A 54,933-nucleotide genomic window follows, 5' to 3' on the forward strand; every position below is an offset into this window, starting at 1 on the left:
GCCGGGACGTCCGCGACCACGCGCAGCGTCACCGGGGCCCCCGCGGTGGCCCCCTCCACGTCGGCGCTCCGGACCGCGTAGCCGTCCATCGCCGACGCGTCCCACGCGGGGGAGTCGAGGAGCGAGACGACGTCGGCGGCGAGCACCCGGCCGAGCGCGCCGTCGAGGTCACGCTCCACGACCGGCAGGGGCTCGACCAGATCGAGCGCGGCGTCCACGTGCTGCGCGACGGTCCGCCGGTCCTCGGGAGGGGTCATGGGCGCACGCTACCGAAGTGCGGGTGCCGTCCGGCGACCTCTGGGCTACGTTGGACGAGGAGTCAAGAAGCGGCCCGAAACCCCCCTGGATCCAGGAGGACCACATGGCCCCGAACTCCGTGACCGTCGACAGCCCCGCGCACACCACCCCCGTGCGCCCGGCGACCCTCGCCGAGGTCCTCGCCCTCGGTACGCATCTCCTCGTCGGGCAGTACCGGGTCGAGATCGGCACCGGTACGTGGTGGTGGTCGGACGAGGTCTACACGATGCACGGCTGGGAGCCCGGCGACGTCGAGCCGAGCCTGGACGTGCTCCGCTCGCGCAAGCACCCGGACGACCGCGCCCGCGTCGTCCGCGCCGGGACCGAGGCGCTGCGCACCGGGCGTCCCTTCTCGTGCGCCCACCGGATCGTCGACGGCCACGGCCGCGCACGGTCGGTCGTCATCACCGGGCAGGGACGACGTGACGCCAGGGGGCGCGTCGTCGAGATCGCCGGGTACGTCGTCGACGTGACGCCGGTGCAGCGCGAGGCGCTCGACCGCGAGGCGAACCGCGCGGTGACCCGGGCGTTCGTCACCGCCGCGGCCGTCGAGCAGGCGAAGGGCGTGCTCATGGCCGTCCACGGCGTCGACGACACGGAGGCCGCCCGGCTCCTCGCGGAGGCCGCGAGCGAGGCCGGGACGCCCGTCCACGACGCGGCGGCACAGGTGATGGCCGCGCTCGCGAAGGCCGGGGGCGTCGGCCCGACGGCCGAGGCGACCGTCGCCGGCGCACTGGCAGCGGTCAAGCCGCCGGCCCGGCCGCGTGCCCACGACGCCCAGCTCGCGCGCCGCCGCGAGCCCGCCCGCGGCTGACGAGGAGGACGACATGACGGACGACACCACTGCTTTCCCCGCACAGCAGCAGCAACCCCCCGGTCTGACCGGGCCCATGGAGCCGACGCCCGACCACGGCGAGCAGTCGTACCGCGGCAGCGGGCGGCTCGACGGCCGACGGGCGCTGATCACCGGTGGCGACTCGGGCATCGGGCGCGCGGTCGCCATCGCGTTCGCCCGCGAGGGCGCCGACGTCGCGATCTCCTACCTCGCCGAGGAGCAGGAGGACGCCGAGGAGACGGCCCGCTGGGTCCGCGAGGCCGGTCGCACGGCGGCGCTCCTGCCGGGCGACCTGACGGACGAGGGCACGGCGCGCGCCCTGCCGGGCCGGGCGGCCGCCGAGCTCGGCGGGCTCGACGTCCTCGTCAACAACGCGGGCTTCCAGTTCGCACGCCGCGAGTCGTTCGCGGACGTCGCGACGGACGAGATCGACCGCGTGCTGAAGACGAACCTGTACGCCCTGCTGTGGGTGACGCAGGCGGCGCTCGAGCACCTCGGCGAGGGGGCGAGCGTCATCAACGTCTCGTCGATCCAGGCCTACCAGCCGTCGACGTCGCTCGTGGACTACGCGTCGACGAAGGCCGCGATCAACAACCTGACGGTGAACCTCGCGGCCGAGCTGGGCGCGCAGGGCATCCGGGTCAACGCGGTCGCTCCGGGGCCGATCTGGACGCCGCTCCAGCCGGCCACGCAGCCGCCGGAGAAGATCGAGCAGTTCGGCCAGGACACGCCGCTCGGCCGCGCGGGGCAGCCCGCCGAGGTCGCGCCGGCGTTCGTCTTCCTCGCGTCCTCGTCCGACGCGAGCTACGTGTCGGGGACGGTGCTCGGTGTCACGGGAGGCAAGCCCGTGTTCTGAGCCACGATGCCTCCCCGGGGTCGCGGCTGCTCGGCCGATCGCCGCAGCCCGTCGGGAGGACGGAGGACGAGCCCGTAGTGCTCGTCCGGGAGCGGGTCCTTCGCGAGAGCGACGGCGCCCGTGGTCGGGACAAGCCGCCACGCCTTGTGCGGGCGAGACGGCCACCGCTCCCGCCTCGCCCGGGCCCCGTGCCCGGGCGGGGTTCCGGCGACGACCCCCGGTCGTGCCCGCGTAGGCTTGTACCGGACATGACCGAGAAGGAGCACCTCATGACGAGCATCGAGCAGCGCATGGCCGGGCTCAGCACGACGGCCCAGGACGCACCCGGCACCGCCGGGACCGCGCCGGGTACCGCGTTCGTCGTCGACGGTCTCACCGTGACGGGCCGGGTCGCCGACGCGGCGCGCGCCCTCGCGGACGAGCCGACGCTCCAGCAGACCCTCGACCGGGTCGTCGAGCTCGCGGTGACGATGATCGACGGCTGCGAGTCCGCGGGCATCTCGCTCGTGACGCGGGGCAGGATCGAGAGCCCCGCGGTGTCCGACCCGCTCGTCGCGCGCGGGGACGAGCTGCAGTACGAGCTCGGCGAGGGCCCGTGCCTCGACGCGATCCACGACTCCTCGCTCGTCGAGGCCCGCGACGTCGCGGCCGACTCGCGGTGGCCCCGGTGGGCCCCGAAGGTCGCGGACGAGCTCGGCGTCCGCTCGATGCTCTGCGTGCAGCTCTACACGTCCGAGACCGCGCACGGCGCGCTCAACATGTACGCGACCACGCCGGACGCGTTCGGCACCGAGGACCACCACCTCGCCTCGACGTTCGCCGCCGTCGCCGCCGCCGCGATCTCGGCCGCCCGGACCGAGGAGCAGCTCCAGTCCGCCGTGCAGACCCGGACCCTCATCGGCCAGGCGCAGGGCATCCTCATGGAGCGCTTCACGCTGTCGGCGAGCCGCGCGTTCGCCGTGCTCAGCCGGGTCTCCCAGGACTCGAACGTCAAGCTGGTCGACGTCGCGCGGCAGATCGTCGACACGCGGCGCGTCCCGGGGATCGACGCCCACGACGCCCAGGACGCGGAGACGTCACGACCCTGAGCCCTCCAGGGCCGCGTCGCCGGCCGCAGCCGGGGCCGGGTCGCGCTCGGCGTCGGTGAGCAGGGCGTCGACGCGCTCGCGGGCCGCCTCGACGACGTCGCCGGACGTGCCCAGGCCGCCCACGAGCCGTCGCGCCAGCTCGCGCACCGCGACGTTCGCGTCGTTGGACCGCTTGCGCAGCAGCTCGAACGCCTCGTCGGAGTCCACGCCGAAGGCGACCATGAGGACGCCCTTCGCCTGCTCGATCACGGAGCGCGAGGCGTCCGCGGCGCGGATCGCGGCGGTGGCCTCGCGGCGCGCCGACTCCTGGTGGTGCTCGGTGACGTCGACGAAGTAGCCGGCGATCTCCACGACCTGCCCGCTCGTGCGGCTGCGCCGCCCCTGCGCCGCGACGGCGAGGATGCGGGTGGCGCCGGAGGCGTCCACGATGCGGTGCATGGACCCGAAGGCGTGTCCGCTGCGTGCCGCGAGCGCGAGGGCGCGCACGCCCCGGTCGCGGTCCTCGGGATGGGTGTGCGACACGAGCAGCGAGGTCGTCGGCACGACCTCGCCCGGCGCGAACCCGTGCATGGCGAACACCTCGTCGGACCACCACCACCGGTCGGTGGCGAGGTCCACGCGGAAACGGCCGACGGGCTGCGGCTCGCCCGCGACGAGGGCGGCGAGCACGGTGACGAGATGACGCTGGGCGGTCATCGTGAGTTCTGGGTCGTCGAAGGGCTGAACGGCGTCCATCGTTGGGTGTCCCCGGGGGTCGAAGCAGGACGGAGCCGATTCCTGACCCCAGCAGTGGAAGATTAGCCCAGCGCGCGGCCGAAGGTGGTTCCGTGCTGGACGAGGTGGTCGAGCAGGTGGGACCCTGCTCCGACGGACGGAGGGCGACATGGGCGCGGGCGCCGACGAGGCACGGGTCCGGGAGGACGACCGGGGGAGGGACGAGACCCCCGAGGAGCGGTCCGACCGCAACTGGGTGGAGCTGCTGCAGGAGCTGCGCGTCATGCAGACCGGCGTGCAGATCCTCACCGGTTTCCTGCTGACGCTGCCGTTCCAGGCACGGTTCGCCGACCTCGACGACTTCCAGGTCGGCGTGTACCTGGCGCTGGTCGCGCTGTCTGTGCTGACGACCGGCCTGTTCGTCACGCCGGTGAGCATCCACCGGGCGCTGTTCCGCAAGCACCTCAAGCGGGAGCTGGTGACGCTCAGCGACCGCGTCACCCGCGCCGGGATCGTCGTCCTCGCCCTGGTCTTCACCGGGACGGTCCTGCTCGTCGTGAGCGTCGTCGTGGGGCGCACGGCCGCGTACTGGGCGAGCGGGACGGTGCTGCTCCTGCTCACGACGCTGTGGCTCGTCCTGCCGCGTGTCGCGGTGCGCGACGCGACGCGCGACGCCTGAGCCTGAGCGCGGCCCGGCGCGGGGTCCCGGTCAGGCGGACGCCGCCGCCTCACGGGCCCGCACGCCCCGGCGGACGGGGCCGAGCGTGAAGAGGAGCGTCGCGAGCGCGGTGAGGGCGAGCAGCCCGAAGCCGAGCCCGTACGTGCCCTCGAGCTGGTAGACGGCACCCATGAGCAGCGGCGGGATGAACCCGCCGAGGCCGCCCGCGGCACCGACGAGACCGGTCACGGCGCCGACCTTGTCGGGCGGCGCGACCTTCGCGACGAGCGCGAACGTGGCGCCCGAGGACGCGCCGAGCGCCGCCGCCAGGCCGAGGAACGCGACGGTGCCGACCGGGACGAGGTCCGGCTGGAACGCGACGACGGCGGCGAGCGCCGTCACGGCCGTGAAGCACACGACGGACACCGGGACGCCCCCGAACCGGTCCGACAGCGTGCCGCCGACGGGGCGCATGAGGACGGCCAGCACGACGAACCCCGCGGTGCGCGCCGCGGCGTCGGACACGGTGAGGTCGTAGGCGTTGACCAGGAACGTCGGCAGGTAGACCGAGAACGCGACGAAGCCGCCGAAGCCGACGGCGTACAGCCACGACAGCTGGAGCGTCACGGGCATCCGGAACGTCGACCACGTCCGGGCCCAGAAGCCCCCGGTGGCCCCGGCCGCACGCCCGGGCGCGTCGCGCAGCAGCAGCCACGACACGACCGCGAACACCGCGAGGATCGCCGCGACGAGCAGGAACGGGGCCGCGTCACCCCAGGCGTCGCGGATGCGCACGGTCGTGAACGCGGAGATCGCCGTCCCGCCCATGCCCATGCCGAAGATCCCGATCGCGGTTCCGCGCCGGGCCGGCGGGTACCACGCGTTGACGAAGGGGACCCCGACGGCGAACGCGGTCCCGCCCAGGCCGAGGAAGAACCCGCCGACGATCAGCGCGACGAAGCTGTCCGCGACGAGGCCCACGAACAGCACGGGCAGGATCGTGGCCGCGCTGACGAGCGGGAACATGATCCGTGCGCCGAACCGGTCCGTGAGGGCCCCGATGGGGATGCGGCCGAGCGAACCCACGACGACCGGCACCGCGACGAGCACGGAGACCTGGACGTCGGTGAGGTCGTACTGCTGCCCGTACGCGGCGCCGAGCGGGCTGACGAGCGCCCAGGCCCAGAAGTTCACCGCGAACCCGATGGTCGCCAGGGCGAGCATGAGCGTGGGGGAGGTGCGGGGAGCCGGTGGCCCGGCCGTGGCCCCGGGTGCGACGTGCCGGGGCGTCACCGGGGTCTCGTCCTGCCGTGCCATGTCGCTCCTCGAGGGGAGGTGCCCGTCGTCGGGCACGGGAAGGTTCGCCTGTCCCACGCTATCGGCGGCCTCCCGGGCCCGCGCGGCGAGCCGGCCGTAGCGTAGGGCCGTGCTCACCTGGCTCTTCGGCGGCGTCGCGCTGCTCAACGTCTACGCCCTCGTGCTGATCGTGCTCCGCGCGGTGCTGTACCGCACCGCGGTGTACCGGCCGATGCTCCTCAACCTCGGGCTCTCGATCGTGCCGGTCTTCGTGCTCGGAGCGGTCGTCCTCGTCGACGCCGCGCTCCTCGCGGCGGGCGTGACGTCGTGGGTCGTGGGGACGGTGGCCGCGCTCGGCGCGCTCGTCTGGCTCGTGCTGCTGCCCAACGCCGGCTACCTGGTCACCGAGCTGAACCTCAACCACCGCAAGGACGGCGAGGGCGTCCCGCTCTGGTACGACATCGTCGCCGTGCTGACGCTCGCGCTCTCCGGGGTGCTCAACACCGTCGTCAACGTGCTGGTCGCGCAGATGCTGTACGCCGTCGTGCGCTACCCCGACGACGACGCGCCGTTCACCCGTCCCGGGTCCTGGCTCGCGGTGGCGGTCGTGCTCGTGCTCGTCACCGTGGGCATCTACCTGGGCCGCTACGTGCGCTTCAACAGCTGGGACCTGCTGCACCCCGCGCAGTTCGTGCGCAAGCTCGTGCGGCACCTGCGCGAACGCGGGACGCTCGGCCAGGCCGTGCTGTTCTGCGTGCTGCACACGCTGCTGCTCGCCCTGGTCTACGCCGTCGTGGTGGGGCCGATCTCGACGGTGTTCGTCCGCGGCGCCTGACGGCACCGCCCGCACCACCGTAGGATGCGCGGCGTGACCACGCCGCCGCCGAGGGCCGCCCGTGCCGTGCCCGTGGCGCGAGCCGTCGTCGCGACGTGGCCGCGCCGGACGGCTCTCGCCGTCGTGCTCGGCGTCGTGGTGGGCACGACGGCGGCCGGGGGCCTCGCGAAGCACGTCGCCGCCGACGCGGGGCCGGTCCGGGCCGTCGCCGGCGAGCCGGTCCCGACCGGGCCGTTCGACCTCGCGGTGCGGTCGTGGTCCGTGACCGACGCCGTGCAGGTCTCCGCGCTCGAGGACGCCGACGCCGACGCGTGGCTGCTCGTGGTCGTGGGCGCGCTCGACACCGACCGTGAGTCCCGCCGCCTCGGCGACGCCGCCGTGACGCTCCCGGCGGAGCTGCCCGCCGGCCTGGCGCTCGCGGGAGAGGCGGAACCGGACCGCCCCGGCACGACGCTGCTCGTGCGCGACGCCTCGCTCTATCCCGTGCTGCAGCCGGGACTGCCCGAGGACGTCGCGCTCCTGTGGCCGGTGACGGTCGAGGACGCGGGCGCGGCGCCCGACGGGCCGGTCACGCCCGACGAGCCGCTCACCGTGACCCTGCCCGTGTCCCGGTACCGCGACATGACGATCGGCGGCGGTCGCCGGTGGGCCGAGACGGGCGCGGTCGTGCTCGTGGACGTCCCTCCCGGCGACGTGCCGGCGGAGGTCGTGGACCCGCCGGAGGAGGAGGTCGGCTGGTGAGCGACCAGACCACCGAGGAGACCCTCGTCGGGTCCGCGCCGTCCGCGCCGTCCGCGCCGTCCGCTGCGCCCGCGACCTCGCGGCCGCGGCGCGGCGACCGGGTCGCGACCGTCGCCCTGCTCGTCCTCGCCGTCGTGGTCGGCGCGGCGGTCTCGCGCGTCGACACGTGGTGGCCCACGCTCACGACGACGACGACGCGCGGTGCGGTGGGCGAGGTGGTCACGGCGGGGCCCCTGCGCGTGCGGGTCGACGACGTCCGTACCGGCACGGTGCTCGAGGACGGCTTCGACACGCTCGCGACCGACGGCGTCTGGGTCGCCGTCGACCTCGCGGTGTCCGGCACGACGCGCGAGGCCGGCATCGAGGTGCTGGAGCTGCGTGACGCCGACGGTCGTGACCACGAGGCCTCGCACCGGGTGAGCAACCGGATGATGACCACGTTCGTGGACCCGGACGTCCCCGAGGCGGGGACCGTCGTCGTCGAGGTGCCGGCCGAGGCGCTCGAGGGGGACGTCGTGCTGCGCGTGCTCACGGAGCACCAGGACGCGGACGTCGACCGCCCGCAGGCCGTCGCCGAGGTCGACCTCGGTCGCGTCGGACCGCCGGCCGACGGCGACACCGTCGAGATGCTCGAGCCGGCGCTCGTCCCGGGCGGGTGGGGCGGTTGAGCGTCGGCGGCGTCGGCGGCGTCGGCGGCGTCGGCGGCGTCGGATGGTGGCGGGCGAACCGCTGGTGGCTGGTCGTGCTCGCGGTCGCGCTCGCGGCGCTCGGCGCGCTCACCTGGCGCTCCGACGCCGTGCAGGGGTGGTGGGTGGCGGAGCCGCACCGCGGCCACGCGGCGGACGACGAGGGCTGGACGCAGGTCGGCGACGTGCGGGCCCGCCTCGCCGGGGTCGAGACCGTCGACTGGCTCGACGACGGCTACGGCGGCCGCGTCGAGGCTCCGGACGGGTACACGCTGTGGGCCGTCGACCTGTCGGTCCGCTCGGACGCCACGCCCGGCCCGGCGAGCGCCGAGGAGGTGTACTCCGCGTGCGAGCTCGTGCTGCTCGACACGTCCGGCCGGCAGTTCATCGCGGGCGCGTCGTCGCTGCCCGGCATGCCGGTGACCGACCCGCCGGTGTGCACGGGGGCCGTGTCGAGCCGCGCCACGCACTACGTCCTCACGCCCGACGACGCGGAGCCCGCCGAGGTGCGCCTCGTCGAGCCGGGGCTCCTGCCGGACTACTGGTCGCTGCCCGCACGCTGATCGCGCGCCCTGCCGTGCCGCGCCCGCCGGGCTCCTCGGACCGCGCAGCAGGAGCCGGCTGGTGACGGGGCTTCCGGGAGGTCGGCGGGCGCTCCTCCCCGCGAGGAGGTCGTCGCGAGGGCGGCCCGGTTGACAGCCCGGAGACTATTGATCATAGTTCATGATCAATAGTCTTCCTGTGGAGGTGCCGTCGTGAGCTGGGTGTCGTGGATGCTGGGTAACCCGCTGCCGTTGCCGGTCGCGCTCGCCGTCGACCTCGGGCTGCTCGCGGCGGCGGTCGTGGCCGGCGCCCTGTGGTGGGACGGGCGGCGCGCCGTCGTCCCGAGCACGGCGGGCGGGCGCGCGGTGCGGCACGCGGCGATGACGAGCGCCGGGGCGGCGCTGCTCGTCGCCGCAGGGGTCGCCCTCCCGCCGCTGTACCTCTACCTCGGTCTGGCGGGACTCGGCGCTCGCGTCGCAGCCGTCCTACCGCTGGTCGCGCTCGTCGCCGCGCTCGGGGTCCACGCCGTCGGCGAGCTCACGTGGCCCCGCCCGCTGCACCGGCAGCGCGAGGCGCGGCTCGTCGCGCGCTCGGCCGCCGACGTCGTCCCGGGCACGACCCGGCGCGTCGCCTGGGGATGGGGAGGGGGGATCGTCGTGGCGGGCGTGGCCTTCGGGCTGCTGTCCGACGGCCCGCGCTCGATCTCGCGCGGCACGGGACCGTACGAGGCGTACACCGTCGCACCGTTCCCCGGCTGGCTGTGGACGGTGCCGGTCGTCGTCGCGGCGGTCGTCGCCGTCGTCGTCTCCGAGGTCGTGCTGCGCCTCGTCGCGTCCCGACCGGCGGTCGAGGACGTCTCCGAGGAGTGGGACATGTGGTTGCGACGTCGGGTCGCCCGCCGCGTCGAGCGCGTCACGCAGCTCGTGCTCGGCCTGACGCTCGGCGGCCTGGTCGCCGTGGGCGGGCTCTCGCTGCGCTGGCTGGTGCTGGGGGACGGTGACGACGTCCGGACCGGCCCCGGGCTGAGCCCGGGCCACGTCGTCGCCGGGAACGCCCTGCTCGTCGTCGGGCTCGTCGTCGTCCTCGTGGCGCTCACCGTCGCCGTGTGGCCGGCGCGCGACCCGGCGCCCGCGCCGGCGGCCGAGCGCGAGCCTGCGGAGACTCCCGCGTGAGCCTCGCCGTCCGCATCGACCTCGACTCCTCGACACCGCACTACGAGCAGCTCCGCGCGCAGCTCGCCGCGCTCGTCACGGCGGGCGACCTCGCGGACGGCCAGCGCCTGCCGACCGTACGGGCGCTCGCGAACGACCTGGGTATCGCGCCGGGGACGGTCGCCCGGACCTACCGCGACCTCGAGGCGGCGGGGCTCGTCACGACCCGCCGCCGGGTCGGGACCCTCGTCACCGCGCCCGCCGCGACGCTCGACCGCGCCGTGGTCACCGACGCGGCGGTGCGCTTCGTGCGGCTCGCGCGGGACCACGCGCTCACGGACACCGAGATCCGGGACGCCGTCGCGGCCGCGCTGCTCGGCGCGACGCGGGGCGAGAGCGTCCGGGACACCGGGCCGCGGGCGACGGTCGTATCAGCCGACTGAGGTGGAGCTCGGCGCCGTGCGGGGGCGGCGCGTGCGCAGGGCCGACGGCAGGCCGAGGTTCGCGAGCAGCGCGTCGGCGGCGGCGGCGAGCAGCACGGTCGTGAGCACCTGGACGGCGACGGTCGCGACGGTCTCGAGCGGGTCGATCACCGCGCGCCACACGACGATCCCGGGCTGGCCGAGCACGGCCTGGGCCGCCGTGAGGACGACCTGCTCGGCGAGCGTGAGCAGCGCGAACGCGACGCAGAAGAGCAGCACCGCGCTCCACCTGCTCCGCCAGAGCATGCCGAGCGCGCCGACGAGACCGCCGAAGCGCCGGCCCGGGTCCAGCATGAGCTCCCACGCCCTGCGCGCACCGCTCGTGCCGAGCGTGCGGTTGAACCGGTCGACGACGCGGGCGGTCCGCCCCGTGGCGTCGGCCGGCGCGTGCACGGGGTCGACGACGTCGATCGCCTCGACGCCGTAGACGATCGTCCCGAGCGTCAGCCACGCGAGCGGGACCACGAGCCCGGTGACGATCCCCGCGAGCAGGAGCGACGTCGTCGGGCCGAAGGCGGCGACGAGCGGCTGGAGGACGTCCACGCGCGCGACGACGCCGTCCCACCACGTCGTCACCTCGACGACGACGACGCGCGACGCCCACCACTCCCGGACGCGCCCGACGACCGCCGTCACGGTGAAGGCGCCGATGACGATCCAGACGACCTCGCAGTACCCGGCGAGGATGCGCACGGCGGCCGTGCGGGCGCTGCGCCGGGCCTCCCCGCCCGCCTCGACGACGCCCCGCTCCATGCGCCTCGCGACGCGCTCGAGGACGCTGCGGGCGAGCAGCGCGCCGGCCACGAGGAGCACGACGGTGAGCCCGAAGCCCTCGGGGACCGGGTCGGCGGTCTGGATCCCCGCACCCGCGGCGAACGCGTGGTCGAGCGCGGCGGAGTCGACGTACGCCTGCCAGTCGGACGACAGGCCGCCGTAGAACTCGTAGATGACGAGGTACGGGACGAGCACCGACGCGATCGACCCGAGCAGCGCACGCACCTCGATGCGGTCGCGGTCGTCCCGCGGCTCCCGGCGCAGGACGTGGAGCATGACGACGATCCCGACGACCGTCGCGAGGGGCGAGAGGCACAGCACGAGCAGCCCGAGCTCTCCCGACGACGGCGCGACCGCGAGCGCGGCCCGCAGCGCGAGCTCGTGAGCCACCTGCGCGAGCACCGCCACCGCGACGAGCGCGGGCCAGTGCCGCACGAGGAGCCGTCCCGCGTCGACGAGCACGTGCGATCCCGCGCGCAGCACGGACGGGCCGGTCGGCCCGGGGCCGGTGTCCGGCGAGGGCGGTGAGGTCATCGGGACGGGGGCCGTCACGCGCGCCAGGGTACCCGGGCTGCGCGGCGGCCCCCGACCCGGGCCGCGCCGAGTACTACGACAGGAAGCGCGTCACGACGCGCTTGGCCTCCTTGCCGGCGAACCGCCGGGCGAGGACACCGACCCCGGCGGCGACGGCCGCGAACGTGACGGCCGAGACGATGCCGACCTCCTCGTCGTCCAGGTCCTTCGGCGCGTCGTGCCCCGTGACCTTCGCCCACACGAGCGTGACGAGCTTCTGCGCCGCCCAGCCGGCGGCGAACGTCAGGGCGACGGTCCCCACCTTGACGGCGAGAGTGGCCTTCTCCTCGGTGTCTGGCACGGGTGCTCCTCCATCGGGTCGGCGGTCCGGCCTCGGGCCGGTGTGCTGCGCACCACCGTAGTCCCTGGCCTGCGTCGACGCCGTGCGGCGGCGACCGCGGTGTACGCTCGCCGGGAACGACAGGGGAGCTCCCCGGGAGCTGAGAGTGCGGACCACCGCAGACCCTCGAACCTGATCCGGTTAGCACCGGTGGAGGAAGTCGGGAATCTCGATCACCCGTCGGCGTCGGCCCCGTGCCGACCCGGCGGTTGGACCCCTCCTGAACGTCCAGGGAGGACACGTGCAGCACACGACCAGGGCCACCACCGCCGGGCGAGCCACCGCCGGGCCCGCCCGCACCGCCGCGCTCGCCGCGGGGACCACGCTCGCGCTCCTCGCGCTCGCCGCGTGCGGGAGCGACGGCGACGCGGGCGGTGACGCCGGCGGCGACGCGGCATCGGGGGGCGGCACCGTCACGCTCGTCACGCACGACTCGTTCGCCGTGAGCGACGAGGTGCTCGCCGCGTTCGAGGAGGAGAGCGGCCTGACGGTCGAGCAGGTCGCGCCCGGCGACGGCGGCGCGCTCGTCAACCAGCTCGTCCTCACGAAGGGCTCCCCGCTCGGCGACGTCGTCTTCGGGATCGACAGCACGTTCGCGACGCGCGCGATCGACGAGGGCGTGCTCGACCCGTACACGCCCGCCGACCTCCCGGCGTCCGCGGAGCAGTACGCCGTCGGCGACGGCGAGCTCACGCCCGTCGACGTCGGCGACGTGTGCGTCAACGTCGACCACGCGTGGTTCACCGAGGCCGGCGTCCCGGAGCCCGAGACCCTCGAGGACCTGGCCGACCCCGTGTACCGAGACCTCCTCGTCGTCACCAACCCCGCGACGTCGTCGCCCGGGCTCGCGTTCCTCCTCGCGACCGTCGGCGCGTTCGGCGAGGACGGCTGGGAGCAGTACTGGGCCGACCTGCGGGAGAACGGCGTCAAGGTCGTCGACGGCTGGTCCGACGCGTACTCCGTCGACTTCTCCGGGGGCGAGGGCGCGGGCGACCGGCCGCTCGTGCTGTCGTACTCCACGTCGCCCGCGTTCACGGTCGCCGAGGACGGGACGTCGTCGACGACGGGCGCGCTGCTCGAGACCTGCTTCCGCCAGGTCGAGCACGCCGGCGTGCTGGCGGGCGCCGAGAACCCGGAGGGCGCGCAGCAGCTCGTGGACTTCCTCGTGAGCGAGGCGTTCCAGGCCGACGTGCCGGGCCAGATGTACATGTACCCCGTCGACGACACCGTCGCGCTGCCCGCCGAGTGGGAGCAGTTCGCGCCGCTCTCCGACGAGCCGTTCGAGGTCGCGCCCGAGGAGATCGACGCGCACCGCGACGAGTGGATCAAGGCGTGGACGGCGACGGTCGTCGACTGACCCGTCCCGGTCCCGGGCCCCTGGTGCGGGGCGCCGTCGGGCGCGGCGTGCTCTGGGGCGTCGCTGCGGCGGTGCCGCTGGTCTTCCTCGCGGTGTTCTTCGCGTGGCCCGTGCTGGCGCTCGTGGCGCGCGGGTTCGTCGGGGCCGACGGCGGTCTCGACCTGTCGGGGTTCGCGGAGGTGTTCTCGGACCCGCGGACGTGGCGGATCGTCGGGCTCACGCTGTGGCAGGCCGTGCTCGGGACGACGTTCTCGCTCCTGCTCGGCGTGCCCGGCGCGTACGTGCTGTACCGGTGCCGGTTCCGCGGGCGTCGCGTGCTGCGCGCCGTCGTGACCGTGCCGTTCGTGCTGCCCACGGTCGTCGTGGGCGTCGCCTTCCGCACGCTCCTCGTCGAGGGCGGGCCGCTCGGCTTCCTGCGGCTCGACGGGACGTTCGCGGCGATCGTCGTGGCGCTGGTGTTCTTCAACTACTCGGTCGTCGTGCGCACGGTCGGCGGGCTGTGGGAGCACCTCGACCCGCGCGCGGAGCAGGCGGCCCGCGCGCTCGGGGCGACGCCGTGGCGCGCGTTCCGGACGGTGACCCTGCCCGCGCTGGGTCCGGCGATCGCGAGCGCGGCGTCGATCGTGTTCCTCTTCTGCGCGACGGCGTTCGGCGTCGTCCTCGTCCTCGGCGGCATCCGGTACGGGACGATCGAGACGGAGATCTGGATCCAGACGACGCAGTTCCTCGACCTGCGCACCGCCGCGGTGCTGTCCGTCGTGCAGCTCGCCGTCGTCGTGGCCGCGCTCGCGGTCGCGAACCGCGCGCGCGCGAAGCGGGAGCGGGCGCTGACGCTCACCGCCGCGTCGAGCGCCGCGCACCCGCTGCGCCTGTGGCAGCGCGGGCCCGCCGGCGGACCGGTCCGCGGCCGGCCCGGCGGCGACCTCCTGCCGGCCGCGCTGACCGCCGTCGTGGTCGTGGTGCTCGTCGGTCTGCCGCTCGTGACGCTCGTCGTGCGGTCCCTGCGCGTGCCGGGCGGCGGCTGGGGCCTCGACAACTACGCGAACCTCGGCACGACGGGCGGTCGCAACGCGCTGTCCGTCACCGTGTGGGAGGCCGCCGCGAACTCGCTGCGCACGGCGACGCTCGCGACGCTGCTCGCGGTGGCGATCGGGGGGCTCGTCGCGCTCGTCGTGTCCCGGCGACCGCGCTCGCGCACGGGCCGGCGGGCGATCGGCGCGCTCGACTCCCTGTTCATGCTCCCGCTGGGGGTGTCGGCGGTGACGGTCGGTTTCGGCTTCCTCGTCACGCTCGACCGGCCGCTCGGGCTCGACGTCGACCTGCGCACCTCGGGGCTGCTCGTACCGATCGCGCAGGCCGTCGTCGCGATCCCGCTCGTCGTGCGCACGGTGCTGCCGACGCTGCGCGCGATCGACCCCCGGCTCCGCGAGGCGGCCGCGACCCTGGGGGCGGCGCCGGGGCGCGTGTTCCGCAGCGTCGACGGGCCCATCGCCGCGCGGTCGCTCGGCCTCGCGGTCGGGTTCGCGTTCGCGGTGTCGCTCGGCGAGTTCGGCGCGACGTCGTTCCTGGCCCGCCCCGACACCGCGACCCTGCCCGTCGTCATCTTCCGGCTCGTCGGCCGTCCCGGCGCGGAGAACCAGGGCATGGCGCTGGCGGCGAGCGTCGTCCTGGCCCTGCTCACCGCCGTCGTCATGCTGCTCGCCGAGCGGTTGCGCGGCGACCGCCCCGGAGGAGAGTTCTGATGGTGCAGACCGACCCGACCACCCGGCCCGTCGCGCCCGGAGCGGCGCAGCGGCCCGCTCACGACGCGGCGGACGGTGCGGGGCTGCGGGTGCGGGACGTCGTCGTGCGGTACGGGGGAGGGTCGCGCCGCGGGGGTCGCCGGGACCCCGGCACGACGGCGGTCGCGGGCGTCTCGCTCGACGTCGCACCCGGCGAGGTGCTCGCGCTGCTCGGGCCGAGCGGGTGCGGCAAGTCCAGCCTGCTGCGCGCCGTCGCCGGGCTCGAGCCGGTGGCCGCCGGCACCGTGCGCTTCGCGGGCGACGACCTCGCGGGCGTCCCCGTGCACCGGCGCGGGTTCGGGCTCATGTTCCAGGAGGGCCAGCTCTTCCCGCACCGCGACGTCGCGGGCAACGTCGCGTACGGGATCGCCGACCTGCCGCGCGCGCAGCGGGACGACCGGGTGCGGGACCTGTTGGGCGTCGTCGGTCTCGCGGGGTACGAGCGGCGCGCGGTGACGACGCTGAGCGGCGGCGAGCGGCAGCGCGTCGCCCTCGCGCGGTCCCTCGCGCCGGGCCCGCGCCTCCTGCTGCTCGACGAGCCGCTCTCCGCGCTCGACCGCGGGCTGCGGGAGCGGCTCGCGCTCGACCTGCGCGCCGCGCTGCGGGCGACCGGCACGACCGCGGTGTTCGTCACGCACGACCACGACGAGGCGTTCACCGTGGCCGACCGCGTCGCCGTCATGGACGCCGGCCGGGTGCTGCAGGTGGCGCCGCCGGAGGAGCTGTGGCGCGCGCCGTCGTCGCGCCGCGTCGCGGAGTTCCTGGGCTACCAGGCGTTCGTCGCGATCGCCGACCTGTCCCTGCCCCCGGCCACCGGGCCGGCTCTCCCCCCGGGGACGCCGGTCGACGGGGTGCTCGCGATCGGGCCGCGGGGCCTGCGCGTCGTCGGGCCGTCGGACGGTCCGTGGCCCGGCACCGTCGTCGGCAGCGTGTTCCGCCGCGGCGCGACCGAGATCACGGTCGACGTCGCGCTCCCGGGTGGTGAGGGCAGCACGGGCGTCGCGGGTGGCGCGGGGACGGTCCGTGTCGTCGCGCTCGGGGCACGCCCGGCGGACGAGGCGGGGGAGCCGGGCGACGGGGTGCCGGGCGACGAGGTCGCGGTCGCGCTCGACCTCGCGGGCTGCGCGGTCGTCCCGGGCTGACGGCGCGACGAGGGCACCCTGCGCCCGTTCGGCGCGCGACGTCGTCGACCTCGTCCTAGCGTCGAGGGATGAGCGACGCATCGATCGGCGAGAACCTCCCCGAGAAGGGCGGCAGCAAGTCCGCGAAGATCCTGTACCGACCGGTCGGCCTCGCGAGCTCGATCGTGGGCGGCCTGGTGGCGGGTCAGGTGTTCAAGCAGGTCTACAAGAAGGTGGCGCCGGGCGACCGCAAGGACGCCCCGGGCCCGCTCCAGTCGGAGTACCCGCTCAAGGAGATCGTGCTCGCGGCTCTCATCCAGGGCGCGATCTACGCCGTGGTCAAGGCGCTCATCGACCGTGGCGGCGCTCGCGCGTTCGAGCGCTGGACGGGGGAGTGGCCCGGCGACTGACGGTCGAGCACGACCTGGCGGTCGTTCTCCGGCCGAGAACGACCTCCAGGTCGTGCTCGGCGGTGGGCGTCGCGTCTTCACGCCCCCGCGTCGGCGCCGGCGTCGTGCACGACGAGCGCCACCTGGGTCCGGTTCTCGACGCCCAGCTTGAGCAGCACGCTCGACACGTGCGCCTTGACGGTCGGGACGGAGAGGTAGAGCCGCGCCGCGATCTCCGCGTTGCTCGCGCCGCGACCGATCTCGACGGCCACGTCGCGCTCGCGCGCGGTGAGGCGGCCGAGCGTCGCGAGCGCCCGCTCCCGCGTCCCGCCCGCCGAGGCGGCGGACGACATGAGCCGTCGCGCGATCGCGGGTGACAGCACCGGCTCGCCCGCGGCCGCGGCGAGGACCGCGGCGACGATCCGCTGCGGGGCCATGTCCTTGAGCAGGTAGCCCGACGCGCCGGCGTGCAGCGCGCCCACGACCTCCTCCTCGGAGTCGAACGTCGTGAGCACGACGACGGCCGGCGCGTCCGCGCGGGCCCGCACCCGGCGGGTCGCCTCGATCCCGTCGACGCCCGGCATCCGCAGGTCCATGAGCACGACGTCCGCCGGGTGCGCGTCGAGCACGCCCGCCACGGCTCCGCCGTCGGACGCCTCGCCCACGACCTCGATGCCGTCCGCCCCGTCGAGCATGAGGCGCAGGCCGGAGCGCACGAGCGCGTCGTCGTCGACGACGACGAGCCGCGTGCGGGACCCGGGGAGGGGCGGGTGCGCGCTCATGCGCCCCACGGTAGCCGGGCGTCGAGCACGAACCCCGTCGCGCCGCCGCAGGTGCGGGCGCCCGCCTCGACGGTCCCGCCGAGCAGGTCGACGCGCTCGCGCAGGCCGACGAGCCCCGTCCCCGTCCCGGCCGCGACGTCCGGGGGACCGCTCGGCACGAGCCGGGCGCCGGTGTCGGACACGACGACGCGCACCTCGCCGGGCGACACCGCGACCCGGAGCACCACCGGGCTGCCGGGCGCGTGGCGCCGGGCGTTCGTCAGGCCCTCCTGCGCGACGCGGTACGCGGCCGTCGCGACGGCGGCCGGCGGCACGACGTCGCCCGTGCGCTCGTAGGTCACGGCACCTCCCGCGTCGCGCGCCTCGGCGACGAGCCGGTCGACGTCGGCCAGCGTCGGCGGGGGAGCGAGCCGGGCCTCGTCCGCCGGGCGACCGTCGTCGGGCAGCGCGCGGAGCACGCGGACGACGTCCCGCAGGTCGTCGAGCGCCGCGCTCACGCCCTCGCGCACGAGCGCGGCGGCGGCGGCCAGCCGCTCGGGCGGGGCGTCGGGCCGGTACTCGAGCGCGCCCGCCGTCGCTGCGAGGAGGGACAGACGGTGGGCGAGGGTGTCGTGCATCTCGCGCGCGATGCGCGTGCGCTCCGCGAGCCGGGCCTCCGTGACGCGGCGCTCGGCGTCGGCCTCGGCGCGGCGCGCGCGCCCGCGCAGCGACCACAGGAGCTCGGCGCGCGCCCGCCAGTACGCGCCCCAGCCGAGGAGGGCGGCGTGGACGGCGAGGTCGCACAGCAGCCACCACCCGATCGGCAGGGCGACCGGCCGCCACAGGGCCTGCACGGCGTGACCCGCGAACCCGGCGAGCGCGACGGGGAGCGCCGTCCGCACGGGGTACCAGCGCGCGACGTGCAGCGTCGCGACGGTCGAGGCGGGCGTCGCCGCCCCCGACACGGCGGCGAGCGCCGCGAGGACGACGGCCACCGGGACCGGTCGCCGCGTCCACAGGAGAGGGAGCGCGGCGAGCGCGGCGACCGCCACGGCGACGTCGACCGCGGTGCCGGGCGGCCCGTCGTCGCCGGCGAGGAGCGGCACGAGCGACAGGAGCGTGAGGACCGCGACCGCGGCCCAGGCGGCGGCGACCCACGCCCACGGCACGAGGCGGGCCGCGGGGTCGCGGCGCGCGGACGACGTCGCGAGCACCGGGGGTCCCGCGAGCGGCGCGCAGTCGAGGGTGGGGTCGAGCGCGTCGTGGACGGCAGCATCGACGGCCGGGCCGACGGCCGGGCCGACGGCCGGGCCGACGGCCGCGTCGACGGCCGGGTCGACGGCCGGACCGCGCGGGGGCCGGGTTTCCGGAGACGGGGTGCTCATGCCGCCGACGCTAGGCGGCGCCGCGGACGGCCGACACCGACCAAGGTCGGGGGTCGTGGTCTCGCGGTCGGGGGTGGCCTCCGTCGTCGGGCGGGTCGGCCGCCGACGTCGGACGGGCGCGCCGGTGCGCCGGCGGGCGGCAGCGTGGGGGCGTCGGCACGAGGCCGGCCGCGGCTCCGGCCGCGTGACGAAGGAGGCCAGCATGACCACGTCGCAGAACAGCTCGCACGGGGCAGGGACCGTGCCGTCCGTCCAGGCCGGCTCGGGGCCCGGGGCCGGCCCCGGTGCGTCGCCCGCGGCCCGACGCCGCGTGCCCCGCTGGTCCGTCCCGCTCGCGGCCGCCGTCGTGGCCGCGGCGGTGTGGCTCGTCGGGGCGGCCGCAGGTGTGGACGTCGCGGCCAGGTCCGCCGCCACGACGCAGGACGTCGGGATCGTCGCGGTGGTCGTCGCCGCGCTCGTCGTCGGGTACGGCGGATGGGGGGTGCGCGCGCTGCTCGGGCGGCTCCGCGCGTCGAGCCCGGGCCGCGGCGAGCGGGCCTGGCTCGTGACGTGCGCCGTCGTGCTGCTCGTGTCGCTGCTCGGCCCGCTGGGCGGCGTGAGCACCGGGGCGGTCGTCGTGCTGCTCGCCGAGCACCTCGCGGTCGGCGCCGTCGTGGCCCTGGGGCTGCGCCGCTGAGCCCTCGGCAGGACGGGCCGGGACCGATGAGTTGGGCGGGCGGGTGTGGTCCACCTCCGTGTCCGCGCACGACCCGTTCGCTCACGACCGTGGACGCACGACCCCATCGCACCCGGAGGACCTCATGGCGACGCTCGTCTCGACCCTGTTCATCTCGCTCGACGGAGTGGCCGAGATCGACCCGGAGTGGCACTTCCCGTACTTCGACGACAACATGGCGGCCGCCGTCGACGACGACTACCAGCAGGTCGACGTCCTGCTGCTCGGCCGCGTCACGTACGACAGCTTCGCGGGTGCGTGGCCGGACCGGGAGGCCGCGGGCGAGGAGGACGCCGAGTTCGCGAAGCGCCTCGGGGACACGCGCAAGGTCGTGGCGACCCGGGGCGACCAGGAGCTCGGGTGGCGCCACGTCGAGCGGCTCGACGGCGACCTCGTCGAGGCCGTGCGCGCGCTCAAGGCGGAGCCGGGGACCCGGCGGATCCTCGTCCCGGGATCGATCTCGGTCGTGCGGCAGCTCCTCGCGGCCGGGCTCCTCGACGAGCTCCGCCTGCTGGTCCACCCCGTGGCGGCCCGCGCGGGCGAGCGCCTGTTCGACGAGGGGGAGCCGCGCTACCCGCTGACGCTCCTGCGGTCCGAGGCGTTCCCGACGGGCGTGGTCCGGCTGGTCTACTCCCCGGCCGAGGCGCCCGCGGACACGTCGTACGAGGACGTCAAGGACAAGGTGCCCTCCGGGACCGAGTGAGGCGGCCGCCGACGCGCGACCACGACCGCGACGTCGTCCTCGCGGCCCTCGTCGTCGAACGCGGCGACGAGCCGCTCGCACAGGTCGGCGGGCCGGCTCCCGGCGCCCTCGGCGGCGAGCGCCGTGAGCCGGTCGATCGCCGCGAGGAGCGAGGTGCGGCGGCGCTCGACGAGCCCGTCGGTGACCAGCACGAGCAGGTCGCCGGGTGCGAGCACGTCGTGGTGGGCCGGGCGCTCGTCCGGGCTCGGCACGCCGAGCAGGCGCGAGCCCGCCTTCGCCCGGACCACCGTGCCGTCGGCCCGCACGACGAGCGCGGGGAGGTGGCCGGCGTCCGTGATCTCCACGGCACCGCTGCGCGGGTCGAGGACGCACACGCACACCGTCGCGAACTCGGTGTGGTCGTGCCGGAGCGCCTCGTTGAGCAGGTCCAGGGCCCGGGCCGCGGCGTGGCCCTCGCGCAGGTACGCGCGGAGGGTGAGCCGCACCTCGGCCATGACGGTCGCCGCGCGCAGCGAGTGACCCTGGACGTCGCCGATGACGACCGCGACGCGTCCGTCGGGGAGGTCGAACGCGTCGTAGAAGTCGCCGCCGACGTCGAGGCGGTCGTCCGACGCCTCGTAGCGTGCGGCGACCTCGACCGCGCCGTCCACCGCGAGGGTCGCGGGGAGCAGCGTGCGCTGCAGCGCGAGCGCGATGCGGTGCTCCTCGGTGAACGTGCGCAGGTTCGTCATCGCGACGGTCGCCGCCTCGACGAACCGCGCGACGACCTCGCGGTCCTCGGCCGACGGCGCGTCCGGCGAGTCCTCCACCTGCACACCGAGGCCGCCGACGAGCGCGCCGTCGCCCGCGACGAGCCACATCGTCCACCAGGCGCCGCCCTCGACGCCCGCCTCGGCGAGCAGCGGGCGCCACGGCGGCGGGATCTCGTCGGGCCGGAACACCACGGTCTCCACGCCGGTGGGCGGCAGGACCGGCGCCGTGCCCCGCCCGCGCACGAGCGGCGAGTCCGGCGCGACGCACACCGAGCGCAGCACGACCCCGGCGTCGGCGACCACCATGGCCACCACCGGTCTACCGAGCACGGCGCACGCGCCGCGCGCCGCGTGGTCGACGATCGCCTCGGACGACCGGGCCTCGTGGAGGGGCACGAGCGCCGCGGCGAGCGTCTCGAGGCGCCGCGCGGTGCGGCCGATCCCGCGCTGGGCGTCGTGCGTGCGGCACAGCGCGCTGATCGTCGCCAGGAACTCGTCGCGGTCGAGGGGCTCCGGCAGGTAGGCGTCTGCCCCGCCCTCGAGACCCGCCGTGCGCGCCGCGGCGTCGACAGCCGTCGCGGAGACGTGCAGCACGGGGACGTGCGCGGTGACCGGGTCGGCCTTGATGAGGCGGCACACCTCGCGACCGGAGACGTCGGGCAGGTTGACGTCGAGCACCACGGCGTCCGTGGAGGCGGCCACCCGCGCGATCGCCTCGGCGCCGGTCCCGGCCTCGACGACCTCGAAGCCGGCACGGCGCAGCCAGCTCACCATGACGTACCGGTGCGCCGGCGTGTCGTCGACGACGAGGACGGTCCGGGCGTCGGTCATCGCGCGCCCGCCTCACCGCGCAGCGTCGACACGAGCAGGTCGCGGTCGATCGCCGACTTCGCCAGGAACGGGACGGCCGCCAGGTGCTGCGGCAGGGCGGGCGGCGGGGCGCTCGACATGAGCACGCCGGGCAGGCCGGGGTGCTGCTCGCGGATCCGGCCGAGCAGCGTGACGCCGTCGGTCCCCGGCATGCGCACGTCGAGCAGCACGGCGTCGGCCGCGCCGTCGCGCAGCAGGGCGAGGGCGTGCGTCGCGTCGTGCGCGACGCTCACGCGCGCCACCGCGTCGCGCAGCATCCCGACGAGGACCGTCGCGTAGGCGCGGTCGTCGTCGACGACGAGCACGTGGCCGATCCGGTCCAGCGGCGCCGGGTCGTCCTCGACGACCGGGTCGACCGGCGGCGCGAGGGGGGCGTCGACGAGGGACGGCAGCCGGACGGTGAACACGCTGCCCGAGCCCGGCCGCGACGTCGCCCCGAGCGTGCCGCCCAGGGCCTCGGACGTGCGCCGCGCGTACGGGAGGCCGAGCCCCGTGCCGCGCACGGTCGGCTGGAGGCGGTTCGGCACCTGGACGAACTCCTCGAAGACCGACTCCAGGTGCTCCGCGGGGATGCCGAGGCCCGTGTCCTCGACCGTGAAGGACACCATGCCGTCCTCCTCGACGCCCGCCACGAGCCGCACGTGCCCCGACTCCGTGAACTTCACCGCGTTGGTGAGGAGGTTGCGCAGCACGCGCGCGAGGAGGCGCCGGTCCGTCACGAGGCGCAGCCCGGGCGGCGCGGAGAGCTCGAGCGCCACGCCGTCGCGCACGAGGGGCAGCGTCGTGCCCCGCAGCTCGTCGAAGAGCCCCGCCACGTCGACCCACGCGGGCTCGACGTCCTCGTGCCCGGCCTCGGCCCGTGCGAGGTCGAGCAGCTCGTCGACGAGGGTGAGCAGCGTGTGGGCGCTCTCGCGCACGAACGCGACCTGGTGCTCCTGCTCCGCGTCGAGGCGCGAGTCCGCGAGGAGCGACACGAGGCCGATGATCGAGTTCACCGGCGTGCGCAGCTCGTGGCTGACGTTGCGCAGGAACCGCGTCTTCGACTCGTTCGCCGCGGCCAGCTCGTGGCCGCGCTCGTCGAGCTCGGCGTACAGGGCGACGACGCCCGTGTTCGTCTCCTCGAGCTCGGACGACAGCTGGTCGTACATCGCCAGGACGCCGCGGTTGGTCTCCTCCAGCTCCTGGTTGACGCGCCGCAGCTGCTCCTTCTGCTCGGTGAGCTCGTCGAGGGTGCGCACCAGCTCGGCGTTCTGCACGCGCAGCTCCTCGAGAGCGTCGGCGTCGTGCGCCGCCCCCACGGACCGCCGCACCACGGCGAGCGTCGCGTCGTCGGTCCGCGCGGTCGCCGCGAGCGACTTGACGAGCACCACGTGCTCCCGCGCCGGGTCGAGCGTCAGCACGTCGACCAGTCGGCGCGCCGCCGGGATGCCGCCCTCGGACGACTCGCCCTCGTGGGGCAGCGGCGACCCCGTGGCGACCTCGGCGCGCAGCGTCGCGTGCGGGACCCCCGGGACGACGGCGATCGTCACGTCCGCCGCGCCCGTCGCGACCGCCGCGCGCCCCACCTCGGAGAGCGCGGTGGCGAGGCGTACCTGGTCCTGGGTGTCGAGACCGAGGTGCCTGCCGATCTCCCGCCCGGCGCGCCGGAGCGCGAGGACGTCGGTGTCGGCGCGCAGCTGCGTCGACAGGACGGTCGTGCTCACGCCGCCGCCCCCTGGCCCGCCGGCGGGACCGAGAGCACGGCGACGCACGCGTCGTCCCGGCGCACCGCGTGGTCGCGCAGGAGCACCCCCGAGACGACGAGCGGGGACCGGGACGCGAGGCCGGGGTAGTCCGCGAGCGACCACCGTGCGGTGAGCCCGTCGCTGTGCAGGGCGACGACGTCGCCGGCCGCGAGCGGGTACGTGGTCTCGCGCAGCGCACGTCCGTGCGAGCCCGCGATCCCGGGGTGGCTCACCAGCCCGCGGGTGCGCGCGCCGTGCACCGCGCCCGCGATGTTGCCGAGGCCCGCGTAGCGCAGGGTCGTGCCGGTCGGCTGCGCCACCGCGACCGCGGCGCCGCGCGTCCCGCCGAGCGCCCCGTGGACACGTTGCACGAGCGCGGCGGGAGGACCGGCAGGTGCGGCGAGGAACGCGCGGACCGCGCTGCCCGACGCCGTCGCGGCCAGCGGGCCGTGACCGAGCCCGTCGGCGACGAGCAGGCTCGTCACGCCGTCGTCGGTGCGCACGGCGAAGGCGTCGCCGCACACGCTCTGGCCCGTCATGGGGCGCATCACGCCGGTGGGTCCCGTCAGCGTGGCCGCCGTGCCGGACCGCTCGAACACCGCCGCCACGACCGTGCCCCGGCCGGGCGACGTCCACGCGTCCCACGCCGACGTGAGCCGCGGCAGCGTGCCGAGACCGATCCCGAGCGTCCCGCGGCTGGAGACGCCGTCGCGCATCGCCGCGGCGATGTCCCTCATGCCCGGTCCGGAGTCGACGGCGAGGACCTCGACGGCCGCGTCGTCACCCGTGAAGCGGACCCGCACCAGCACCGACCCGCCGCCCGCGTGGCGGCACTGGTTCGTCGCCAGCTCGGACACGACGAGCCCGACCTCCGCCGCCCGCGACTCGCCGAAGCCCAGGCGGACGGCGACGGCGCTCGCGGCGCGCCGGACGCCGCCCACGGCCGAGGGGTGGTCGACGGTGAACCAGGTGCCCGCCTCGACGGCCGTGGGCGGCACGTCGAGAGGGTCGTGGACGGCGCTCACCGGGACCAGGTGGCGATCTCGACCCGGGTGCCGCGACCGGGGGCGGTGTCGATCGCGAAGTGCTGCACGAGCCGGCGCGAGCCGGACAGACCGAGGCCGAGACCGCCGCCGCTGGTCCAGCCGTCGGTGAGCGCCAGGTCGAGGTCCGGGATGCCCGGGCCCTCGTCGCTGAAGACGGCGCGCACACCGGTGCGCACGCCGTCGGACACGAGCTCCACCTCCGCCTCGCCGCCGCCCCCGTACACCAGGGTGTTGCGCGCGAGCTCGCTCGCCGCGGTGACGAGCTTGGTCTGGTCGACGAGCGAGAGCTTCGCGCTCTGCGCGAGCGAGCGCACCAGCTGGCGGACCTTCACCACGTCGGAGTCCGCGCGGACCGGCAGTCGCTCGGCGGTCGCCGCGGTCGCGGTGGTCATCCCACCTCGCGCTCGGCGGCGGCGAGGAGGATCTCCTCGGCCGATCGCTCCTGGGGCGCCAGGAGGGCCAGTCCGCGCTCGACGTCGAGCGCCGTGCGGACGTCCCCGAGCGAGAGCCCGAGCTCGACCATCGTGATGGCGACCGCCGGCCGCATCCCGACCACCACGGTGGTGGCGTCGAGCACGTGCGAGATCGCCGCGACCGACGCGAGCATGCGGCCGATGAAGCTGTCGACGATCTCCAGCCCCGAGATGTCGATGAGCACGCCGCGCGCACCGGTCTGGGTGATGCGCTCGGCGAGGTCCTCCTGGAGCTGCAGGGCGGTGTCGTCCTGGAGGTCGACCTGGATCGACACGAGCAGCGTCGACCCGATCTTGAGGATCGGTACGCCGTCGCTCACGCGAGCACCCCGGTCGAGGACGCCCGCTTGCCGGCGCGCAGGGCGTCGACGAGCGCGTCGGCGAGCGACGCCCGGGTGCGGATGTCGCCGAACTCGATGCCGAGCGCGACGATGGTCTGCGCGATCTGCGGCCGGATGCCGCTGATCGTGCACTCGGCACCCATGAGGCGCGCCGCGACGACGGTCTTGAGCAGGTGCTGCGCGACCTGCGTGTCGACGGCGGGGACGCCGGTGATGTCGATGATCGCGTGCTCGCTGCCCGTGTCCACGAGCGTGTTGAGCAGCTTCTCCATGACGACCTGCGTGCGCGCGGAGTCGAGCGTCCCGACGAGCGGCACGGCGACGATGCCGTCCCACAGCTTGACCACGGGCGTCGAGAGCTCGAGCAGCTGCTCGGCCTGCTCCGCGATGATCGCCTCGCGGGCGGACGCGAACGTCTCGAACGTGAAGAGGCCGAGGTCGTCGACGAGCCGCAGGACGGGCGTGACGTCCACGGCGACGCCGTCGTCCGACGTCAGGCGGTACAGGCCCTCCTTGAGCGCGAACACGCCGATCGCCGTCTCGCGGGGCGTGAAGCCGAGGCGCGCACGCGCGGCCGAGACGTCGGCGAGGATGCCGCGCAGCTGGTCGAAGGCGGGGTCCGAGAGGACCGAGCCGCCCGCGCGCAGGCCCTCGAGCAGGGCGTCGAGGATGTCGGACTGCTCGCGCTCGAGCTCGCCGCGCGAGGTGCGGCCGCGCAGCTCCGCGGCGGACGCCTCGATCCAGGCGTCGCGGACGGTGTCCGCGTGGAGCTCGAGGGCGCGGGCGAGGGTGTCTGTGGCGACGGGGGGCATCGCTGGGCTCCTTCCAGGAGAACGCGACCGCGGGGCCTCGGCGGTCGCGGGGAAAGTGTACGCAGCGCGGCGGTCCGCGCGGGGCACGAGCCGGTCGTCCCCGGAAGGGGAGCGACCGGCCCGGGAGGCGCGGACCGCGGCGCGTCGCGACCGGCGTCAGTCGCGCAGCTCCAGGTAGCGCGTGATGAGCGCGGACGTCGACGGGTCCTGGGCGTCGAGGGCGTCGTCGTCCCCGGCGACGGCGGGCGCGATCTCGAGCGCGAGCTTCTTGCCGAGCTCGACGCCCCACTGGTCGAAGCTGTCGATGCCCCACACGACGCCCTGGACGAACGTGATGTGCTCGTACAGCGCGATGAGCTGCCCGAGGACCGACGGCGTGAGCGCCGGCGCGAGGATCGACGTCGTCGGACGGTTGCCCGGGAACGTGCGCGCCGAGACGAGCGCCTCGTCCGTGCCCTCGGCCCGCACCTCGTCGGCCGTCTTGCCGAAGGCGAGCGCCTTCGTCTGGGCGAAGAAGTTCGCGAGGAAGAGCCCGTGCACGTCGGCGCCGGGCCGGACCGCGCCACCGTCGCCGACGTCGTCCGTGAGCGGGTGCGCCGGGTTCGCCACGGCGATGAAGTCCGCCGGGATCAGCCGCGTGCCCTGGTGGATGAGCTGGTAGAACGCGTGCTGGCCGTTCGTGCCGGGCTCGCCCCAGAAGATCTCCCCGGTCTCGGTCGTCACGGGGGAGCCGTCCCAGCGCACGCGCTTGCCGTTCGACTCCATCGTCAGCTGCTGCAGGTACGCGGGGAAGCGGTGCAGGTACTGCGCGTAGGGGAGGACCGCGTGCGTGTGCGCGTCGAGGAAGTTCACGTACCAGACGTTGAGCAGGCCCATGAGGACCGGGACGTTCTGCGCGAACGGTGTGGTGCGCACGTGCTCGTCGATCGCGTGGAACCCCGCGAGCAGCTCCGCGAAGCGCTGCGGCCCGATCGCGATCGCGAGCGACGTGCCGATCGCGGAGTCCAGCGAGTAGCGGCCGCCCACCCAGTCCCAGAAGCCGAACGCGTTCTCGGGGTCGATGCCGAACGCGGCGACCTTGTCGAGCGCGGTGGAGACGGCGACGAAGTGCTTCGCGACCGCGCCCTGGCGCGCCTCGTCGGAGTCCTCGAGGGCGCCGAGCGCGGCGAGCTCCGTCCACAGCCAGTCGCGCGCGAGGCGCGCGTTCGTCAGCGTCTCGAGCGTGCCGAACGTCTTGGACGCGACGATGAACAGCGTGGTGCGCGGGTCGAGACCGGCGGTCTTCTCCGCGACGTCCGTCGGGTCGATGTTCGAGACGAACCGGACCTCGATGTCCTCGTGCTTGTAGGGCAGCAGCGCCTCGTAGGCCATGACCGGCCCGAGGTCGGAGCCGCCGATGCCGATGTTCACGACCGTGCGGACCCGCTCGCCGGTCACGCCCGTCCACTCGCCCGAGCGGACCCGGTCGGCGAAGCCGTAGACCTTGTGCAGCACGTCGTGCACGTCCGCGTCGACGTCCTGGCCGTCCACGACCAGGTGCTCGTCGTCGCCGAGCGGCGCCGGGCGGCGCAGCGCGGTGTGCAGGACGGCGCGGTCCTCCGTGACGTTGATGTGGTCGCCGCGGAACATCGCCTCGAGCCGGCCGCCGAGGTCCACCTCGTCCGCGAGCCGCGTGAGCAGCTCGAGCGTCTCGTCGGTCACGAGGTTCTTCGAGAGGTCGACCGTCAGGTCGGCCGCCTGGTGCGTCAGCCGGTCGGCGCGCTGCGGGTCGGCGGCGAACCAGCCGCGCAGGTCCGGGTGCAGCGAGTCGCGGTGCGCGGTGAGCGCGCCCCACGACGCGGTCGTGGTGGCGTCGACGGGGGTACGGGCGAGGAGGTCATGCGGACCACGCTACTGACCGCCGCCGCCGCACGCCCACCCCGCCCGCCCCGCGAGAGGTCCGCCGCCCGCCTGACGAACGTCCCGTCGTCGGCCGCACGAGCGGCGGGCACGCGCGGCACGGACCACGATGGGACGGGCGGCGCGCGGGCGCCGCGACGACGAGACGGAGGAGACATGGCCGAGGTGCTGCTGTTCCACCACGCCCTGGGGGTCACGGAGGGCGTCGAGGAGCTCGCCGGGGTCCTGCGCGACGCGGGGAACGTCGTGCACGTCCCCGACCTCTTCGAGGGCCGGACGTTCGACACCCTCGAGGAGGGCGTCGGGTACGCCGAGGAGCTCGGGTTCGACACGATCCTCGAGCGGGGACGGTCGGTGGCGGACGGGCTCGGACCCGGCCTCGTCTACGCGGGGATCTCGCTCGGGGTGCTGCCCGCGCAGATGCTCGCCCAGACGCGCGCGGGCGCGAAGGGCGCCGTGCTGCTCGAGGCGTGCGTCCCCGTGTCCGAGTTCGGCGAGGCGTGGCCCGACGCCCTGCCCGTGCAGGTGCACGGGGCGGAGGCGGACCCGTTCTTCGCCGGGGAGGGCGACCTGGAGTCGGCGCGCGAGCTCGTGGACTCCACGCCCGACGCCGAGCTGTTCCTCTATCCCGGCGACGAGCACCTGTTCACGGACCCGAGCCTGCCGTCCCACGAGCCGGAGGCGGCCGCCCTCGTCACGGAGCGCGTCGTGCGGTTCCTCGACGGCATCCGCTGAGGCGGCGCCCTCGCCTCAGGCTCCGGCGAGCTGCTGGGAGTCCGAGGCGTCGGCGTCGTCGAGCCGCAGCTGCCACTCCGCGTCGACGCTCGTCGGTGCGAAACCCAGGGCGACGTTGATCGCGAGCATGTGGTCGTTCTCCTGGGCGTTCCACGTGTGGACGCGACGCGCGGCGGGCCGCGACCGGGCGAGCTCGTCGAGCACGGCGACCTTCACGAGCATGCCCAGCGCGTGCCCGCGGTGCTCGCGCAGCACCAGCGTGTCCTCCTGGAACACGACCTCCGGCTTGTCCCGCGGGTACGCGACCATGGAGAACCCGGCCAGCGTCCCTGTGGCCACGTGCTCCGCGGCGGCGACGACGTAGCCCTGGCCCCGGTCGTGGAAGTCCTGGTACGCCGTGCGCACGCGCTGCGCGTCCCACGGGTCCTCCTCGATCTCCAGGCCCGCGCTGGGTGCGTCGGTGCTCATGCGCGTCTCGAGCACGGCGAGCTGGTCGAGCCAGGCGTCGGGCACGTCGTCCGTCCACACGTGGACGCGGTACCCGTCCGCGCGGCGCCGGGCGTCGGCGCGCAGGGGGTCGAGGCGCTCCGCGGGCACGGGCAGCTCGAGCACCGAGTGCCGCTGGACCTGCTCGAGCACGAAGCCCCGGTCCAGGACGAACGTCGTGGAGGGGTCGTGCCGGGGGATGCGACCGCTGCCCGTCGGGGCCTCGATCGCGTCCGGCCCCGGGGCAGGCTCGGGCGCGGAGGTCGAGTCGGCCATGATCACGCGTCGCCCCGCCGCGCGGGCGATCGCGAGCGCGTCCTCCCACAGCGCCGTCCCGACGCCGCGACCGCGGTGGTCGGGGTGCACCCCCACGTAGACGAGCGCCGTGCGGGTGCTGCCCCGGAGCGGCATGGCGATCATCGACCGGCCGACGACGTCCTCGGGCCTCGGCGCGCGGCGGCCGTCGGGGAGCGTGTCGTCGCTGTCGTGGCGGTCGCCCTCGACGCCCTCGACGCCCTCGACGCCGTCGAGGACGGCGACGCGGCGGACGGTGCGGCGGTAGTCCCCGCTGGCGACGCTGTTGACGACCGTCCCGGCGTCGAGCGCGAGGTCGGTGTGCCCGTAGACGTGCCGGTCGATCGCCTCGCTGACGAGCACCGTGCCGTGCACCGCCCACGCGTCGGGCCCGTCGGGCGACGCGGGGACCTGGTCGATCCGGACCGACGTGGTCCCCGTCGACGTCGTGCCGCTCATGCATCCTCCTGTGTCGTGCTCGGGGTCGTGCCAGCCGTCGTGCCGGGGGTCGTGCCGGCGGTCTTCTTCTGCCAGGACGCCCAGCCGCCCGCCGGACGGAAGCCCAGGGCGACGTTGATCGCGAGCATGTGCCGGTTCTCCTCGGCGTTGCCCGTGTGGATGCGCCGCGTCGCCGGCCGGGCGGCGAGGAGCGCCTCGAGGTTCGCGACCTTGACGAGCATGCCCAGCCGGCGGCCGCGGTGCTCCCGCAGGACGAGCGTGTCCTCCTGGTGCGCGAACGCCGTCCGGTCGCGCGGGTACTCGAAGAGCGTGAAGGCCGCGAGGTCGCCGGACGGCACGTGCTCCGCCACGGTCATGAGGAAGCCGTAGTCCTTGTCGCGCAGCTGGCCGACCCACGTCCGGACGCGCTGCGCGTCCCAGGGGTCCTCCTCGTAGTCGACGCCGCCGACCGGCGCGTCGGTGCTCATCCGGGTGAACAGGTCCGCGACCTGGTCCACCCGCTCGTCCGGCACCGCGTCCGCCCACGTGCGCAGCCGGTAGTCCCCGCCCGCCGCGGTGCGCGCCGCGGCCCCGAGGCGCTCGAGCAGACCGTCGGCGAGCGGGAGCTCGAGGACCGAGTGCCGGTCCACCTGCTCGAGCGTGTACCCGTGCGCCCGCGCGAACCGGGTCGCCGGCGCCTCGGCGTCCACCCGTCCCGCCCCTGTCGTCGCGGCGACGGTGCCGGGACCGGCGGGCGGTTCGGTGCCCTGGAGGGTGTGGCTCAGGAGCGACGTGCGTCCCGCCTCCGCCGCGAGCCGCTCCGCGACGGCCAGGAGGGCCGAGCCGATGCCCTGCCCCCGGGCGGCCGGTCGCACGAACGGGTACAGCTCGGCGAGGCGCGGGTTGCTGGTGGTGGGGCAGGCCGTGAACAGGTGCGCGACGACGTCGTCCACCCCGGGCGACGGGGCACCGGCAGCGAGCGCGTCGGCCAGCACGACCACGAAGCGTCGCTTCGTGGCGTACTCCTGGTGCCGCATGCCGGCGAGCGCGTCCCGCGCCTCGAGCGCCATGTCGTCGTGCCCGTGGGTCTCGCGCTCGAGCTCGTGGTCGATGTCGGCGACCGCACGGTACGCCCAGGCGGCGGGCGCGTCCGCGCGGCCCACCGGGACGTCGTCGGCGAGGACCTCGACGAGGACGAGGCCCGGGGGGAGCGCGACGTCGGTGACGGTCCGGGGGGCGGTGAGCATGCACCCAGGGTCACGCGCCGGGTGGCCGCTGTCCACGGTATTGCGCGGCCGCCCACGGCGGTCCGCGGTCCGCGCACGACGACGGCCCGGTCCCTGAGGGGACCGGGCCGTCGCGGTGGTCTCGGTCGGCACGCCGACCGGGCGTCGTCAGGCGCGCTTGCGGTTCGTGAACCACGACCAGATGAAGACGACGATCAGCGAGCCGAGGAGCGCGAAGCCCCACGTGCCCAGGTCGAAGAACTCCTCGTTCGCGTCCGTCCCGAACACCGCCGTCGCGATGAAACCTCCCAGGAGCGCCCCGAGGACACCCAGGATCAGCGTGACGATCCAGCCGCCCTTCTGCTTGCCCGGGACGATCGCACGCGCGATCGCACCCATGATGAGCCCGATGAGGATCCAGCCGATGATTCCCATGTCACGTCTCCGTTCCTGAAGGACACATCCGGCCACGCAGGGCGGTCACCCTGGCTGGCCACGCCTCACCGTGGCACGGACGACCGCCCCTCGCACGCCGGGGAGGCGCGCCAGGGCGTGTCGTGGCAGGTCACGGGCGCGCGTCGTGGACCTCGTAGGCTCGGGACATGGCGACAGGCGGGACGACAGGCGGTGCTGCGGGCAGGTCGGCCGGCGGTGCCCCGACGAGCGCGCGCGTCGACAGCTGGCTCTGGGCCGTCCGCGTGTACAAGAGCCGGTCGCAGGCGACGGCCGGGGTCAAGGCCGGTCACGTGCGCGTCAACGGCGAGCGCGCCAAGCCGGCGACGAACGTCAAGGTCGGGGACCGCGTCGTCGTGCGGGGCGGTCTGGCGGAGAAGGTGCTGGTGGTCGAGAAGGTGCTGGTCAAGCGCGTCTCCGCGGCGCTCGCGGCCGAGGCGCTGACCGACCAGAGCCCGCCCCCGCCGCCGCGCGAGCTCACCGTGCCGCTGGCCCTGCGCGACCGCGGCGCCGGCCGCCCGACGAAGCGCGAGCGACGCGAGATCGACCGCCTGCGCGGCCGCGGCTGACGGCCGCGGCCCGCCGGCACCAGCGACGGGAGAAGCGCGCCTGCGCTGCCGCAGCGCCTCACGACGGGCGGGACGTGCCACGTGCGGCACGCCGGCCGACCCGGCCTGTGGACGGCGCGGGCCTGTGGTCGCCGTCGGACCGGCGAACGACGGACGCGTCTGCGCGCGAGCGAGGCGTCCAGGGACGCATCACCCGCGCGCAGACGCGTCGCTCGGGTCGGTGCTCAGCGGGTCAGCAGGCGCCGACGTCCTTCCACACGCCCCACTGGCCGCTCTGGGCGGGGTTCTCGCCCGTCGTCCACCACTTCGCCTCGTACGTCCTGCCCGCGTGCGAGACGCGCGCGCCGCCGAGGTAGACGCCGCTCGTGGACCAGGCGGGCGCGGTGCAGTCGCCGGGCGGGTCGGTCGGGTCCGTGGGCGGGGTCGTCGGACCCCCGCCGCCGGTGCCGACGGTCAGGTCGACGCAGTTGTAGAACGCCATCGGCGTGTTCGACACGTTCCAGCGAGCGAGGATCGTGTGGTTGCCCTGCGGGAGGCCGGTGAGCGTGTGGGAGATGTTGCTCGGCGGCTGCGCACCGCCCTGGCTGAACGTCTTGAACAGCACGCCGTCGACGAAGTACTCCCACGTGCTGGTGTTGTGCGCCGCGGTGAGCCTCCACTGGAACGTCACCGACGACCCGACCTGGGTGCGCGGCCACGGCTTGCTCGCGTCGTCGAGGATGCTGAAGCCGCTGCCGCCCGAGCACTGCATCGATCCCTTGGCCGCCTCGACGCTCTGCGGCTCGTACCTGATGGACCCGCAGTCGAACGACGTGGTGCCCTTCGCGCAGTGGTCCTGCCGGCTCGGCGGTGACGTGATCCAGCCGTGGGCGGACGCGCTCGGCGCGACGACGACGGGGGCGACGATCGCCGCCGCGCCGAGCACGGCCGCGAGCAGTGCCGCTCTGAGTCTTCGCATGATGTCTCGCTCTCCATCCGGTGGTGCGTGGGTCCTCGCAGGCCCGCCCCTTCGCGGGCCGCACGCGGATCGGTCCCTCTCGACGCTACGGACGCGGCAGAGAGCGGACAATCGTGTGGAACCCGTACGCGTCACCCCGTACCCGACCGTGCCCCACCGTGCCCCACCGTGCCCCAGCGTGCCCGACGGCGCCCGCCCGGGTCGGGCGGACGCCGTCGGCGTGGTCGTCAGGTCGTCGTCAGCAGACGCCGACGAGCTTCCACGGGCCCCACTGCTCGGTGCCCGGGACGTTGTTCTGCGTCCACCACTTGGCCTCGTAGACGTTGCCGCCGTAGGAGATCTTCGCCCCGCCGGTGTAGACCGCGGACGCGGACCACGCGGCGTCGGTGCACTCGCCCGGCTCGGGGTCGGTCGGCGGGTCGGTGGGCTCGGGGTCCGGCTCGCCGGGGTTCGTCCCGCCCGCCGTCACGGTGAGGTCGACGCAGTTGTAGAACGCGTTGACCGTGTTCGACACGTTCCAGCGCGCGAGGATCGTGTGGTTGCCCTGCGGCAGCCCGGTCAGGGTGTGCGAGATGTCCTTCGGGGGCTGCACCCCGCCGCCGTCGAACGTCTTGAACAGCTTGCCGTCGACGAAGTACTCCCACACGCTCGTCGCGTGGTTCGCGGTGAGGTTCCACTGGAACGTCACCGTGCTGCCGGTGGTCGTCCGCGGCCAGGGCTTGCTCGCGTCGTCGAGGATCGCGTAGCCGCTGCCGCCCGAGCACAGCGTCGAGCCCTTGGGCGCCTCGACGCTCTGCGGCTCGTACTCGATGGACCCGCAGTCGAACGACGTGGTGCCCTTCGCGCAGTGGTCCTGGCGGCTCGGCGGGGAGGTGATCCAGCCGTGGGCGGAGGCGGACGGTGCGACGACGACGGGGGCGACGATCGCCGTCGCGCCGAGGATCGCGGCGACGAGGGCCGCGCGGAGCCTTCTCATGGGGACTCGCTCTCTGGTTCGGGGTGGGCCGACACCGCAGGGAGTCCGTGCCGTCGGCCGTTGACCCGACGAACGGTAGGCACGCGTCGGCACCGGCTCAACGTCGGGGCGGACCGCTACGCGGCTACGGGGATCCCCGTACGAGCACGTCCGCTCCGCCGGGACAGCGCCGTTTCGAGCGCCCTCCGGAGGGGGTCGTCGACGTGGGCGGCGCGGCCGGTGGACGAAATCGTGTGGTGATCACGTACCCCGGACGGGCGGTGCGGACCGCTCACGGACCGGCGGCACGGCGGACCGCTCAGCCCGCGGGGGCGTCCTCCTCGCGCAGGCGCGGCTCGGTGCGCGACGCCGGGCGCAGCCCGGACTTGTCCGCGTAGAACGCGCGCACGACGTCCATGTCGGCGCGCACGTCGCCGGTGAGCTCGATCGTCGGGCCGAGGCCGGTGGTCATCGTCGTGCGGTCGACGTACCCGAGCGTCACCGGCAGCCCGGCGTCGCGCGCGATGCGGTAGAAGCCGGACTTCCAGTACGTGCCCGCGCCGCGCGTGCCCTCGGGCGTCACCACGAGCGAGAAGACCTCTCCGGCGGCGAGCCGCGCGACGACGTCGGCCACGACGCGGCTCGGGTCGCGGCGGTCCACCGGGATGCCGCCGAGCGCGCGCATGACCGGTCCGGCAGGCCCGGCGAACAGCGAGTGCTTGCCGAGCCAGCGGAAGCGCACGCCCGTGGCCCAGGCGATCGCGAGCATGAGGACGAAGTCCCAGTTCGACGTGTGCGGGGCGCCGATGAGGAGCGTCGGGCGCCGCGTGTCGTACGGCTGCGAGCGGAGGGTCCAGCGGCTCACGGCCCAGTAGGCGCGGGCGAGGGCTCGGCGGATCACTCGGTCACCGTACCCGTGCGGGGCGCCGGGGCCGCCATCGGGGCGTGCCGCCGTGGTACCGGTTCCACAGGACGGGTGGGTGCCGTCGACAACCGTCCCGGCGGATCGCTACCCTCCCGAGAGGTCGGGGTCCCCGACCGACCGCGCTGCTTCCCGGCCCACCGACTGTTCGACGGAGACCAGATGGACACGCTGCCCGCAGGTTCCCCCGCGCACGTGCGCACGCTCAACGCCCGGGCGGTGCTCGACGTGCTCCGCCGGGAGGACGCGCTCACGCGTCCGGACGTGGCGGCGGCCACCGGGCTCCCGCGCAGCGCCGTCACGCAGACGCTGCGCGCGCTCGTCACGACGGGCGTCGTGGCGGAGGCCGGTCTGGACCACGAGCGTCGCGGCCCCGCGGCGACCCGGTACCGCGTCGACCACGACCACGCCTTCGGGCTCGGGCTCGGGGTCGACGTCGCGCGCGACCGGGTGCGCGTGGCTCTCGTCGACGTCACGGGCACGGTTCGGGCCAGGGCGGAGCGCCGGGACGTGCCCGCGTCGCCCACGGCACGAGCGCGCGCGGCCGCCGAGCTGGGCCGCGGCTGCGTCGCCGACGTCGCGGCGCGCCTGGGCCGGGAGACGGGGATCGAGGTGAGCCGCGCCGTCGCGGCGGTGCCCGCGATCGTCGGCGACGACCTCGCGACGATCCGCCGCGTCCCCGGCTACGAGAAGGGCGGCACGACCCTCCACGACGCGTTCGTCGACGCGCTCGGCTGCCCGGTGCAGCTCGAGAACGACCTCAACGTCGCCGCCCTGGCCGAGCAGCGCGACGGGGTCGCGGTCGGTGTGCGCACGTTCGTGGTGCTCGGCCTCGGTGGGGGGTTCGGCGCCGGGATCGTGGTCGACGGGCGGCTGCACCGTGGCGCCGCGGGCGGCGCGGGCGAGATCTCGTTCCTCCCGCACCCCGAGCGTCCTCTCGGTTCCGAGGTGCTCGGGGCGGGCTCGCTCCGGGTGCTCGCGAAGGAGTACGGGCTGCCGGAGGACGTGACGGTCCGCGACGTCGTCGACCGCGCCGAGCGGGGGGACGTCGCGGCGGGCGATGTGCTCGACCTCGTCGCGGAGCGCATCTCGATCGTCGCGGGGACGGTCGCGCTCGTCGTCGAGCCCGAGCTGTTCGTCCTCACCGACCAGGCGGCACGTGCGCCGATCGCCGAGCGCGTGACGCGGTTCCTCGCGGAGCGCATCGGCGTGCTCGGTCTTCGGGTGGTCCCGTCGAACCTCGGCACGGACGCCGTGGTCGTGGGCGCGGCGGGGGCGGCGAGCGAGGCGCTGCGCGACGACGTGGTCCGCGCCGCGGTCGCCGCCGGCGAGACCCCGGGCGACGAGGCTCGCGCCGACGACGTCGACACAGAGGCCGCGTCGTGACCACGGCGCTCACGTCGCGGCTCGGTCTCGACCCCCGGGCCCGCGCGATCATCCTCAACGCCGACGACTTCGGCATGTGCCGGGCCGCGAACCGCGCCGTCCAGGACCTGCTGCTCGCCGGGCACGTCGACTCCGCGACGGTCATGGTCCCGTGCGCGTGGGCGCCCGACGCGCTCGCGTTCGCCGCCGCGAACCCGCAGACCGACGTCGGCGTCCACCTCGTCCTCACGAGCGAGTGGACGCGCTACCGGTGGCGCCCGCTCACGGGGACCGGGACGTCCCTGGTCGACGCCGCGGGCTACTTCCCGGCCGACGTCGCGACGGTCGAGCGGCAGGCGCGCGACGAGGACGTGGCGGCCGAGCTCGCGGCACAGGTCGAGGCCGCTCTCGCGGCGGGGGTCGACGTCTCCCACCTCGACAACCACATGGGCTCGGTCTACGGCCTCGAGACGGGCCGCACGTTCCTGACCCAGGTCCTCGGGCTCGCGGCGCGGCACGGTCTGCCGTTCCGGCTCCCGCGGTCGACCGAGGGGATGGTCCTGCCCCCGGGCGACCTGCAGCCCGTCCTCGACGAGGCGACCGCCGCGGCGGACGCCCTGGGCGTCGTCCTGCCGGACCGCCTGTGGACGCACCCGTTCGCGCTCGCGGGCGAGGGGACGCCGGGCGAGGAGGACTACGCGGAGGTCAAGGCCGGGTTCCTCGACATCCTGCGCCGCGTGCCCGCGGGGGTGACCGAGATCTACCTCCATCCGATGCTCGACGACGACGAGCTCGCCGAGGTCGCGGACTACGGCGTGCCCAAACGGGGCTTCGAGCGTCGCCTGCTCGCGGACCCGGACGTGGCCGCGCTGATCGCCGCGGAGGGGATCGTGCGGGTGGGGTGGCGCGACCTGCGCGCGGTGCAGCGGGGCGAGCGGTGAGCACCTCCCCGGACGGGCCTCCGGCCTCGCGGGACCTCGTGGCGTCGGGCCCGGGCCTGCTCGCCGCGGTGCGGGACCGTCGGCTCGTCGGGCCCCCGACGCGCGCCCAGCGGCTCGCGTACGGCGCGTCCGCGTTCCCGGCGAACCTCCTGCTGCAGACGTTCTCGGCGTTCGTCGTCTACTTCTACGTCGACCACCTCGGGGTCCCCGCCGGCTGGGTCGCGGGCGCGATGGTCGCGCACGGGATCCTCAACGCGCTGCTCAACCCGCTCGTCGGTGCCGCGTCCGACCGGCGGCGCACGCGCTGGGGCCGCCGCGTGCCGTGGATCGGGCTGGGCGTCGTGCCGCTCGTCGTGGCGTTCGCCCTCGTGTGGGTGCCGCCGCCGTTCGGGCCGGCGGGGCTCGTCGCGTGGTTCCTCGTCGTCGTCGCGGTCTACGACGTCGCGTACGTCGTCGTCGTCCTCAACGTCTCGGCGCTGTTCCCCGAGATCTTCCGCACGACCACGGAGCGCGCGCGGGGCAACGTCCCGCGCCAGGTCTTCGGCCTCGTCGGCATGATCCTCGGCACGGCGGGCGCGCCCCTGCTGTACGGGACGCTCGGCTGGACGTGGATGGCCGTCGCGCTCGCGGTCGTGAGCCTCGGGTTCTTCGGCTGGTCGCTCGTCGGGATGGTCGAGCGCCCGGTGGACGAGGCCGCGGTGCGCGAGCGCGAGGCCGGGGTGGGCCTGCGGGACCAGCTCCGGTACACGTTCGCGAACCGTGCGTTCGTCACCTACGTGCTCGGCTCGCTCCTGCTCCAGAGCACGACGGCGATCGTCCTCGCCGCCGTGCCGTTCTACGTGCGGCACGTGCTCGGCGGGGCCGAGGCCGACGCGACGCTCCTCCTCGCCCCGATCTTCGTCGCGGCGATCCCGTCGATCCTGGGCTGGTCGTGGGTCGTCCGACGCGTCGGGCCGCGCACGGCGATGCTCTGGGTGGTCGCGGTGTACGGGGTCGCGACGACGCTGTACCTCGTCCCGACCACCGTGCTCGGGGCCGCGCTCGCAGGCCTCGCGGTGGGCGTCGGGGTCGCCGGGCTCATGCAGGTGCTCGAGGTCGCGCTGGCCCAGGTCATCGACGACGACGAGCGCCGGACGGGGCTGCGGCGCGAGGGCATGTACTTCGGCGCCAACGGCTTCGTCGTGCGCGGCTCGGTGATCGTGCAGGCGGTGCTCGTCGCGGCCGTGCTCGGCGCGAGCGGGTACGTCGAGGGTGCCGCGACGCAGGCGCCCGAGGTGGCGACGGGCGTGCGGCTCCTCCTGGGCGCCGTCCCCGTGGTGCTCGCGGCGCTCGCGTTCGGGTGCTTCTGGCTCTACCCGCTGCGCGGGCGCGGTGACGGGGACGGCGAGGTGCCGGCCGCCGACGCGATCGCCGACGCCGCGGCCTCGCCCACGGCGTCCGACCCCCTGCCGCGGTAGTACCGGGGTCGCGCGGGGTGGTACCCCGGCCGCGCGAGGGAGTGCCCCGGCCGCGGCCGGCAGGCCGTGGAGCTACCTCGCGGTGCGGGTGGCCGCCCCGGGCCCGGCGAGCTCGTCCTCCGCGACCGCGCACGGGTCCGTGCCCGCGTCGACGTCGCGCAGGTCGCACGCGACCCGGCGCACCAGCAGCCGGAAGGCCTGACGCTCCTCGGGCGAGAGCGCGCGCAGGAGCGAGTCCTCGGCGTCGTGCACCTGGATCGCGAGGTCGGCGAGCCTGCGGCGGCCCTGCTCGGTCGCCACGACGCGGCGTGCGCGGCGGTCCGCGGGGTTCTGCTGCCGCTCGACGAGCCCGGCGGCGACGAGGTCGTCGACGAGGTAGGTCATGACCGTGCGGTCGATGCCGTGGTACTCGGCGAGCGCGAGCTGCGTCGGCTGGTCGCCCTGCACGACCGAGACCAGCACCTGGTAGCCGCGCGTGCCGTGCGGCAGGTCGACGAGGGCGTCCTCGACGGCGGCCCGGTAGGCGCGCAGGAGCACGCCGAGGTGCCAGCCGAGGTCCTCGTGGCGCTGCGGCGTCGTCGCGGGGGACGGAGCGTCGTGCGGTGCGCCCGGGTGCGTCGTCGGCTCGGTGGACGTGGACATGCGATCCAGGGTACCGCGGGAATGCTGTTGCACCACCTATCTGTTACGGATATGTTCTGTCCAACAACACATCTCCGGATCGAGGACGCATGGACTACGGTCACGAGCTCCGCTTCGGCTCGTTCATCACCCCCACGGCCGCGTCGCCGCGCGACGTCGTCGAGCTCGCCGTCCTCTCGGAGCAGGTCGGGCTCGACCTCGTGACGTTCCAGGACCACCCGTACCAGCCGGGCTTCCTCGACACGTGGACGCTCCTGAGCTGGGTCGCGGCGCGCACCGAGCGCGTCCGGCTCTCGGGCAACGTCCTCAACCTGCCCCTGCGCCCGCCGAGCGTGCTCGCGCGCTCCGTCGCCAGCCTCGACCGCCTCTCGGGAGGGCGCGTGGAACTGGGCCTGGGCGCCGGCGGCTTCTGGGACCCGATCGTGGCCATGGGCGGCGAGCGGCTGACGCCGGGGGAGAGCGTCGACGCGCTCGACGAGGCGATCGACGTGATCCGGGGATTGTGGGACACGTCCACGCGTGACCGCCTCGTCGCCGGCGGGGAGCACCACCACGTCGACGGGGCGAAGCGCGGGCCGGCACCCGCGCACGACGTCGAGATCTGGGTCGGGGCCCTCAAGCCCCGCATGCTGCGTCTCGTCGGCCGGACCGCGGACGGCTGGCTGCCGTCGCTGCCCTACCTGCAGAGCCTCGAGGCGCTGGCGCGCGGCAACGCGACCATCGACGACGCCGCGCGCTCGGCCGGTCGCGAGCCCTCCGCGGTGCGTCGCCTGCTGAACGTCGGCGGCCGCTTCACCGCGGACGGCGGCGCCGGCTTCCTCCAGGGCTCCCCGCGGCAGTGGGCCGAGCAGCTCGCCGCCGTGACCCTCGAGCACGGCGTCTCCACCTACGTGGTCATGGGCGACGACCCGACGACGCTCGCGCTCGTCGGTCAGGAGGTCGCCCCCGCGGCGCGCGAGCTCGTCGCGGCGGAGCGCGGTCCTCGCCGCACCGGCGTGCTCCCGGAGGGGGCGCGCGCATGACCGACTACGGCCACCCGCTGCGGTTCGGCACGTTCGTCACGCCGCTCGCCGACGACCCCGCCGCGACGGTCGCGCGGGCCGTCCTCGCCGAGGACCTCGGTCTCGACCTCGTGACCTTCCAGGACCACCCGTACCAGCCGCGGTTCCTCGACATGTGGACCCTCCTCGCCTACGTCGCGTCCGCGACCGACCGGATCCACGTCGCGCCGGACGTCGCCAACGTCCCGATGCGCCCGCCGGCCGTGCTCGCGCGCGCCGCGGCGAGCCTCGACCTCCTCTCCGACGGGCGCCTCGACCTCGCGCTCGGTGCCGGTGCGTTCTGGGACGCGATGGGGTCGATGGGCGTGACCCGGCTGTCCGCGGGGGAGAGCGTCGACGCCCTCGCCGAGGCGGTCGACGTGATCCGCGCCGTCTGGGGCGAGGACGTCGTCCGCGCGCTCCCCGCCGGGCCGCGCGGTGGTGTCCTTCTCCCCGGCGAGCACCACCGTCTGGAGGGCGCCGAGCCGGGACCCGCGACCACGCGCCGCATCCCGCTGTGGGTCGGCGCGCTCGGTCCCCGCATGCTGCGCCTGACCGGAGAGGTCGCCGACGGCTGGCTGCCGTCGTTCGGGCGTGTCGGGATCGACGGCCTGCGTGCGGGCAACGCGGCGATCGACGCCGCGGCCACCGGTGTCGGCCGCGACCCCCGCGAGATCACGCGCGTGCTCAAAGTCTCCGGCACCTTCGAGGACGGGGCTCCGCTGCCTCGTGGCACGGGCGAGCCCGACCTCGCGGGGCCGCCCGAGGCCTGGGTCGAGCGGCTGCTCCCGCTCGTGGTCGACGAGGGCGTCTCGACGCTCGTGCTCGCGTCCGACGACGAGGCCACGACGCGCCGCTTCGCCGAGGACGTCGTCCCCGCGGTCCGCGCGGCGGTCGAGCGCGAGCGCGCGTCGGCCGGCACGGACACCCGCCGCGTCGTCCCCGTCGCGGTGCGCTCGGCGCGCCGACCCGGGATCGCGTACGACGACGTCCCCGCCTCGCTCGCCGAGCGGGCCGTCGAGCCGGGCGACGCCCAGCACGCGGCCGTGCGCTCGACGTACCTGCGCGGCGGCTCGCCGGGCCTCGTGCTGCGCCCGCGTCACACGGGCGAGGTCGTCGAGGCGCTCGCGTTCGCCCGCGAGCAGGAGGTCACGCGGCGGGTCCCGCTGTCGGTCCGCTCCGGCGGGCACGGGATCAGCGGGCGGTCCACGAACGACGGCGGGATCGTCGTCGACCTCGGCGCGCTGGACCGGATCGAGGTGCTCGACGAGGCGACCCGGCTCGTGCGGCTCGGTCCCGCCGCGCGCTGGGGTGACGTCGCGACGGCGCTCGCGCCGCACGGTTGGGCCATCACGTCGGGCGACTCGGGCGGCGTCGGGGTCGGCGGCCTCGCGACCGCGGGCGGCATCGGCTGGCTCGGCCGCGCGCACGGCCTGACCATCGACCACGTCCGAGCCGTGGAGATGGTGCTCGCCGACGGGTCGGTGGTCCGCGCGAGCGACACCGAGAACCCGGAGCTGTTCTGGGGCGTGCGCGGGGCGGGGGCGAACCTCGGCGTCGTGGTGTCGTTCGAGCTCGTCGCGGACGAGGTCGGCGCCGTCGGGTTCGCCCAGATGGTCCACGACGCGTCCGAGGTCGCGACGTTCCTCGAACGCTGGGGAGCGACCGTCGAGGAGTCGCCCCGCGACACGACGAGCTTCCTCCTCATGGGGCGCCCGCGCCCGGGGCAGCCCGTGGTCGCGCAGACGATGACGATGGTCGACTCCGACGACCCCGACACCGTGCTCGCCCGCCTGCAGCCGTTCGCCGCGATCGCGCCGCTGCTCCAGCAGGCGTCGGCGCAGATCCTGCCGTACGACGCCGTCGTGCAGGCACCGCCGCGCGGACCGCACGGTGGCTCCGGCGAGCCCGTGGCCCGGTCGGGCCTGCTCGAGCACCTCACGCCCGTCGCGTCGGCGCGGCTCGCGGGGCTCGTCACGAGCGGCGACACCTACTTCTTCCAGATCCGCTCGACGGGCGGGGCGGCGTCGGACGTTCCCGCGGACGCGACGGCGTACGCGCACCGGTCCGCGAACTTCTCCGTGAGCGCGATGGGCGCGAGCCGTTCGCGGCTCGACGCGCGCTGGGACACGCTGGCCGACGTCTTCACGGGCTCGTACCTGAGCTTCGAGACCGACCCTCGTCCCGAGCGGATCGAGGACGCGTTCCCGCCCGCGACGCTCGAGAGGCTGCGCGCGCTCAAGCGCCGCGTCGACCCGGGCAACCTCTTCCGCGACAACTTCCCGGTGCTCGGCCCGCACGCGCTCGACCCCGCTCGCGCGAGGTAGCACCGCGCAACTACCGCGCGCTCCGGGGGTACTACCTCGGCGTCGGGGGCGAGGGTTGCGGGGTGGTGACCTCGGCCGGTGCCCGACGGCGCGTTCCCAGCACGGCGTGCACGGCCAGCCCGGCGAGGATCGCCCAGAAGGCCGCGCCGATGCCGCCGACGCTCACGCCCGCGGCGGCGACGAGCAGCGTGACGACGGCGGCCTCCCGCCCCCGCGGCTCGGCGAACGCCCCCGCGAGCGCACCGCCGAGCGCCCCGACGAGCGCGAGCCCGGCGGCCGCCTCGACGAGGCCGGCCGGCGCGGCGGCGACGAGCGACGCGAGGCCGGCCGACGCGACGGCGAGGACGAGGTAGGCCCAGCCGGCGGTGTGGGCGGCGACCCAGCGCCGTCGAGCGTCGGGGTGGGCCTCCGGCCCGGCGGCGAGCGCGGCGCTGATCGCGGCGAGGTTGATCGCGTGCCCGCCCGCGGGCGCTCCGGCGAGCGTCCCGAGACCCGTGACGGTCATGGTCTCGCGCCACGGCACGCGGTAGCCGAACGACGCCATCACCGCGACGCCCGGCACGTTCTGCGCGGCCATCGTCACGACGTAGAGCGGCACCGCCATCCCGACGACGGCCTGCCACGAGAGCGTCGGCACGGTGAGGTCGAGGCGTGGGACGACGTCGGACCACCCGAGCGTGCCGGCGCCGGACGCCGTGACGACGACGACCGCGAGCGTCACGACGAGCGCCGCAGGTGCGGCCCACCGCGGCGCGAGGCGCAGGAGCACGAGCCAGACCGCGACGACGGGCGCGACGAGGAGCGGCAGGTCCACGAGCGCGCGCACCGGAGCGAGGCACAGCGTGAGGAGGACCCCGGCGAGCATGGCCTGCGCGACGGACCTCGGGATGGCGCCGACGAGCTCGCCGAGCCGCGGCCAGAGGGCGGTGACGAGCACGAGGACGCCGACGAGGCAGAAGGCACCCACCGCCGCCGGCCACCCGCCCGCGACCGCGCCGGTCGAGACGAGCAGCGCGGCACCGGGCGTGGACCACGCGAGCGTGATCGGCGCGCGGTGGCGCCACGTGAGCCAGAGGATGCCGACGCCCTGCGTGACGCACAGCGCGAGCAGCCCGGACGCCGCCTGCTCGGGCGTCGCGCCCACGGCCCGCAGCCCGGCGAGCACGACGGCGAACGAGCTCGTGAACCCCACGAGGGCGGTGACGAGCCCGGCGAGGACGGGCTGGGTGCGGTCGGACGCCATGCGGTCTCCTCGGTCGTTCTGCGGACAGAACGCTACCAGCGGGTGTTCCGTCCGCGGAACGGTAGGCTCGACGGCGTGAGCCACGAGGACGCGTCCCGCGACCGGGAAGAGGTCGCGCACGCCGTCGCGCGACAGCTCCGGGCGCTGCGGACCGAGCGGGGCCTCTCGCTGTCCGGGCTGGCTGCCGCAGCGGGCATCGGCAAGGGGTCGCTCTCGGAGATCGAGCACGGCTCGCGCAACCCGACCCTCGCGACGCTCTACGCCCTCGCGGGCGCGCTCCAGGTGCCGCTCGCCGTGCTCCTCGCGGAGCGCGCCGGCACGCAGGTCTCCTCGGAGGGCGTCACCGCGCGCCTGCTGGACGCGCACCACGTGCCCGACGGCACCGCCGTCGAGGTCTACCACCTGCATCTCGACGCGGGTGCGCGCCGGACGTCACCCGCGCACGGTCCGGGCGTCGTCGAGCACCTGCTCGTCACGGACGGGGACCTGCGCGCCGGCCGGTCGGGGGCCGAGGCGGAGATCGGCGTGGGCGACGAGCTGCGCTGGGTGTCCGACGTCGAGCACTCCTACCAGGCGCTCGGCGGCCGGTCGGTCGACGCGGTCCTCGTCATCAGGACGCCGCCCGGCGCCGACACCTGAGGGGCTCGGGCGAGGAACGCCGCGCGCGTCGTCGCCATGAGCGTGAGCAGCGCCTGCCGCTGGCCCTCCACGCGCGCGGGCTCGACGATCCCGCGCGCCACGCGATCGTGCAGCAGGGCGAGCTCGGTCGCGGCCTGCTGGTAGTCGCGCATCGCCCGGGCGGCACCGGGTCCCGCGGTGCGGCGGGCCCACTCGCGGGCCTGGCGCCGTGCCGCGAGCGTCGAGAGCATCGCGAGGTCGGGCGGCCCGACGAGGCCGGTCGCCCCGTACGGCGCGAGGTTCCGTGCGATCGTCGCGACCGTGCGGCGGCGGTCGGCCACGAGGACGACCACCAGCGTCGCGAGGACGCCGAGGCCCACGAGGTACGCGAAGCCGAGGCCGAGGAGGCCGAACCCGGTCGACCCGTTCCACAGCGCGTGCAGCGCGATCGCCGCGACGAGCCCACCGATCGGGGCCAGGACCCGCCGCGGTCCGCGCGCGGTCATGGCCGCGCTGGCGACGCCGAGCCCCGTGAGGGCCGTGCAGAGCGGGTGGAGCAGGGGCGAGACGACGGCGCGCAGCACGAACGTCGGGCCCAGGGCGTCCGTCTGCGCCGCGGTGATGAAGTAGGAGACGTTCTCGACCGCGGCGAACCCGAGCGCGACGACGGTCGCGTAGATGATGCCGTCGGTCCACCCGTCGATCTCGTGCCGCCGGAACCACAGCATCCCGAACAGCACGGCGCCCTTGAGGACCTCCTCGACGACCGGCGCGACGACCGTCGCGACCGCGTACCAGCCGGTCTGCGCGCCGAGGAGCGGGCCCGCGACGAGCTCGAGGCCGAGCGTGTTGACGATCCCCGCGAGGAGCGTGGCGACGCCCGCGCCCCACAGGAACGCGACGACGAGCGCGCTCGGCGGCTCCGGCTCGAGCCGGTCGAGACCGAGCACCACGGGCAGCCAGACCCCGAGCGGCAGCAGCGCTAGCACGAGGCTCACGCCGAACGACGCGCCGTCGAGCAGGGCCAGGGGCACGAGGCCGAGCAGCAGGCACACCGTCGAGACCGCGATCGCGACGATGACGCCGACGGGCGCCTTGCCCGGCAGCCGGCCGTCGAGCACCGCGCGCGGGTCGAGGGGCTGGGGGCGGGGCCCGTAGGGCGGGGGCCCGGGACGTGGCCGGGCTGCGGGTGCGTCACCCGCCGGATCGTACGCACCCGGCGCCGGTCCGGACAGGACCGTCCAGCCCTGTCGTGCGCCGGCCCGGGTCCGTCAGGTCAGGCGGCCACGGACCACGCGGCCCGGCCGGAGCCGCGGCGGCGCACGGTCGCGTCCTCCTCGACCACCGCGTCGGGCAGGACGACCGCTCCCGGCTCGACGACGACGCGTCCTCCGACGCGTGCGCCGCTCCCGACCCGCGCGCCGTCCCCGACGCGACAGCCGGGGCCGATCCGGACGTTGTCCCCGACGGTGACGTCGCGACCGACGGCCACGTCCTCGTCGAGCCAGCTCCCGACGCCGACGCGGCAGCCCGGGCCGACCCGGACCCCGGCCTCGACGTACGTGCCCTCGCCGACGGGGACCTCCTCGGGGACGTGCGCGCGGGGCGAGACGAGCCCGCCACCGGTGTGACGGACATAGTGGACGATCTCGCCGAAGTCGTTCTCGACCTGGACGCGACGGGCGACGCGGCGACGGGTTCCGCGGGCAGCCTGGACCATGTGACCTCCTCGGGTCGGCTCGACAGGTTCTGCCTGACATAACGCCGACCCGGGGTGCAGGATTCCGGCGCACGGCGCCGGGTGCGTCACAGGGCGCGGGTGCTCGCGCGGACCACGAGATCGGTGGGGAGCCGCAGGTGGGCGTCGCGCGGCCGGCCCTCGAGGAGGTCGACGAGCATGCGCAGCGCCGCGGCGCCCATCTCGTGGATGGGCTGGCTGACCGTGGTCAGGGGAGGGCTCGCGAGCACCGACTCGGGCACGTTGTCGAACCCGACCACGGAGACGTCGTCGGGCACGCGCAGGCCGAGCTCGCCCGCGACCTCCATCGTCCGGATGGCCGACAGGTCGTTGGCGGCGAAGACGGCGGTCGGCCGGTCGGGCAGCGACAGGAGCTCGTGCGCGGGGGAGTCGGCGAGGTCGGGGCGGTAGCCCCCGACGCGCATCAGCGCGGGGTCCACCGCGATCCCCGCGTCCTCGAGCGCCTCGCGGTACCCCTGCTCGCGCAGCCGCGCCGACTCGAGGTCCGGCCGGCCGCCGAGGAACGCGATGCGTCGGTGGCCGAGCGCGAGGAGGTGCTCGGTCGCGGCGCGCGCACCGGCGAGGTTGTCCGAGTCGACCGTGGGGGCGCCGGACGGTCCGCGGTGCGGGTCGACGGCGACGACCGGGACGGTGCCGCTCGGGGCGACCACGGTCGGCGTCACGATGATCGCCCCGTCGATGAGGGTGCCGGCGAGACGCGACAGGTAGCGCTGCTCCCACCCGACGCGGTCGTCACGGCGCAGGCCGCCGGAGTAGGCGAGGAGCTCGTAGCCGGTGTCCTCGACGGCCTCGGAGATGCCCTTGAGGAGCTCCGTGGAGAAGGGCTCGAACTCCGCGACCAGGATGCCGATGACGTTGGTGCGGCGGCTGCGGAGGCTGCGCGCGACGATCGACGACTCGTACCCCAGGTCGGCGATGACCTCGTGGACGCGCGCGGACGTCTCGGGAGCGACGCCGTACCGGTCGTTGATGACCTTCGAGACGGTGGCCACGGACACGCCGGCGGTGCGCGCGACGTCGCCGATGGTGACCCGCCCGGACGCTCGCATGGCATGACCCTAGCGCCTGCCCGCCGGGCCGGTCCGTCGCGACACCGGTCGGACCGCGATGTTTCGAAACCGTTATCGACAACGATTGACACGACCGTCCGCGGCCTGCCAGTCTCGGATGCACCCGCTGCCGACGACGTGCGGCGGAACGGTCCCCGACCGTGCAGGGACGGACCTGCAGTCTCGACTCGACGAAGAGGACGGATCCCATGAAGGCAAGGAAGCTCCTGGCGGTCTCGACCGCCGTGGTCGTCGGAGGGCTCGCCCTCGGCGCGTGCGGCGGGGGAGACGGCGGCGGCGCGGACGACGGCTCGACGGCAATGACGTTCTGGCACAACTCGACCACCGGCCCGGGCAAGGCGTACTGGGAGGACACCGTCGCCGCGTTCGAGGAGGCCAACCCCGGCGTGACGATCGAGATCCAGGCCATCCAGAACGAGGACATGGACGGCAAGCTCCAGACGGCCCTCAACTCGGGCGACGCGCCGGACATCTTCATGGCCCGCGGTGGCGGCAAGCTCGCCGACGTCGTCGAGGCGGGGCAGGTCAAGGACCTCACCGAGCTCGTCGACGCCGACGTCGAGTCCGCCGTCGGCGGTTCGCTGAGCGCGATGACGGTGGACGACAAGGTCTACGGCCTCCCGGTGTCGATCCTGCCGGGCGGCATGTTCTACAGCGCGGACCTGTTCGAGCAGGCGGGCATCACCGGGACGCCGACGACCGTCGAGGAGCTCGAGGCGGCGGACGACCAGCTCAAGGCGGCCGGCATCGCGCCCATCGCCCTGGGCGCCAAGGACGCGTGGCCCGCCGCGCACTGGTACTACTTCTTCGCCCTGCGGTACTGCTCGCAGGACACGATGAACGAGGCGGCCGAGACCCGCACGTTCGACGCGCCGTGCTGGACCGAGGCGGGCGAGGCGCTCGCCGACTTCGCCGCGACCGAGCCGTTCAACGAGGGCTTCCTCACCACCTCGGCCCAGCAGGGTGCGGGTTCCTCCGCGGGCATGATCGCCAACCACCAGGCGGCGATGGAGCTCATGGGCGCGTGGAACCCGGGCCAGATCGCGTCGCTCACGCCGGACGAGCAGCCGCTGCCCGACCTGCAGTGGTTCCCCTTCCCCGCCGTCGACGGCGGAGAGGGCGAGCCCGGCGCGATGATGGGTGGCGTCGACGGGTACTCGTGCTCGGTCGACGCCCCGGACGCGTGCGCGGACTTCCTCAACTTCGCGCTGTCGAAGGAGTCGCAGGAGGCCTACGCCGACGCGTTCCAGACGCTCCCGGCCAGCACGGAGGCGCAGTCCGTCGTGACCGACCCGGCGCTCGTGTCGATCCTCGAGGCGTACAACGAGGCTCCGTACGTGTCGGTCTGGCTCGACACGCTCTACGGCCAGAACATCGGCAACGCGCTCAACACGGCCGTGGTCAACCTGCTCGCGGGCCAGGGCACCGCCGCGGACATCGTCACGGCCGTCAACGACGCGGCCGCCAAGGAGTAACCAGCACCATGACCGTGTCCCAGGGCATGTCCCAGGAGGCAGCCTCGTCGAGCGGCTCGACACGCGGGGAGAAGACCCAGGACCGGGCCGGGGACGGGGACGGTGCGCAGGCACCGACCCCGCCCCCGGCGGCCCGGGCCCGGCGGAACCGGAACAGCCGCTGGGCGCAGCGCACCGAGATCGCCGTGCTCGTCGGGCCGGCGCTGGTCGTCTTCCTCACGTTCGTCATCGTCCCGGTCCTCATGGCGGCGTACTACGGCTTCTTCAAGTGGAAGGGCTTCGGGCCGCCGACGGAGTTCGTCGGGTTCGAGAACTACCTCATCATCTTCCGGGACGCCGAGTTCCTCGCGGCGCTGCGCCACAACGCCTTCATCGTCGTGATGTCGCTCGTGGTGCAGGGCCCGGTCGCGGTCGCGGTCGCGCTCATGCTGAACCGCCGCATCCGCGGGCGCTCGATCATCCGCGTGCTCGTGTTCGTCCCGTACGTGGTGTCCGAGGTGATCGTCGGGACGGGCTTCAGCCTCATGCTCGCGACCAACGGAGCCGTGAACGACCTGCTCGACAAGATCGGCCTGTCGTTCCTCACGGCCGACTGGCTCGCCGACCCGGACATCGCGATCTGGACGCTGCTCCTGATCATCTCGTGGAAGTACATCGGCTTCGCCGTGATCCTCTTCCTCGCCGGGCTCCAGGGCGTCCCGGACGAGCTGTCCGAGGCGTCGGCGATCGACGGCGCGTCGTACTGGAAGACGCAGCGGTACATCACGCTCCCGCTGCTCGGCCCGACGCTGCGCATCTGGGCGTTCCTGTCGATCATCGGCTCGCTCCAGCTCTTCGACCTCGTCTACATCATCTGGGGCCAGTACGTGGCCTCCACCGCGGGGACGTCGACCATGGCGACCTACATGGTGGGGAGCGGCCGGCTCGCCGGGAACTACGGCTACGGCAGCGCGGTCGCGGTCGTGCTGTTCCTCATCTCCCTCGCGGTGGCGCTCGTCTACCAGCGGTTCGTCCTGCGCCGCGACACCGAGGGCGCGCTCACGGAAGGGAAGAAGTGATGGCCACCGTCACCGCAGCACCCACGCCCGCGCGTGCCCCGGGCACCTCCACCCCGAAGCCCTCCCGCGGTTCCGGCCTGGGCAGGGGCGGCCCTCTCACGTACGTCACGGCGTACCTGTTCGTCGGGCTCTGCCTCGCCCCGATCGCCTACATCGTCATCGGCGGCTTCCGCACGAACGCGCAGATCACGGCCGACCCGTCCGGGCTGCCCTCGCCCTGGCAGGTCTCGAACTACGTCGACGTCCTCACGGGGTCGCTGTTCTGGCAGCAGCTCGGCAACTCGGTCGTCGCGGGCCTGCTCACGACGCTCGGCGTCGTGGTCCTCGGGCTCATGGCGAGCTACGTGCTCGCGCGGTACGCGTTCTTCGGCCGCGCCGCGATGTACTCGCTGTTCGCCGCGGGCCTCATGTTCCCCATGACGGTCGCGATCACGCCGCTGTACATCATGATCCGGAGCCTGGGCCTCATGAACAGCGTCGGCGGTCTCGTCCTGCCGCAGATCGCGTTCGCGCTCCCGACGACCGTGATCATCCTCGTGCCGTTCCTGCGCGCCATCCCGCGCGAGCTCGAGGAGGCCGCGTCGATCGACGGCGCGAGCCGGCTCGGGTTCTTCTTCCGGATGGTCGTGCCGCTGTCGGTGCCGGGCGTCGTGACCGTCGGCATCCTCGCCTTCGTCGCGAGCTGGAACAGCTACATGCTGCCCCTCTTCATCCTCAACGACGAGACGTCGTACACGCTGCCCCTCGGCGTGCAGGCGTTCGCGTCCCAGTACTCCGTGGACACGGCCCGCGTGCTCGCCTTCACGTCCCTGTCGATGATCCCCGCGCTCGTCTTCTTCTCGTTGTTCGAGCGACGCATCGTCGGCGGCCTCACCGGCGCCGTGAAGGGCTGAGGCCCGCCCCATCTCGCGCACGAGCGCACCATCGAAGGAGAACGGTCCCGTGACCGACGTCGTCCCTGCCGTCCCGACGGCACCCGCACCGTCCGCACCGCTCGCCGCAGCCGCACGGACAGGCCCGCCCGCAGCACCGGCGGCGCCCGTGGCGCCCCCGGTCTCGGAGCGCGTGCGCGCGCTGCACGCGCGCATGACGCTCGAGGAGAAGCTCGCCCAGCTCGTGGGCTACTGGATCGACCAGAACGGCACGGTCGCCCCGATGCAGTCGGAGATGACCGCGGGCCAGAAGGACTCGGGTCGTCTGGCCGAGATCACGCGGGACGGCGTCGGCCACTACACGCGGGTCTACGGCACGCGCCCGGTCGAGCCGGCGGAGCGCGCGGCGTGGCTGTGGGCCGAGCAGCGCCGGCTCGTGCGCGAGACGCGCCTCGGCATCCCGGCGATCGTCCACGAGGAGTCGCTCACGGGCCTCGCGGCATGGCAGGCCGCCACGTACCCGACGCCGCTCGCGTGGGGCGCGTCGTTCGACCCGGACCTCGTCGAGGAGATGGCGGCGCAGGCGGGGGCGTCCATGCGCCGCCTCGGCGTGCACCAGGCGCTCGCGCCCGTGCTCGACGTCGTGCGCGACCCGCGCTGGGGTCGCGTGGACGAGTGCATCGGGGAGGACCCGTACCTCGTCGGCACCGTGGGCACGGCCTACGTCCGGGGCCTGCAGGGCGCCGGGGTCCACGCGACCCTCAAGCACTTCGCGGGCTACTCGGCGTCGCGCGGCGGCCGCAACCACGCGCCCGTGAGCGCCGGGCCGCGCGAGCTGGCCGACGTCTTCCTCCCGCCGTTCGAGATGGCCGTGCGCGACGGCGGTGCGCGGTCCGTCATGAACTCCTACACGGAGATCGACGGCGTCCCGGTCGCCGCGAACCCCGAGCTCCTCACCGACGTGCTGCGCGGGCGGTGGGGGTTCGACGGCGTCGTGGTCGCCGACTACTTCGCCGTCGCGTTCCTCGAGGTCATGCACCGCGTCGCGGCCGACCGCGGCGAGGCGGCGGCGCTCGCCCTGGAGGCGGGCATCGACGTCGAGCTGCCGTCGGGCGACGCCTACCTCGAGCCGCTCGCCGAGCGCGTCCGGGCCGGGCTCGTCGACGAGGCGCTCGTCGACCGCTCGGTGCTGCGCGTGCTCGCGCAGAAGGAGGACCTCGGGCTGCTCGACCCCGACGTGTTCGCCGGCGGACCGCCCGCGAGCATCGACCTCGACCCGCCCGAGCACCGCGCGACGGCCCGCCGGCTCGCGCAGGAGTCGCTCGTGCTGCTCGCGAACGACGGCGTGCTGCCGCTCGGCGGCACGCGTGCCGGGACGCAGGGTGCGGCTCCCGCGCGGGTCGCGGTCGTCGGGCCCAACGCCGACCGCGCCGAGGCGCTCATGGGCTGCTACTCGTTCGTCAACCACGTGCTCGCGCACCACCCCGGCACGCCGCAGGGCATCGAGCTGCCCACGGTCCTCGACGCGCTGCGCGACGCGCTGCCGGGCGCGGACGTCGTGCACGCGCCGGGCTGCGCGGTCGACGGCGACGACACGTCGGGCTTCGCGGCCGCGGCCGACGCCGTGCGCGGCGCGGACGTCGCGGTCGTCGTCGTCGGGGACGACGCGGGCCTGTTCGGCCGCGGCACGGTCGGCGAGGGCAACGACGTCGAGACCCTCGAGCTCCCGGGCGTGCAGCGCGCGCTCGTCGCCGAGCTCGTCGCGACGGGCACGCCCGTCGTGCTCGTGCTGCTGACGGGACGTCCGTACGCGATCGGCTGGGCTCTCGACGGCGAGCGGCGACCGGCCGCCGTCGTGCAGGGCTTCTTCCCCGGCGAGGAGGGCGGCCGCGCGGTCGCCGACGTGCTCACCGGTGCCGTGAACCCGTCGGGCCGCCTGCCCGTCTCGCTCCCGCGGGCCGCGGGCGCGCAGCCGTTCACGTACCTGCACCCGGTCCTCGGCGGGCCGTCCGACGTGACGTCGACCGACCCGACGCCCGTGCGACCCTTCGGGTTCGGGCTCTCGTACACGACCTTCGCGTACGCGGACCTGCAGGTCGACGGGTCGACGCCGAGCGACGGCACGTTCGACGCCGCCGTGACCGTGACGAACACGGGCGACGTCGCGGGGACGGAGGTCGTGCAGCTCTACGGTCGCGACGTGCTCGGGTCCGTCCCGCGGCCCGTCGTGCAGCTGCTCGGCTACGCGCGGGCCGAGCTCGCGCCCGGCGAGTCGCGGCGCGTGCGGTTCCGGGTGCCGACGGCGCGTCTCGCGTTCTCCGACCGGCGGCTCGTGCGCGTCGTCGAGCCGGGCGACGTCGAGGTGTGGGTCGCCGCGCACGCGGGCGTCGCGCCCGCGGACCCGCTCGGGGACCTCACGGGCGGCGCGATCGTCGCGCACGGGACGACGGCGCGCCGGGCGGTCCCCGGGGAGGCGACGCCGCGCGCCGTCGTGACCTTCACCGGCGGCGTCCACGAGGTCACGGCGGCCGACCCCCGGGTCGTGGACGTGGTGGTGGAGCCGCCGGCGCGCGACCGCTGACGGGCGGCCGACGGCGGGTGGGCGCCCCGGGACGGCGCTACGGTCGGGGCATGGCGACACCTGGCGCGACGCGGACCGAGGAGGACCTGCTCGGCCGGACCGAGGTCCCGGCGGACGCGTACTACGGCATCCACACCGTCCGGGCGACGCGGAACTTCCGCATCTCGGGCACGACCGTCGGCGACGTGCCCGAGATGGTCCGCGGCATGGTGATGGTGAAGAAGGCCGCGGCGCTCGCGAACCGCGAGCTGCGCACGATCCAGCGCGACGTCGCGGACGCGATCGTCGCGGCGTGCGACGCGATCCTCGTCGACGGGCGCTGCCTCGACCAGTTCCCCGTCGACGCCTTCCAGGGCGGGGCGGGGACGAGCGTCAACATGAACACCAACGAGGTCGTCGCGAACCTCGCGCTCGAGCTCGCGGGGTTCGACAAGGGGCGCTACGACGTCATCAACCCGAACGACCACGTGAACCGGTCGCAGTCCACGAACGACGCCTACCCGACGGGGTTCCGGCTCGCGGTGCACGTGCTCGTCGGGCGGCTCCAGGGCGAGGTCCGGCTCCTCGAGCGCGCGTTCGACGAGAAGGCGTCGGAGTTCGCCGACGTGCTGAAGATGGGACGGACGCAGCTCCAGGACGCCGTGCCGATGAGCCTGGGCCAGGAGTTCGCGGGGTTCTCCGTGAACGTCGGCGAGGAGGTCAAGCGCCTCGCCGCCGCGGCCGACCTGCTGCTCGAGGTCAACCTCGGCGCGACGGCCATCGGCACGGGGCTCAACACGCCGCCCGGGTACCCGAAGGTCGCGACGCGGCGCCTCGCCGAGGTGACCGGTCTCGCGACCGTCCCGGCGGAGAACCTCGTCGAGGCGACCTACGACAACGGCGCCTACCTGGCCGTGCACTCCGCGCTCAAGCGGCTCGCGGCCAAGCTCTCGAAGATCTGCAACGACCTGCGGCTGCTGTCGTCGGGGCCCCGGGCGGGGCTCGGCGAGATCAACCTGCCCGAGCTGCAGGCCGGGTCGTCGATCATGCCCGCCAAGGTCAACCCCGTGATCCCCGAGGTCGTCAACCAGGTGTGCTTCAAGGTCATGGGCAACGACGTGACCATCACGCACGCCGCCGAGGCGGGGCAGCTCCAGCTCAACGTCATGGAGCCCGTGCTCGCGCAGGCGATGTTCGAGTCGCTGCGGCTCCTGACGAACGCGTGCGAGGCGCTGCGCACCACGTGCGTCACGGGCATCACGGCGAACGTCGAGGTGTGCCGGCGGCACGTGCTCGACTCGATCGGCATCGTCACGTACCTCAACGAGATCATCGGGCACCGCAACGGCGACCTCGTCGGCGCGGAGGCGGCGCGCACGGGCGCGTCGGTGCGGGACGTCGTCGTGGCGCGCGGGCTGCTCACCCCGGCGCAGGTCGACGCCGTCCTCACGACGGAGAACTTCCTGCGGCCG

The 54,933-nt window shown here is 75.0% G+C and carries 53 protein-coding genes, 1 pseudogene and 1 riboswitch (2 of these 55 cut by a window edge); of the genes and pseudogenes, 29 read left to right on the top strand and 25 right to left on the bottom strand.

The genetic code is table 11. The features are described 5' to 3' along the window. Positions 1–257, bottom strand: partial view of a molybdopterin molybdotransferase MoeA gene (locus tag ACWPWV_RS09365; RefSeq protein ID WP_454042651.1) — the 5' portion only. The gene continues 1,087 nt to the left of window position 1, outside the view; 257 of the gene's 1,344 nt are visible here — the first part of the coding sequence; the start codon lies at positions 255–257; the stop codon falls past the left edge of the window. 104 nt (positions 258–361) lie between these two features. Between ACWPWV_RS09365 and ACWPWV_RS09370 the strand changes: the two genes are divergently transcribed. The 3 genes from ACWPWV_RS09370 (at position 362) to ACWPWV_RS09380 (ending at position 3,076) form a co-directional block, all read left to right on the top strand. Then, positions 362–1,111 (top strand): PAS domain-containing protein, encoded by a 750-nt coding sequence (locus ACWPWV_RS09370; RefSeq protein WP_454042652.1) that lies wholly within the window; start codon positions 362–364, stop codon positions 1,109–1,111. Positions 1,112–1,124: 13 nt separating this feature from the next. Continuing rightward, entirely contained in the window at positions 1,125–1,988 is an 864-nt protein-coding gene (locus ACWPWV_RS09375) for an SDR family oxidoreductase (protein ID WP_454042653.1), read from the top strand. A gap of 248 nt (positions 1,989–2,236) precedes the next feature. Further along, complete coding sequence (locus tag ACWPWV_RS09380) at positions 2,237–3,076, top strand: GAF and ANTAR domain-containing protein (protein WP_454042654.1); 840 nt, start codon at positions 2,237–2,239, stop codon at positions 3,074–3,076. Here the strand turns inward: ACWPWV_RS09380 and ACWPWV_RS09385 are convergent. Beyond that, positions 3,065–3,772 (bottom strand): PAS and ANTAR domain-containing protein, encoded by a 708-nt coding sequence (locus ACWPWV_RS09385; RefSeq protein WP_454042655.1) that lies wholly within the window; start codon positions 3,770–3,772, stop codon positions 3,065–3,067. The two genes, ACWPWV_RS09380 and ACWPWV_RS09385, sit on opposite strands and share 12 nt — an antisense overlap. Positions 3,773–3,959: 187 nt before the next feature. Between ACWPWV_RS09385 and ACWPWV_RS09390 the strand changes: the two genes are divergently transcribed. Then, a complete protein-coding gene (locus ACWPWV_RS09390) occupies positions 3,960–4,469 on the top strand; it encodes a DUF6328 family protein (protein WP_454042656.1) in 510 nt (169 codons plus the stop codon). A 30-nt stretch (positions 4,470–4,499) separates the two neighbouring features. Here the strand turns inward: ACWPWV_RS09390 and ACWPWV_RS09395 are convergent, their stop codons facing one another. Next, on the bottom strand, positions 4,500–5,765 hold the full coding sequence (locus ACWPWV_RS09395; protein WP_454042657.1) for an MFS transporter: 1,266 nt from the start codon (positions 5,763–5,765) through the stop codon (positions 4,500–4,502). Positions 5,766–5,874: 109 nt separating this feature from the next. On the opposite strand from ACWPWV_RS09395, the gene ACWPWV_RS09400 reads away from it, so the two are divergent. The 6 genes from ACWPWV_RS09400 (at position 5,875) to ACWPWV_RS09425 (ending at position 10,143) form a co-directional block, all read left to right on the top strand. Further along, entirely contained in the window at positions 5,875–6,579 is a 705-nt protein-coding gene (locus ACWPWV_RS09400) for a DUF1361 domain-containing protein (protein ID WP_454042658.1), read from the top strand. Between the two features lie 33 nt (positions 6,580–6,612). Further along, positions 6,613–7,320, top strand: a complete 708-nt coding sequence (locus tag ACWPWV_RS09405) for a hypothetical protein (RefSeq protein ID WP_454042659.1) — start codon at positions 6,613–6,615, stop codon at positions 7,318–7,320. Continuing rightward, complete coding sequence (locus ACWPWV_RS09410; RefSeq protein WP_454042660.1) at positions 7,317–7,988, top strand: hypothetical protein; 672 nt, start codon at positions 7,317–7,319, stop codon at positions 7,986–7,988. The genes ACWPWV_RS09405 and ACWPWV_RS09410 overlap by 4 nt, the downstream gene beginning before the upstream one ends. Continuing rightward, a complete protein-coding gene (locus ACWPWV_RS09415; RefSeq protein WP_454042661.1) occupies positions 7,985–8,569 on the top strand; it encodes a hypothetical protein in 585 nt (194 codons plus the stop codon). Before ACWPWV_RS09410 ends, ACWPWV_RS09415 begins: the two co-directional genes overlap by 4 nt. Before the next feature lie 192 nt (positions 8,570–8,761). After that, entirely contained in the window at positions 8,762–9,721 is a 960-nt protein-coding gene (locus ACWPWV_RS09420; protein ID WP_454042662.1) for a hypothetical protein, read from the top strand. Then, a complete protein-coding gene (locus ACWPWV_RS09425; protein ID WP_454042663.1) occupies positions 9,718–10,143 on the top strand; it encodes a GntR family transcriptional regulator in 426 nt (141 codons plus the stop codon). Before ACWPWV_RS09420 ends, ACWPWV_RS09425 begins: the two co-directional genes overlap by 4 nt. Here ACWPWV_RS09425 and ACWPWV_RS09430 read toward each other — a convergent pair. After that, positions 10,132–11,508: a hypothetical protein gene (locus tag ACWPWV_RS09430; protein ID WP_454042664.1), complete on the bottom strand. Its 1,377-nt coding sequence runs from the start codon at positions 11,506–11,508 to the stop codon at positions 10,132–10,134. The two genes, ACWPWV_RS09425 and ACWPWV_RS09430, sit on opposite strands and share 12 nt — an antisense overlap. A 55-nt stretch (positions 11,509–11,563) precedes the next feature. Then, positions 11,564–11,830 carry a DUF4235 domain-containing protein gene (locus ACWPWV_RS09435; protein ID WP_454042665.1) on the bottom strand — a complete coding sequence of 89 codons (267 nt, stop codon included), beginning with the start codon at positions 11,828–11,830 and terminating at the stop codon, positions 11,564–11,566. Between the two features lie 111 nt (positions 11,831–11,941). Further along, a riboswitch (TPP riboswitch) is annotated at positions 11,942–12,045 on the top strand. Positions 12,046–12,110: 65 nt separating this feature from the next. On the opposite strand from ACWPWV_RS09435, the gene ACWPWV_RS09440 reads away from it, so the two are divergent. The 4 genes from ACWPWV_RS09440 (at position 12,111) to ACWPWV_RS09455 (ending at position 16,538) form a co-directional block, all read left to right on the top strand. Beyond that, positions 12,111–13,226: a thiamine ABC transporter substrate-binding protein gene (locus ACWPWV_RS09440; RefSeq protein ID WP_454042666.1), complete on the top strand. Its 1,116-nt coding sequence runs from the start codon at positions 12,111–12,113 to the stop codon at positions 13,224–13,226. After that, entirely contained in the window at positions 13,202–14,968 is a 1,767-nt protein-coding gene (locus ACWPWV_RS09445; protein ID WP_454042667.1) for an ABC transporter permease, read from the top strand. The genes ACWPWV_RS09440 and ACWPWV_RS09445 overlap by 25 nt, the downstream gene beginning before the upstream one ends. Further along, on the top strand, positions 14,968–16,149 hold the full coding sequence (locus ACWPWV_RS09450) for an ABC transporter ATP-binding protein (RefSeq protein ID WP_454042668.1): 1,182 nt from the start codon (positions 14,968–14,970) through the stop codon (positions 16,147–16,149). The genes ACWPWV_RS09445 and ACWPWV_RS09450 overlap by 1 nt, the downstream gene beginning before the upstream one ends. A 68-nt stretch (positions 16,150–16,217) precedes the next feature. Then, positions 16,218–16,538, top strand: a complete 321-nt coding sequence (locus ACWPWV_RS09455) for a DUF4235 domain-containing protein (protein ID WP_454042669.1) — start codon at positions 16,218–16,220, stop codon at positions 16,536–16,538. A gap of 77 nt (positions 16,539–16,615) precedes the next feature. On the opposite strand, the gene ACWPWV_RS09460 is transcribed toward ACWPWV_RS09455, so the two are convergent. Both ACWPWV_RS09460 and ACWPWV_RS09465 read right to left on the bottom strand, forming a co-directional pair. Continuing rightward, complete coding sequence (locus ACWPWV_RS09460) at positions 16,616–17,299, bottom strand: response regulator (protein WP_454042670.1); 684 nt, start codon at positions 17,297–17,299, stop codon at positions 16,616–16,618. After that, on the bottom strand, positions 17,296–18,663 hold the full coding sequence (locus ACWPWV_RS09465) for a sensor histidine kinase (protein ID WP_454042671.1): 1,368 nt from the start codon (positions 18,661–18,663) through the stop codon (positions 17,296–17,298). Before ACWPWV_RS09465 ends, ACWPWV_RS09460 begins: the two co-directional genes overlap by 4 nt. Before the next feature lie 202 nt (positions 18,664–18,865). Between ACWPWV_RS09465 and ACWPWV_RS09470 the strand changes: the two genes are divergently transcribed. Together ACWPWV_RS09470 and ACWPWV_RS09475 are read left to right on the top strand one after the other, a co-directional pair. Next, positions 18,866–19,339, top strand: a complete 474-nt coding sequence (locus ACWPWV_RS09470; RefSeq protein WP_454042672.1) for a DUF6069 family protein — start codon at positions 18,866–18,868, stop codon at positions 19,337–19,339. A gap of 124 nt (positions 19,340–19,463) precedes the next feature. After that, the gene (locus ACWPWV_RS09475; protein WP_454042673.1) at positions 19,464–20,081 is read left to right on the top strand and encodes a dihydrofolate reductase family protein; all 618 of its coding nucleotides are present in this window, start codon (positions 19,464–19,466) and stop codon (positions 20,079–20,081) included. Here the strand turns inward: ACWPWV_RS09475 and ACWPWV_RS09480 are convergent. The 7 genes and pseudogenes from ACWPWV_RS09480 to pgi all read right to left on the bottom strand — a co-directional run. Continuing rightward, positions 20,006–21,664 (bottom strand): SpoIIE family protein phosphatase, encoded by a 1,659-nt coding sequence (locus ACWPWV_RS09480; RefSeq protein ID WP_454042674.1) that lies wholly within the window; start codon positions 21,662–21,664, stop codon positions 20,006–20,008. The genes ACWPWV_RS09475 and ACWPWV_RS09480 overlap by 76 nt on opposite strands. Then, positions 21,661–23,406: an ATP-binding response regulator gene (locus tag ACWPWV_RS09485; protein ID WP_454042675.1), complete on the bottom strand. Its 1,746-nt coding sequence runs from the start codon at positions 23,404–23,406 to the stop codon at positions 21,661–21,663. Before ACWPWV_RS09485 ends, ACWPWV_RS09480 begins: the two co-directional genes overlap by 4 nt. Further along, positions 23,403–24,425 carry an ATP-binding SpoIIE family protein phosphatase gene (locus tag ACWPWV_RS09490; protein ID WP_454042676.1) on the bottom strand — a complete coding sequence of 341 codons (1,023 nt, stop codon included), beginning with the start codon at positions 24,423–24,425 and terminating at the stop codon, positions 23,403–23,405. Before ACWPWV_RS09490 ends, ACWPWV_RS09485 begins: the two co-directional genes overlap by 4 nt. A gap of 23 nt (positions 24,426–24,448) precedes the next feature. Beyond that, positions 24,449–24,865, bottom strand: a complete 417-nt coding sequence (locus ACWPWV_RS09495) for an anti-sigma regulatory factor (protein WP_454042677.1) — start codon at positions 24,863–24,865, stop codon at positions 24,449–24,451. Then, positions 24,862–25,266 carry an STAS domain-containing protein gene (locus ACWPWV_RS09500; RefSeq protein ID WP_454042678.1) on the bottom strand — a complete coding sequence of 135 codons (405 nt, stop codon included), beginning with the start codon at positions 25,264–25,266 and terminating at the stop codon, positions 24,862–24,864. The genes ACWPWV_RS09495 and ACWPWV_RS09500 overlap by 4 nt, the downstream gene beginning before the upstream one ends. Further along, a complete protein-coding gene (locus tag ACWPWV_RS09505; RefSeq protein ID WP_454042679.1) occupies positions 25,263–26,099 on the bottom strand; it encodes an STAS domain-containing protein in 837 nt (278 codons plus the stop codon). Before ACWPWV_RS09505 ends, ACWPWV_RS09500 begins: the two co-directional genes overlap by 4 nt. A gap of 156 nt (positions 26,100–26,255) precedes the next feature. Then, positions 26,256–27,959 (bottom strand): annotated as a pseudogene (pgi, locus tag ACWPWV_RS09510) (glucose-6-phosphate isomerase); the annotation flags it as partial. 195 nt (positions 27,960–28,154) lie between these two features. Between pgi and ACWPWV_RS09515 the strand changes: the two are divergent. After that, positions 28,155–28,733: a dienelactone hydrolase family protein gene (locus ACWPWV_RS09515; RefSeq protein ID WP_454042680.1), complete on the top strand. Its 579-nt coding sequence runs from the start codon at positions 28,155–28,157 to the stop codon at positions 28,731–28,733. A 15-nt stretch (positions 28,734–28,748) separates the two neighbouring features. Here the strand turns inward: ACWPWV_RS09515 and ACWPWV_RS09520 are convergent, their stop codons facing one another. The 3 genes from ACWPWV_RS09520 to ACWPWV_RS09530 form a co-directional block, all read right to left on the bottom strand. After that, entirely contained in the window at positions 28,749–29,972 is a 1,224-nt protein-coding gene (locus tag ACWPWV_RS09520) for a GNAT family N-acetyltransferase (RefSeq protein WP_454042681.1), read from the bottom strand. Then, a complete protein-coding gene (locus ACWPWV_RS09525; protein WP_454042682.1) occupies positions 29,969–31,198 on the bottom strand; it encodes a GNAT family N-acetyltransferase in 1,230 nt (409 codons plus the stop codon). The genes ACWPWV_RS09520 and ACWPWV_RS09525 overlap by 4 nt, the downstream gene beginning before the upstream one ends. Before the next feature lie 147 nt (positions 31,199–31,345). Next, positions 31,346–31,612, bottom strand: coding sequence for a GlsB/YeaQ/YmgE family stress response membrane protein (locus ACWPWV_RS09530; protein ID WP_454042683.1), 267 nt, complete (start codon positions 31,610–31,612; stop codon positions 31,346–31,348). A 167-nt stretch (positions 31,613–31,779) separates the two neighbouring features. Between ACWPWV_RS09530 and ACWPWV_RS09535 the strand changes: the two genes are divergently transcribed. Next, positions 31,780–32,199: an RNA-binding S4 domain-containing protein gene (locus ACWPWV_RS09535; RefSeq protein WP_454042684.1), complete on the top strand. Its 420-nt coding sequence runs from the start codon at positions 31,780–31,782 to the stop codon at positions 32,197–32,199. Positions 32,200–32,431: 232 nt separating this feature from the next. Here ACWPWV_RS09535 and ACWPWV_RS09540 read toward each other — a convergent pair whose 3' ends face one another. From ACWPWV_RS09540 to ACWPWV_RS09550, 3 genes are all read right to left on the bottom strand, one after another. Further along, positions 32,432–33,157, bottom strand: a complete 726-nt coding sequence (locus ACWPWV_RS09540; protein ID WP_454042685.1) for a lytic polysaccharide monooxygenase — start codon at positions 33,155–33,157, stop codon at positions 32,432–32,434. Positions 33,158–33,395: 238 nt separating this feature from the next. Beyond that, positions 33,396–34,133: a lytic polysaccharide monooxygenase gene (locus ACWPWV_RS09545; RefSeq protein WP_454042686.1), complete on the bottom strand. Its 738-nt coding sequence runs from the start codon at positions 34,131–34,133 to the stop codon at positions 33,396–33,398. 298 nt (positions 34,134–34,431) lie between these two features. Next, positions 34,432–35,013 (bottom strand): 1-acyl-sn-glycerol-3-phosphate acyltransferase, encoded by a 582-nt coding sequence (locus tag ACWPWV_RS09550; protein WP_454042687.1) that lies wholly within the window; start codon positions 35,011–35,013, stop codon positions 34,432–34,434. Between the two features lie 183 nt (positions 35,014–35,196). Between ACWPWV_RS09550 and ACWPWV_RS09555 the strand changes: the two genes are divergently transcribed. The 3 genes from ACWPWV_RS09555 to ACWPWV_RS09565 are packed head-to-tail and all read left to right on the top strand — an operon-like array spanning position 35,197 to position 38,797. Then, positions 35,197–36,420, top strand: a complete 1,224-nt coding sequence (locus tag ACWPWV_RS09555) for an ROK family protein (protein ID WP_454042688.1) — start codon at positions 35,197–35,199, stop codon at positions 36,418–36,420. Next, a complete protein-coding gene (locus ACWPWV_RS09560; RefSeq protein ID WP_454042689.1) occupies positions 36,417–37,340 on the top strand; it encodes a polysaccharide deacetylase family protein in 924 nt (307 codons plus the stop codon). Before ACWPWV_RS09555 ends, ACWPWV_RS09560 begins: the two co-directional genes overlap by 4 nt. Further along, a complete protein-coding gene (locus ACWPWV_RS09565; protein WP_454042690.1) occupies positions 37,337–38,797 on the top strand; it encodes an MFS transporter in 1,461 nt (486 codons plus the stop codon). Before ACWPWV_RS09560 ends, ACWPWV_RS09565 begins: the two co-directional genes overlap by 4 nt. Positions 38,798–38,869: 72 nt before the next feature. Here the strand turns inward: ACWPWV_RS09565 and ACWPWV_RS09570 are convergent, their stop codons facing one another. Then, positions 38,870–39,439: a MarR family winged helix-turn-helix transcriptional regulator gene (locus tag ACWPWV_RS09570; RefSeq protein WP_454042691.1), complete on the bottom strand. Its 570-nt coding sequence runs from the start codon at positions 39,437–39,439 to the stop codon at positions 38,870–38,872. Positions 39,440–39,528: 89 nt separating this feature from the next. On the opposite strand from ACWPWV_RS09570, the gene ACWPWV_RS09575 reads away from it, so the two are divergent. Both ACWPWV_RS09575 and ACWPWV_RS09580 read left to right on the top strand, forming a co-directional pair. After that, on the top strand, positions 39,529–40,461 hold the full coding sequence (locus ACWPWV_RS09575; protein ID WP_454042692.1) for an LLM class flavin-dependent oxidoreductase: 933 nt from the start codon (positions 39,529–39,531) through the stop codon (positions 40,459–40,461). After that, complete coding sequence (locus ACWPWV_RS09580) at positions 40,458–42,806, top strand: LLM class flavin-dependent oxidoreductase (protein ID WP_454042693.1); 2,349 nt, start codon at positions 40,458–40,460, stop codon at positions 42,804–42,806. The genes ACWPWV_RS09575 and ACWPWV_RS09580 overlap by 4 nt, the downstream gene beginning before the upstream one ends. A 31-nt stretch (positions 42,807–42,837) precedes the next feature. Here ACWPWV_RS09580 and ACWPWV_RS09585 read toward each other — a convergent pair whose 3' ends face one another. Continuing rightward, positions 42,838–44,049, bottom strand: a complete 1,212-nt coding sequence (locus ACWPWV_RS09585) for a benzoate/H(+) symporter BenE family transporter (RefSeq protein WP_454042694.1) — start codon at positions 44,047–44,049, stop codon at positions 42,838–42,840. Between the two features lie 75 nt (positions 44,050–44,124). Here ACWPWV_RS09585 and ACWPWV_RS09590 point away from each other — a divergent pair, with 75 nt between their 5' ends. Further along, on the top strand, positions 44,125–44,688 hold the full coding sequence (locus ACWPWV_RS09590) for a helix-turn-helix domain-containing protein (RefSeq protein WP_454042695.1): 564 nt from the start codon (positions 44,125–44,127) through the stop codon (positions 44,686–44,688). Here ACWPWV_RS09590 and ACWPWV_RS09595 read toward each other — a convergent pair. The 3 genes from ACWPWV_RS09595 to ACWPWV_RS09605 form a co-directional block, all read right to left on the bottom strand. Further along, positions 44,616–45,788, bottom strand: a complete 1,173-nt coding sequence (locus ACWPWV_RS09595; protein ID WP_454042696.1) for a PrsW family intramembrane metalloprotease — start codon at positions 45,786–45,788, stop codon at positions 44,616–44,618. The genes ACWPWV_RS09590 and ACWPWV_RS09595 overlap by 73 nt on opposite strands. A 155-nt stretch (positions 45,789–45,943) precedes the next feature. After that, positions 45,944–46,387, bottom strand: a complete 444-nt coding sequence (locus ACWPWV_RS09600) for a transferase (protein ID WP_454042697.1) — start codon at positions 46,385–46,387, stop codon at positions 45,944–45,946. A gap of 86 nt (positions 46,388–46,473) precedes the next feature. Continuing rightward, on the bottom strand, positions 46,474–47,475 hold the full coding sequence (locus ACWPWV_RS09605; protein WP_454042698.1) for a LacI family DNA-binding transcriptional regulator: 1,002 nt from the start codon (positions 47,473–47,475) through the stop codon (positions 46,474–46,476). Between the two features lie 209 nt (positions 47,476–47,684). Between ACWPWV_RS09605 and ACWPWV_RS09610 the strand changes: the two genes are divergently transcribed. The 5 genes from ACWPWV_RS09610 to aspA form a co-directional block, all read left to right on the top strand. Further along, positions 47,685–48,971 (top strand): extracellular solute-binding protein, encoded by a 1,287-nt coding sequence (locus tag ACWPWV_RS09610; protein WP_454042699.1) that lies wholly within the window; start codon positions 47,685–47,687, stop codon positions 48,969–48,971. An 8-nt stretch (positions 48,972–48,979) separates the two neighbouring features. After that, positions 48,980–50,029: a carbohydrate ABC transporter permease gene (locus ACWPWV_RS09615; protein ID WP_454042700.1), complete on the top strand. Its 1,050-nt coding sequence runs from the start codon at positions 48,980–48,982 to the stop codon at positions 50,027–50,029. After that, positions 50,029–50,922: a carbohydrate ABC transporter permease gene (locus tag ACWPWV_RS09620; RefSeq protein WP_454042701.1), complete on the top strand. Its 894-nt coding sequence runs from the start codon at positions 50,029–50,031 to the stop codon at positions 50,920–50,922. The genes ACWPWV_RS09615 and ACWPWV_RS09620 overlap by 1 nt, the downstream gene beginning before the upstream one ends. Positions 50,923–51,070: 148 nt before the next feature. Further along, positions 51,071–53,482, top strand: coding sequence for a beta-xylosidase/alpha-l-arabinosidase (locus tag ACWPWV_RS09625; RefSeq protein ID WP_454042844.1), 2,412 nt, complete (start codon positions 51,071–51,073; stop codon positions 53,480–53,482). 50 nt (positions 53,483–53,532) lie between these two features. Beyond that, positions 53,533–54,933, top strand: partial view of an aspartate ammonia-lyase gene (gene aspA / locus ACWPWV_RS09630; RefSeq protein ID WP_454042702.1) — the 5' portion only. 153 nt of this gene lie beyond the right edge of the window; the window shows 1,401 of its 1,554 coding nt (coding positions 1–1,401); the start codon lies at positions 53,533–53,535; its stop codon lies beyond the right edge, outside the window.

It is taken from the genome of Cellulosimicrobium sp. Marseille-Q8652 (genome assembly GCF_965112045.1).

Excerpts from the sequence above, each read along its gene's own strand:
- ACWPWV_RS09545 (WP_454042686.1), bottom strand. The coding sequence starts at position 34,133 with ATGAGAAGGCTCCGCGCGGCCCTCGTCGCCGCGATCCTCGGCGCGACG.
- ACWPWV_RS09585 (WP_454042694.1), bottom strand. The coding sequence starts at position 44,049 with ATGGCGTCCGACCGCACCCAGCCCGTCCTCGCCGGGCTCGTCACCGCC.
- ACWPWV_RS09380 (WP_454042654.1), top strand. The coding sequence starts at position 2,237 with ATGACCGAGAAGGAGCACCTCATGACGAGCATCGAGCAGCGCATGGCC.
- ACWPWV_RS09475 (WP_454042673.1), top strand. The coding sequence starts at position 19,464 with ATGGCGACGCTCGTCTCGACCCTGTTCATCTCGCTCGACGGAGTGGCC.
- ACWPWV_RS09555 (WP_454042688.1), top strand. The coding sequence starts at position 35,197 with ATGGACACGCTGCCCGCAGGTTCCCCCGCGCACGTGCGCACGCTCAAC.
- ACWPWV_RS09505 (WP_454042679.1), bottom strand. The coding sequence starts at position 26,099 with ATGCCCCCCGTCGCCACAGACACCCTCGCCCGCGCCCTCGAGCTCCAC.
- ACWPWV_RS09495 (WP_454042677.1), bottom strand. The coding sequence starts at position 24,865 with ATGACCACCGCGACCGCGGCGACCGCCGAGCGACTGCCGGTCCGCGCG.
- ACWPWV_RS09375 (WP_454042653.1), top strand. The coding sequence starts at position 1,125 with ATGACGGACGACACCACTGCTTTCCCCGCACAGCAGCAGCAACCCCCC.
- ACWPWV_RS09540 (WP_454042685.1), bottom strand. The coding sequence starts at position 33,157 with ATGCGAAGACTCAGAGCGGCACTGCTCGCGGCCGTGCTCGGCGCGGCG.
- ACWPWV_RS09370 (WP_454042652.1), top strand. The coding sequence starts at position 362 with ATGGCCCCGAACTCCGTGACCGTCGACAGCCCCGCGCACACCACCCCC.
- ACWPWV_RS09575 (WP_454042692.1), top strand. The coding sequence starts at position 39,529 with ATGGACTACGGTCACGAGCTCCGCTTCGGCTCGTTCATCACCCCCACG.
- ACWPWV_RS09395 (WP_454042657.1), bottom strand. The coding sequence starts at position 5,765 with ATGGCACGGCAGGACGAGACCCCGGTGACGCCCCGGCACGTCGCACCC.
- ACWPWV_RS09520 (WP_454042681.1), bottom strand. The coding sequence starts at position 29,972 with ATGAGCGGCACGACGTCGACGGGGACCACGTCGGTCCGGATCGACCAG.
- ACWPWV_RS09515 (WP_454042680.1), top strand. The coding sequence starts at position 28,155 with ATGGCCGAGGTGCTGCTGTTCCACCACGCCCTGGGGGTCACGGAGGGC.
- ACWPWV_RS09450 (WP_454042668.1), top strand. The coding sequence starts at position 14,968 with ATGGTGCAGACCGACCCGACCACCCGGCCCGTCGCGCCCGGAGCGGCG.
- ACWPWV_RS09535 (WP_454042684.1), top strand. The coding sequence starts at position 31,780 with ATGGCGACAGGCGGGACGACAGGCGGTGCTGCGGGCAGGTCGGCCGGC.
- ACWPWV_RS09580 (WP_454042693.1), top strand. The coding sequence starts at position 40,458 with ATGACCGACTACGGCCACCCGCTGCGGTTCGGCACGTTCGTCACGCCG.
- ACWPWV_RS09610 (WP_454042699.1), top strand. The coding sequence starts at position 47,685 with ATGAAGGCAAGGAAGCTCCTGGCGGTCTCGACCGCCGTGGTCGTCGGA.
- ACWPWV_RS09455 (WP_454042669.1), top strand. The coding sequence starts at position 16,218 with ATGAGCGACGCATCGATCGGCGAGAACCTCCCCGAGAAGGGCGGCAGC.
- ACWPWV_RS09390 (WP_454042656.1), top strand. The coding sequence starts at position 3,960 with ATGGGCGCGGGCGCCGACGAGGCACGGGTCCGGGAGGACGACCGGGGG.
- ACWPWV_RS09615 (WP_454042700.1), top strand. The coding sequence starts at position 48,980 with ATGACCGTGTCCCAGGGCATGTCCCAGGAGGCAGCCTCGTCGAGCGGC.
- ACWPWV_RS09385 (WP_454042655.1), bottom strand. The coding sequence starts at position 3,772 with ATGACCGCCCAGCGTCATCTCGTCACCGTGCTCGCCGCCCTCGTCGCG.
- ACWPWV_RS09570 (WP_454042691.1), bottom strand. The coding sequence starts at position 39,439 with ATGTCCACGTCCACCGAGCCGACGACGCACCCGGGCGCACCGCACGAC.
- ACWPWV_RS09530 (WP_454042683.1), bottom strand. The coding sequence starts at position 31,612 with ATGGGAATCATCGGCTGGATCCTCATCGGGCTCATCATGGGTGCGATC.
- ACWPWV_RS09470 (WP_454042672.1), top strand. The coding sequence starts at position 18,866 with ATGACCACGTCGCAGAACAGCTCGCACGGGGCAGGGACCGTGCCGTCC.
- ACWPWV_RS09600 (WP_454042697.1), bottom strand. The coding sequence starts at position 46,387 with ATGGTCCAGGCTGCCCGCGGAACCCGTCGCCGCGTCGCCCGTCGCGTC.
- ACWPWV_RS09525 (WP_454042682.1), bottom strand. The coding sequence starts at position 31,198 with ATGCTCACCGCCCCCCGGACCGTCACCGACGTCGCGCTCCCCCCGGGC.
- ACWPWV_RS09460 (WP_454042670.1), bottom strand. The coding sequence starts at position 17,299 with ATGAGCGCGCACCCGCCCCTCCCCGGGTCCCGCACGCGGCTCGTCGTC.
- ACWPWV_RS09465 (WP_454042671.1), bottom strand. The coding sequence starts at position 18,663 with ATGAGCACCCCGTCTCCGGAAACCCGGCCCCCGCGCGGTCCGGCCGTC.
- ACWPWV_RS09480 (WP_454042674.1), bottom strand. The coding sequence starts at position 21,664 with ATGACCGACGCCCGGACCGTCCTCGTCGTCGACGACACGCCGGCGCAC.
- ACWPWV_RS09620 (WP_454042701.1), top strand. The coding sequence starts at position 50,029 with ATGGCCACCGTCACCGCAGCACCCACGCCCGCGCGTGCCCCGGGCACC.
- ACWPWV_RS09605 (WP_454042698.1), bottom strand. The coding sequence starts at position 47,475 with ATGCGAGCGTCCGGGCGGGTCACCATCGGCGACGTCGCGCGCACCGCC.